General features: G+C 63.9%; 60 protein-coding genes and 1 tRNA gene (2 of these 61 cut by a window edge). 7 read left to right on the top strand and 54 right to left on the bottom strand.

All coding sequences use genetic code 11. The features are described 5' to 3' along the window. Positions 1–148: the 5' end (the start) of an ATP12 family chaperone protein gene (locus K289_RS0125750; RefSeq protein ID WP_027554178.1), read on the bottom strand. It extends 647 nt beyond the left edge of the window; 148 of the gene's 795 nt are visible here — the first part of the coding sequence; it begins with the start codon at positions 146–148; its stop codon lies beyond the left edge, outside the window. 76 nt (positions 149–224) lie between these two features. Between K289_RS0125750 and K289_RS0125745 the strand changes: the two genes are divergently transcribed. Next, positions 225–671, top strand: a complete 447-nt coding sequence (locus K289_RS0125745; protein ID WP_027554177.1) for a hypothetical protein — start codon at positions 225–227, stop codon at positions 669–671. A 70-nt stretch (positions 672–741) separates the two neighbouring features. Here the strand turns inward: K289_RS0125745 and K289_RS0125740 are convergent, their stop codons facing one another. The 3 genes from K289_RS0125740 to K289_RS0125730 are packed head-to-tail and all read right to left on the bottom strand — an operon-like array spanning position 742 to position 4734. Continuing rightward, the gene (locus tag K289_RS0125740) at positions 742–1941 is read right to left on the bottom strand and encodes an RluA family pseudouridine synthase (RefSeq protein WP_027554176.1); all 1200 of its coding nucleotides are present in this window, start codon (positions 1939–1941) and stop codon (positions 742–744) included. Positions 1942–1993: 52 nt separating this feature from the next. Further along, positions 1994–3331: a replication-associated recombination protein A gene (locus tag K289_RS0125735; protein WP_027554175.1), complete on the bottom strand. Its 1338-nt coding sequence runs from the start codon at positions 3329–3331 to the stop codon at positions 1994–1996. Then, positions 3328–4734, bottom strand: a complete 1407-nt coding sequence (locus K289_RS0125730) for a DegQ family serine endoprotease (protein ID WP_027554174.1) — start codon at positions 4732–4734, stop codon at positions 3328–3330. The genes K289_RS0125735 and K289_RS0125730 overlap by 4 nt, the downstream gene beginning before the upstream one ends. A 314-nt stretch (positions 4735–5048) precedes the next feature. Here K289_RS0125730 and K289_RS0125725 point away from each other — a divergent pair, with 314 nt between their 5' ends. Next, positions 5049–6680: an OprO/OprP family phosphate-selective porin gene (locus tag K289_RS0125725; protein ID WP_027554173.1), complete on the top strand. Its 1632-nt coding sequence runs from the start codon at positions 5049–5051 to the stop codon at positions 6678–6680. Positions 6681–6786: 106 nt separating this feature from the next. Here K289_RS0125725 and K289_RS0125720 read toward each other — a convergent pair whose 3' ends face one another. Then, a complete protein-coding gene (locus K289_RS0125720) occupies positions 6787–7164 on the bottom strand; it encodes a helix-turn-helix domain-containing protein (protein WP_027554172.1) in 378 nt (125 codons plus the stop codon). A gap of 121 nt (positions 7165–7285) precedes the next feature. On the opposite strand from K289_RS0125720, the gene K289_RS0125715 reads away from it, so the two are divergent. Then, positions 7286–8299, top strand: coding sequence for a zinc-binding alcohol dehydrogenase family protein (locus K289_RS0125715; protein ID WP_027554171.1), 1014 nt, complete (start codon positions 7286–7288; stop codon positions 8297–8299). A gap of 125 nt (positions 8300–8424) precedes the next feature. On the opposite strand, the gene K289_RS0125710 is transcribed toward K289_RS0125715, so the two are convergent. The 34 genes from K289_RS0125710 to rpsL all read right to left on the bottom strand — a co-directional run bounded on the left by K289_RS0125710 (position 8425) and on the right by rpsL (position 29857). Further along, positions 8425–8730, bottom strand: coding sequence for a DUF1330 domain-containing protein (locus tag K289_RS0125710; RefSeq protein ID WP_027554170.1), 306 nt, complete (start codon positions 8728–8730; stop codon positions 8425–8427). 7 nt (positions 8731–8737) lie between these two features. Then, a complete protein-coding gene (locus K289_RS0125705) occupies positions 8738–9526 on the bottom strand; it encodes an SDR family NAD(P)-dependent oxidoreductase (protein ID WP_027554169.1) in 789 nt (262 codons plus the stop codon). Between the two features lie 174 nt (positions 9527–9700). Further along, on the bottom strand, positions 9701–10549 hold the full coding sequence (locus K289_RS0125700; RefSeq protein WP_027554168.1) for a c-type cytochrome: 849 nt from the start codon (positions 10547–10549) through the stop codon (positions 9701–9703). Between the two features lie 122 nt (positions 10550–10671). Then, the gene (rplQ, locus tag K289_RS0125695) at positions 10672–11088 is read right to left on the bottom strand and encodes a 50S ribosomal protein L17 (protein ID WP_027554167.1); all 417 of its coding nucleotides are present in this window, start codon (positions 11086–11088) and stop codon (positions 10672–10674) included. A gap of 121 nt (positions 11089–11209) precedes the next feature. Further along, entirely contained in the window at positions 11210–12241 is a 1032-nt protein-coding gene (locus tag K289_RS0125690; RefSeq protein ID WP_035685709.1) for a DNA-directed RNA polymerase subunit alpha, read from the bottom strand. Positions 12242–12353: 112 nt separating this feature from the next. Continuing rightward, the gene (gene rpsK / locus K289_RS0125685) at positions 12354–12743 is read right to left on the bottom strand and encodes a 30S ribosomal protein S11 (RefSeq protein WP_007603045.1); all 390 of its coding nucleotides are present in this window, start codon (positions 12741–12743) and stop codon (positions 12354–12356) included. Positions 12744–12866: 123 nt separating this feature from the next. Beyond that, a complete protein-coding gene (gene rpsM / locus K289_RS0125680) occupies positions 12867–13235 on the bottom strand; it encodes a 30S ribosomal protein S13 (RefSeq protein WP_018647258.1) in 369 nt (122 codons plus the stop codon). 187 nt (positions 13236–13422) lie between these two features. Further along, complete coding sequence (locus tag K289_RS0125675; RefSeq protein WP_027554165.1) at positions 13423–14280, bottom strand: adenylate kinase; 858 nt, start codon at positions 14278–14280, stop codon at positions 13423–13425. A 278-nt stretch (positions 14281–14558) separates the two neighbouring features. After that, positions 14559–15893 carry a preprotein translocase subunit SecY gene (gene secY / locus K289_RS0125670; RefSeq protein WP_027554164.1) on the bottom strand — a complete coding sequence of 445 codons (1335 nt, stop codon included), beginning with the start codon at positions 15891–15893 and terminating at the stop codon, positions 14559–14561. A 149-nt stretch (positions 15894–16042) separates the two neighbouring features. Beyond that, positions 16043–16528: a 50S ribosomal protein L15 gene (gene rplO / locus K289_RS0125665; RefSeq protein ID WP_027554163.1), complete on the bottom strand. Its 486-nt coding sequence runs from the start codon at positions 16526–16528 to the stop codon at positions 16043–16045. Positions 16529–16544: 16 nt separating this feature from the next. Beyond that, a complete protein-coding gene (rpmD, locus tag K289_RS0125660) occupies positions 16545–16739 on the bottom strand; it encodes a 50S ribosomal protein L30 (protein WP_027554162.1) in 195 nt (64 codons plus the stop codon). Between the two features lie 25 nt (positions 16740–16764). Next, positions 16765–17340 carry a 30S ribosomal protein S5 gene (rpsE, locus tag K289_RS0125655; protein ID WP_027554161.1) on the bottom strand — a complete coding sequence of 192 codons (576 nt, stop codon included), beginning with the start codon at positions 17338–17340 and terminating at the stop codon, positions 16765–16767. A gap of 47 nt (positions 17341–17387) precedes the next feature. After that, on the bottom strand, positions 17388–17750 hold the full coding sequence (gene rplR, locus K289_RS0125650) for a 50S ribosomal protein L18 (protein ID WP_027554160.1): 363 nt from the start codon (positions 17748–17750) through the stop codon (positions 17388–17390). Between the two features lie 11 nt (positions 17751–17761). After that, positions 17762–18295 (bottom strand): 50S ribosomal protein L6, encoded by a 534-nt coding sequence (gene rplF, locus K289_RS0125645; protein WP_027554159.1) that lies wholly within the window; start codon positions 18293–18295, stop codon positions 17762–17764. A gap of 16 nt (positions 18296–18311) precedes the next feature. After that, on the bottom strand, positions 18312–18710 hold the full coding sequence (gene rpsH / locus K289_RS0125640; protein ID WP_027554158.1) for a 30S ribosomal protein S8: 399 nt from the start codon (positions 18708–18710) through the stop codon (positions 18312–18314). Positions 18711–18724: 14 nt separating this feature from the next. Then, positions 18725–19030 (bottom strand): 30S ribosomal protein S14, encoded by a 306-nt coding sequence (gene rpsN / locus K289_RS0125635; RefSeq protein WP_018322268.1) that lies wholly within the window; start codon positions 19028–19030, stop codon positions 18725–18727. A gap of 46 nt (positions 19031–19076) precedes the next feature. Continuing rightward, complete coding sequence (gene rplE, locus K289_RS0125630; protein ID WP_035685704.1) at positions 19077–19634, bottom strand: 50S ribosomal protein L5; 558 nt, start codon at positions 19632–19634, stop codon at positions 19077–19079. Next, the gene (gene rplX / locus K289_RS0125625) at positions 19627–19941 is read right to left on the bottom strand and encodes a 50S ribosomal protein L24 (protein WP_011088142.1); all 315 of its coding nucleotides are present in this window, start codon (positions 19939–19941) and stop codon (positions 19627–19629) included. Before rplX ends, rplE begins: the two co-directional genes overlap by 8 nt. Further along, positions 19941–20309 (bottom strand): 50S ribosomal protein L14, encoded by a 369-nt coding sequence (rplN, locus tag K289_RS0125620; protein ID WP_008549246.1) that lies wholly within the window; start codon positions 20307–20309, stop codon positions 19941–19943. The genes rplX and rplN overlap by 1 nt, the downstream gene beginning before the upstream one ends. A gap of 83 nt (positions 20310–20392) precedes the next feature. Further along, entirely contained in the window at positions 20393–20641 is a 249-nt protein-coding gene (gene rpsQ / locus K289_RS0125615; protein ID WP_018647248.1) for a 30S ribosomal protein S17, read from the bottom strand. Between the two features lie 13 nt (positions 20642–20654). Beyond that, positions 20655–20861, bottom strand: a complete 207-nt coding sequence (rpmC, locus tag K289_RS0125610; protein WP_027520957.1) for a 50S ribosomal protein L29 — start codon at positions 20859–20861, stop codon at positions 20655–20657. A gap of 5 nt (positions 20862–20866) precedes the next feature. Next, positions 20867–21280: a 50S ribosomal protein L16 gene (gene rplP, locus K289_RS0125605; RefSeq protein WP_027554156.1), complete on the bottom strand. Its 414-nt coding sequence runs from the start codon at positions 21278–21280 to the stop codon at positions 20867–20869. A 30-nt stretch (positions 21281–21310) separates the two neighbouring features. Then, complete coding sequence (rpsC, locus tag K289_RS0125600; RefSeq protein WP_027554155.1) at positions 21311–22030, bottom strand: 30S ribosomal protein S3; 720 nt, start codon at positions 22028–22030, stop codon at positions 21311–21313. Positions 22031–22048: 18 nt separating this feature from the next. Beyond that, positions 22049–22435 carry a 50S ribosomal protein L22 gene (rplV, locus tag K289_RS0125595; RefSeq protein WP_008549264.1) on the bottom strand — a complete coding sequence of 129 codons (387 nt, stop codon included), beginning with the start codon at positions 22433–22435 and terminating at the stop codon, positions 22049–22051. Between the two features lie 10 nt (positions 22436–22445). After that, a complete protein-coding gene (gene rpsS, locus K289_RS0125590; protein WP_008136357.1) occupies positions 22446–22724 on the bottom strand; it encodes a 30S ribosomal protein S19 in 279 nt (92 codons plus the stop codon). Between the two features lie 12 nt (positions 22725–22736). Then, positions 22737–23570, bottom strand: a complete 834-nt coding sequence (gene rplB / locus K289_RS0125585; protein WP_027554154.1) for a 50S ribosomal protein L2 — start codon at positions 23568–23570, stop codon at positions 22737–22739. 12 nt (positions 23571–23582) lie between these two features. Continuing rightward, complete coding sequence (locus K289_RS0125580; protein WP_008136362.1) at positions 23583–23885, bottom strand: 50S ribosomal protein L23; 303 nt, start codon at positions 23883–23885, stop codon at positions 23583–23585. Continuing rightward, positions 23882–24502: a 50S ribosomal protein L4 gene (gene rplD / locus K289_RS0125575; RefSeq protein WP_018647243.1), complete on the bottom strand. Its 621-nt coding sequence runs from the start codon at positions 24500–24502 to the stop codon at positions 23882–23884. Before rplD ends, K289_RS0125580 begins: the two co-directional genes overlap by 4 nt. Before the next feature lies 1 nt (position 24503). Next, entirely contained in the window at positions 24504–25217 is a 714-nt protein-coding gene (gene rplC / locus K289_RS0125570) for a 50S ribosomal protein L3 (RefSeq protein WP_027554153.1), read from the bottom strand. Positions 25218–25268: 51 nt separating this feature from the next. Further along, positions 25269–25577 (bottom strand): 30S ribosomal protein S10, encoded by a 309-nt coding sequence (gene rpsJ, locus K289_RS0125565; RefSeq protein ID WP_002712302.1) that lies wholly within the window; start codon positions 25575–25577, stop codon positions 25269–25271. A gap of 84 nt (positions 25578–25661) precedes the next feature. After that, a complete protein-coding gene (gene tuf, locus K289_RS0125560) occupies positions 25662–26852 on the bottom strand; it encodes an elongation factor Tu (RefSeq protein WP_027554152.1) in 1191 nt (396 codons plus the stop codon). 40 nt (positions 26853–26892) lie between these two features. Then, positions 26893–28965 (bottom strand): elongation factor G, encoded by a 2073-nt coding sequence (fusA, locus tag K289_RS0125555; RefSeq protein ID WP_027554151.1) that lies wholly within the window; start codon positions 28963–28965, stop codon positions 26893–26895. Between the two features lie 34 nt (positions 28966–28999). Then, a complete protein-coding gene (gene rpsG / locus K289_RS0125550) occupies positions 29000–29470 on the bottom strand; it encodes a 30S ribosomal protein S7 (RefSeq protein WP_027520967.1) in 471 nt (156 codons plus the stop codon). 15 nt (positions 29471–29485) lie between these two features. Continuing rightward, positions 29486–29857 (bottom strand): 30S ribosomal protein S12, encoded by a 372-nt coding sequence (gene rpsL, locus K289_RS0125545; protein WP_007603006.1) that lies wholly within the window; start codon positions 29855–29857, stop codon positions 29486–29488. A 670-nt stretch (positions 29858–30527) separates the two neighbouring features. On the opposite strand from rpsL, the gene K289_RS0125540 reads away from it, so the two are divergent. Further along, positions 30528–31781, top strand: a complete 1254-nt coding sequence (locus K289_RS0125540; protein WP_027554150.1) for an NAD(P)/FAD-dependent oxidoreductase — start codon at positions 30528–30530, stop codon at positions 31779–31781. Here the strand turns inward: K289_RS0125540 and K289_RS0125535 are convergent. The 11 genes from K289_RS0125535 to secE all read right to left on the bottom strand — a co-directional run bounded on the left by K289_RS0125535 (position 31694) and on the right by secE (position 49807). Next, positions 31694–33727 (bottom strand): ABC transporter ATP-binding protein, encoded by a 2034-nt coding sequence (locus K289_RS0125535; protein ID WP_027554149.1) that lies wholly within the window; start codon positions 33725–33727, stop codon positions 31694–31696. The two genes, K289_RS0125540 and K289_RS0125535, sit on opposite strands and share 88 nt — an antisense overlap. 293 nt (positions 33728–34020) lie before the next feature. Then, the gene (locus K289_RS0125525; protein WP_027554148.1) at positions 34021–36075 is read right to left on the bottom strand and encodes an FAD-dependent oxidoreductase; all 2055 of its coding nucleotides are present in this window, start codon (positions 36073–36075) and stop codon (positions 34021–34023) included. Positions 36076–36266: 191 nt separating this feature from the next. Beyond that, positions 36267–40463: a DNA-directed RNA polymerase subunit beta' gene (gene rpoC / locus K289_RS0125520; protein WP_027554147.1), complete on the bottom strand. Its 4197-nt coding sequence runs from the start codon at positions 40461–40463 to the stop codon at positions 36267–36269. A gap of 132 nt (positions 40464–40595) precedes the next feature. After that, a complete protein-coding gene (gene rpoB, locus K289_RS0125515) occupies positions 40596–44714 on the bottom strand; it encodes a DNA-directed RNA polymerase subunit beta (RefSeq protein WP_027554146.1) in 4119 nt (1372 codons plus the stop codon). A gap of 500 nt (positions 44715–45214) precedes the next feature. Next, entirely contained in the window at positions 45215–45592 is a 378-nt protein-coding gene (gene rplL, locus K289_RS0125510) for a 50S ribosomal protein L7/L12 (RefSeq protein WP_024342440.1), read from the bottom strand. 54 nt (positions 45593–45646) lie between these two features. Then, a complete protein-coding gene (rplJ, locus tag K289_RS0125505; protein WP_027554145.1) occupies positions 45647–46165 on the bottom strand; it encodes a 50S ribosomal protein L10 in 519 nt (172 codons plus the stop codon). A 580-nt stretch (positions 46166–46745) separates the two neighbouring features. After that, a complete protein-coding gene (locus K289_RS0125500) occupies positions 46746–47699 on the bottom strand; it encodes a 2-hydroxyacid dehydrogenase (RefSeq protein ID WP_027554144.1) in 954 nt (317 codons plus the stop codon). A gap of 98 nt (positions 47700–47797) precedes the next feature. Further along, a complete protein-coding gene (gene rplA, locus K289_RS0125495; protein ID WP_035685698.1) occupies positions 47798–48490 on the bottom strand; it encodes a 50S ribosomal protein L1 in 693 nt (230 codons plus the stop codon). Between the two features lie 6 nt (positions 48491–48496). Beyond that, positions 48497–48925, bottom strand: coding sequence for a 50S ribosomal protein L11 (rplK, locus tag K289_RS0125490; RefSeq protein WP_027554142.1), 429 nt, complete (start codon positions 48923–48925; stop codon positions 48497–48499). A 133-nt stretch (positions 48926–49058) separates the two neighbouring features. Beyond that, positions 49059–49616 carry a transcription termination/antitermination protein NusG gene (gene nusG / locus K289_RS0125485; RefSeq protein ID WP_051310775.1) on the bottom strand — a complete coding sequence of 186 codons (558 nt, stop codon included), beginning with the start codon at positions 49614–49616 and terminating at the stop codon, positions 49059–49061. After that, complete coding sequence (secE, locus tag K289_RS0125480) at positions 49616–49807, bottom strand: preprotein translocase subunit SecE (RefSeq protein WP_027520978.1); 192 nt, start codon at positions 49805–49807, stop codon at positions 49616–49618. The genes nusG and secE overlap by 1 nt, the downstream gene beginning before the upstream one ends. A gap of 415 nt (positions 49808–50222) precedes the next feature. Here secE and K289_RS0125475 point away from each other — a divergent pair, with 415 nt between their 5' ends. Next, positions 50223–50543: a superinfection immunity protein gene (locus K289_RS0125475; protein ID WP_198024762.1), complete on the top strand. Its 321-nt coding sequence runs from the start codon at positions 50223–50225 to the stop codon at positions 50541–50543. A gap of 78 nt (positions 50544–50621) precedes the next feature. On the opposite strand, the gene K289_RS0125470 is transcribed toward K289_RS0125475, so the two are convergent. Then, a tRNA-Trp gene (locus K289_RS0125470) sits at positions 50622–50697 on the bottom strand. Positions 50698–50847: 150 nt separating this feature from the next. On the opposite strand from K289_RS0125470, the gene K289_RS0125465 reads away from it, so the two are divergent. Beyond that, positions 50848–52071 (top strand): serine hydrolase, encoded by a 1224-nt coding sequence (locus K289_RS0125465; protein ID WP_027554139.1) that lies wholly within the window; start codon positions 50848–50850, stop codon positions 52069–52071. A gap of 198 nt (positions 52072–52269) precedes the next feature. Here the strand turns inward: K289_RS0125465 and K289_RS0125460 are convergent, their stop codons facing one another. Next, positions 52270–53037, bottom strand: a complete 768-nt coding sequence (locus tag K289_RS0125460) for an SDR family NAD(P)-dependent oxidoreductase (RefSeq protein WP_027554138.1) — start codon at positions 53035–53037, stop codon at positions 52270–52272. A gap of 69 nt (positions 53038–53106) precedes the next feature. After that, positions 53107–53808: a histidine phosphatase family protein gene (locus K289_RS0125455; protein ID WP_371260851.1), complete on the bottom strand. Its 702-nt coding sequence runs from the start codon at positions 53806–53808 to the stop codon at positions 53107–53109. 153 nt (positions 53809–53961) lie between these two features. Between K289_RS0125455 and K289_RS0125450 the strand changes: the two genes are divergently transcribed. Then, positions 53962–54747, top strand: coding sequence for an SDR family NAD(P)-dependent oxidoreductase (locus tag K289_RS0125450; protein ID WP_027554136.1), 786 nt, complete (start codon positions 53962–53964; stop codon positions 54745–54747). Between the two features lie 479 nt (positions 54748–55226). On the opposite strand, the gene K289_RS0125445 is transcribed toward K289_RS0125450, so the two are convergent. Then, positions 55227–55501, bottom strand: the 3' portion of a protein-coding gene (locus tag K289_RS0125445; RefSeq protein WP_027554135.1) for a DUF1772 domain-containing protein. The gene runs 211 nt beyond the window's last position; 275 of the gene's 486 nt are visible here — the last part of the coding sequence; the start codon falls outside the window, past its right edge; the stop codon is at positions 55227–55229.

Here is a 55501-nt window from a genome sequence, read left to right as displayed (position 1 = left end):
CGAGCGTGACGGCAAAGCCGCCCTCGGCCCCGGCCACGCCGACCTCCTTGTAGAAGCGCTTGCGCAACGGCGCGCGGGCGGCCTGGCGGGCCGATTCCCGCGGATCCAGCGGGGACTGCCCCGCAACCTCATCGAACAATTCGCGCATCTGACGTTTTCGGTCCCGGTCCCTGAATGCTAGGCTTCTAAAATAAGACCGGCGGCCGATAAAGCGAGCAGCAGGCATGAGGCACATCGCGGGCGTTCTGGGCCTGTTCGCCGGGTTCTCGCTGGCCGCGGCGGAGGCCGGCTTCCGCACCCCGGAATCCCTCGTCCGCAACGTCTATGCCCATTACGGTGAGGGTTCCCCGGAGCAGTCAAAGGGCCTGCCGCGCGACGAGGTAACCGCCCGGCAGTTCTTCGATCCCAGCCTGCGCAAGGCCTGGAGCGGTCCGAGGGCCGAGCCCTACGATTTCCTGGTGCAGAGCCCGACCTGGAAGCTCGGCCCGGTCGCGATCTCGGTCTTGCGCAGACAATACGACAAGACCCATGTCGCGGCGAACTTCGACAATCACGGCCGGCGCGTGACGCTGAACTTCATCCTGGTCTACGGACCGGAGGGCTGGCTGATCACGGATGTCGAGAGTCCGCATGACAGCTTGCGGATGTTTCTGGAGCAGTTTCGGAATTGAGGGGGTGCGTGGGCGATCGCCAGTCAATTCCTCGGTGTCGTCCTGGCTTTCGCCAGGACGACATTGGGTATTATTCCTCAGGTGCGTTCTCGATCGGATCAAATCTGGTGGCGTCGAGACCAATCAGGTTCCATGACTGCTGCATGTGCGGCGGCAGCGGCGCGGTCGCGTCGATGACGCCGCCACGCGGATGCGGGATCACGATACGGCGTGCCAAGAGATGCAGCCGGTTTTGCAGACCCCCCGGCAGCTCCCAGTTCTCGATGTTGAAGTATTTGGGATCGCCGATGATGGGATGGCCGATATGGGCCATGTGGGCGCGGAGCTGGTGGGTGCGCCCCGTCACCGGCTTCAGCGACACCCAGGTCAGCTTGTTGCCGGCGGTCTCGACCACCGCATAGTAGGTCACCGCGTGGCTCGCGCCCTCATCGCCATGCTGGGCGATGCGCATGATGGTGTCGTCCTCGCCCTCCTCCTTGGCGAGGAAGGTCGAGATGCGGCCCTGCTTCGGCTTCGGCAGACCCGGCACCAGCGCCCAATAGACTTTTCGCGCCGAGCGCGAGCGGAAGGCGCCGGTCAGATGGCTCGCGGCAAAGCGCGTCTTGGCGATCAGGAGGCACCCCGACGTCTCCCGGTCGATCCGGTGCACCAGGCGTGGCTTCTGGCCCTTGGCGTCGCGCATCACCTCCAGCATCTGGTCGATGTGCCGCGTCATACCCGAGCCGCCCTGCACGGCAAGGCCGGCGGGCTTGTTGAGGACGAGAACGTCGTCGTCCTCAAAGATCGTCATGTCCTTCAGCGCGGCAAGCGTCTTCTGCGCGGCTTCCGACAGCGCGCCCGGCACCTTCGGTGCGTCGAGCTTCAGGGGCGGAATGCGGACGCTCTGGCCCTCCTCGAGGCGGTCCTTGCTGTCGACGCGCTTGCCGTCGACGCGCAGCTCGCCTTTGCGCACGACGCGCTGGATGTGGGAGAACGACAGACCCGGAAAACGCGCTTCGAGGAAACGGTCGACGCGCATGTTGTTCTCGTCCGCCGTGACGGTGACGGTCTGCACCTTGGTCGGCAGCAGCGCCTCGACGGGTTTTGCCGGCGCGGGTTCAGGGGCACGCCGCTCGGCGCGCTCGCCGGCAAAGCGCTGTGGCTTCGCGCCCGGCTTGCCGCCCGGACGCGGCCCAGCCTTCTGCGCGCTGCGCGCCTGATGCGGACGCCCTTCCTTGCGCTCATCGCGTGCGCGGGGTTTTGGGTTGGCTCTCTTGATGCGGCGGCTCATGAATGACTGCCTAGCCTAAAAGTGGCTTGCCGTCACGGCGAAATGGCCGTTTTCAACGCGAGCCGCCCCGCTCCTTCCGCAGCTTCGCCCAGTAGTCCAGCCGTTTCCGGATCTCCCGCTCGAAGCCGCGCTCGGGCGGGTCGTAGAAGGTCTGGCGGCCAAGGACCTCCGGGAAATAGTCCTGGCCGGAGAAGGCATCGGGCGCGTCGTGGTCGTACTCGTAACCGGAGCCATAGCCTTCCGACTTCATCAGCTTGGTCGGGGAGTTGAGGATGTGCTTTGGCGGCAGCAGCGAGCCGGCCTGCTTTGCGGTCTGCATGGCAGCGCCGAAGGCTGTGTAGACCGCATTCGATTTCGGGGCGGTGGCGAGATAGACGACCGCTTGCGCGATGGCGAGCTCGCCTTCGGGATGGCCGAGGAAGTCGAAGGCGTCCTTGGCCGCGTTGGCGATGACGAGCGCCTGCGGATCGGCAAGCCCGATATCCTCGACCGCCATGCGCACGACACGGCGCGCCAGGAACAGCGGGTCCTCGCCGGCATCGAGCATGCGCGCGAGATAATAGAGCGCCGCATCCGGATCGGAGCCGCGCACCGATTTATGCAGCGCCGAGATCAGGTTGTAATGGCCGTCGGCCGACTTGTCGTAGATCGGCGCGCGGCGCTGCAGGATGTCCTGCAACTGTGCGGCGTTGAAAATCTCGCCGGCGCGCGCCGAACGCCAGACCTCTTCGACCAGTGTCAGCGAGGCACGGCCGTCGCCATCGGCCATGCGCGCCAGGACGGCGCGCGCTTCCGCGTCCAGCGGCAGCTTCCTGCCCTCGATCGCCTCGGCATGCGCGAACAGCTTCTCGATCGCGGCAGCGTCGAGCGAATGAAACACCAGGACGCGCGCGCGGGACAGCAACGCCGCGTTGAGCTCGAAGGACGGATTTTCGGTGGTGGCGCCGACCATCACCACCGTGCCGTCTTCCATCACGGGCAGAAACGAGTCCTGCTGCGCGCGGTTGAAGCGATGCACCTCGTCGACGAACAGCAGCGTGCCCCTACCCATCTCGCGGCGGGCGCGTGCGGCATCGAACGCCTTCTTCAGGTCGGCAACGCCGGAGAACACGGCGGAGATCTGCTCGAAGTGCAGATCGGTCGCATCCGCGAGCAGCCGCGCCACCGTGGTCTTGCCCGTGCCGGGCGGGCCCCAGAACACCAGCGAGCCGAGCGTGCGTGTCTCCAGCATGCGCGTCAGCGCGCCGTCGGGCCCGAGAATGTGGTCCTGGCCGACGACCTCCGACAGCGTGCGCGGACGCAGACGGTCCGGCAGCGGATGCGGGGCCTCTTGATCGAACCCCGCCGCGGCAAAGAGAGTTGGCGTCTCCTGTGGTCGCTTCGGACTCATCCGCCCAGCGTGACGTTGATCTGCTGGCCGCCCCGCACCAGCGTGATGCGCCAGATCCGCGGGCGTTCGCCCGCCGCCTTCTCGAGGTCGCCGGTCTTGCTGATCTTCTGGTTGTTGACCGCAAGAATGATGTCGCCCTTCTGGAAGCCGACACTGGCGGCCGCGCTGTCGTCGCCGAGATCCGTGACGACGACGCCTTCGGTGTCGGCATCGAGGTGCAGCTCGTCGGCGACGGCCGGCGTGATGGTCGAAACCTTCGCACCCTGGAACGGCGAGCGCGCCGTGATGACGATCTCGTTGCGGCCGGTGTCGGGCGCGATCTCGAGCGCCACCGTCAGCTTCTGCGGCTTGCCGCCGCGCTGCACGTCGATCTGAGCCGTGCCGCCGAGCGGACGCGTCGCAAAGCGGTAGTCGAAGGCGTTGGGATCATCCACGGTCTGACCATCGATCGCGACGATCAGGTCGGAGGATTTCAGTCCGGCCTTTGCGGCCGGTCCGTTCGGGACGACGCTTGCGACCAGCGCACCGGTCGGCGAGCGCAGGCCGAGACTCTCGGCGATGTCGGGCGTCACCGCCTGCAGCCGCGCGCCGAGCCACGGCCGCTTCACCGCCTTGCCGCCGCTCTTGGCGGAGGCGACGACGACGCGCACCATGTTGGCAGGAATGGCAAAGCCGATTCCCTGCGAGCCCCCTGAGCGCGAGTAGATCGCGGTGTTGATGCCGGCGAGCCTGCCGTTCATGTCGACCAGAGCGCCGCCGGAATTGCCGGGATTGATCGCGGCATCGGTCTGGATAAAGAACTGGTAGTCGGTGATGCCGACTTGCGTGCGCGCCAGCGCCGAGATGATGCCGTGGGTCACGGTCTGGCCGACGCCGAAGGGATTGCCGATCGCGAGCACGACGTCGCCGACCATCAATTCATCCGAATTGGTGAGGTCGAGCGTCGGAAATTTCTCCTTCGCATCCTTGATGCGCAGCACGGCGAGATCGCTGCGGGAATCCTTCAGCACGATGTCGGCCTCGAATTCGCGCTTGTCCGACAGCGACACCTTCACCTGATCGGCCCCCTCGATGACGTGGACGTTGGTGACGACGAGGCCGGATGCATCGACGATGACGCCGGAGCCCAGCGAGCGCTGCATCTGCTCGGGCTGCTGGCCCGGCACGCCGAAGAAGCGGCGGAAGATCGGATCATCCAGCAGCGGGTTGCGATTCTGCACCACCTTGGCTGCATAGACGTTGACGACGGCCGGTTGGACCCGCTGCACAATGGGGCCATAGGACAGGCGCAGCTCCGCCGCCGACGACGGGACACGACGATCCTGCGCGGAGGCCGGATCGGGGCTGCCCGAAAGGGCTATGCAAAATCCCGTTATGAGCGCGGTACAGATCGATCGAAACATTCCTACCTCTCGGAAAAGACGCCGGAATATAGGCGCGTTCGCCTGCCAATAGAAGGGCGCCCGGCGGCTATATTCGCCCTCCCGCACCCACCCCGGGCATGCAAGCCCCGCGTGCGTGGCGGCCATTTTGCGTCGGGCCGAGGATTGGCATGACGCGTGTCATCTTGCATGCTGTCCTCCGGCGGATTCGGTTGCGGCGAATTTGCATCACCGGGAACCGCAGCCGTCGGCGCGCCGTCGCGGGGCAGTCATCGATCATTCTTAGGCTCTCCCGTTGCGACTTGGGGAAGTTCGTCAACCGATGGAGTGATGACGTGAGCAGGACAAGATTTGCAGCCACGGCGATTGGTCTCGCCGGCGCGCTGGCGGCCTCACAGGCCCAGGCACAATCGGCAAGCAGCAGCGAGCAGGAGATCGCACTCCTCAAGCAGCAATTGAAGATGCTGGAGCAGAAGCTCGACAAGCTCCAGAGCCAGACCGCGGCGAACACGGCGGCTACGGCGAAAGCCAAGGCCGAAGCGAAGGCCGAGGCCAAAGCCGAAGCGAGATCGGAGGCGAAGGCCGCGGTCGCCAGCGCCAATGCGGCGATCCCGGTCAAGGGCCCGGTGGCACCGTCCGGCGTCGTGGTGACGATGCCGAACAACCGGCCGACGATCTGCACCGCGGACGAACAGAACTGCATCGCAATCACGAGCCGCGTGCACTGGGATGTCGGCGGTTACAATTATCGCCCCAATACGGCATTTACCTCGCCGCAACAGCTCGACAGCGGCGAGAACCTCCGCCGTGCGCGTATCGGCGTCGTCGGCAAGTTCTTTGGCGACTGGAACTACGCCCTGATCTACGACTTCGGCGGCTCGTCGGACGGCTTCGGCGGCACCGCCTCGGCCGGCGGCACCCCCGTCGGCTTCCTTCCGGGCGGCGGGACATCGGGCGTCGAAAATGCCTATCTGAGCTACACCGGCCTCAAACCATTCGGCGGCAAGATGGCGATCGAAGCCGGCATCATGGACCTGGCCTGGACGCTCGACGAATCCACTAGCTCCAACGACATCCTGTTCATGGAGCGTGCTTCGGTTGGCCTCATCGCACAAAATATCGCGGCCGGTGACTTCCGTTCGGCCGTCGGCACCCGCTGGTGGAATGACCAGCTCTGGGTCGGCGCTTATGTCACCGGGCCAACGACGGGCGCGATCCACTCTGCGTCCAGCATCAATCCGCCCGGGATGACCGAACAATATGGCGCCACCGCCCGCATTGCCGGCAATCCCATCAGCGGCAAGGACTACTCGCTGCATATCGGCGCCGACGCGGAGTGGCTGATCCAGCCGCCGCGCAATCTGGTGACGCAGGCACAGACGCTCACGCTCAGTGACCGGCCTGAGCTGCGGATCGATCCGACCTCGCTGATATCGACCGGTGCGATCGCCAACGTTTCCGGGGCGCAGGTCTACGGCGTCGAAGCGGCGGGGACCTATGGCCCGTTCATCGCGCAGGGCGAATATTACTGGTTCAATGTCGACCGCACCGCGAATACCGGCCTGCCGCCGTTCGGCGCGCCGAGCCTGAAATTCGATGGCGGCTACGCACAGGTCGGCTACGTGCTGACCGGCGAGACGCATCCCTACAATCCGGCGGCGGCCGCCTACGGCGGCATCAAGCCGGCGAATCCGTTCTCACTCACCGGCGGCGGCTGGGGTGCCTGGGAAATCGCCGGACGCGTGAGCACGATGAACCTGAACGATCAGCTCGCGACGGCGGCCGGCATCGCGGGTGGTCGGCAAACCATCTACACCGCCGCGCTGAACTGGTACGTCAACAACAACGTCCGCTTCATGCTGGACTACCTGCATGGCGACATCTCCAAGCAGCAGAGTTCCACCTCTGCGGTGAATACGGGCTCGAAGTTCGACGCGATAGCGATGCGCACCCAGGTCGCTTTCTGATCTGAAGTCGCTTTCTGATCTGAAGTCGCGTTCCGTCGACGAGACGCAAGAGCCGGGAGCGGCATGGCCGCCCCCGGCTTCCTTCTTTCGGGCCGCGCGCTTGCTTTCAGGCCGCGCGCTTCGGCTTCTTGACGACGACCGGGGGCGGCGCGCAGGACAGCCGCTGCTGATGGCTCTCCCCCCAGGCCTTGAGAATGTCGATCACCGGCCGCAGGCTCTCGCCGAGCTCGGAGAGGCAATACTCCACCCGCGGCGGCACCTCGGCATAGACCTTGCGGATGATGAGCTTGTCCTCCTCCAGCGCGCGGAGCTGTTTGGTCAGCATGCGCTGGGTGATGCCCGGCATCAGGCGCCGCAATTCGCCGAAGCGCTGGGTGCCGCTCTGGAGGTGGTAGAGGATCACGCCCTTCCACTTGCCGTCGATCAGGTCCAGCGTCGCCTCGACCGAGCAGCCGGGACGACGGGCGAAGTTGCGCCGTTTCATGCGTATTTTCCCAATAGTATCCAAACAGGGACTATATCCCCGAATTTACAGTACTTGCCAAACCGGAGCCAGGGCGACAGTTAGAGCGGCAGGTGACCACGCCATCTGATGGAGACAAGCCATGAAGGCCGTCGGCTACAAGAAATCACTTCCAATCGAGGATCAGGACTCACTGATCGATTTCGAGACCGCAAAGCCCGAGCCCAAGGGACGCGACATCCGCGTCGCCGTGAAGGCGATCTCGGCCAATCCGGTCGACTACAAGGTGCGCAAGCGCGCGGCCCCGCCCGAGGGCGAAGTGAAGATTCTGGGCTATGACGCGGCCGGCGTGGTCGATGCCGTCGGGCCCGACGTCACGCTGTTCAAGGTCGGCGATGAAGTATTCTACGCCGGCTCCATCCTGCGCCAGGGCACCAATGCGGAATTCCACCTGGTCGACGAGCGCATCGTCGGCCGCAAGCCGAAGAGCCTGTCCTTCGCGCAGGCCGCAGCCCTTCCCCTCACCTCCATCACCGCCTGGGAGCTGCTGTTCGACCGGCTCGGCGCCGTGCCGGGCAAAAGCGTCGATCCGCGCACGCTGCTGATCACGGGCGGCGCCGGCGGCGTCGGCTCGATCCTGATCCAGCTCGCGCGCCGCCTCACCGGGCTCACGGTGCTCGCGACCGCGACGCGGCCGGAATCGCAGAAATGGTGCCTCGATCTCGGCGCGCATGCGGTCATCGACCACGGCAAGCCGATGAAGGAACAGATCGAGAAGCTGAAGCTGCCGCCCGTCGCGCTGGTGGCGAGCCTCACCTTCACCGACCAGCACTACAAGGCGATCGCCGAGTTCATGGCGCCGCAGAGCCGGTTCGGCCTGATCGACGATCCGCCGGAATTCGTCATGAGCGTATTCAAAGGCAAGGCGATCTCGGTGCACTGGGAATCGATGTTCACACGCTCCTCGTTCCAGACGCCGGACATGATCGCGCAGCATCATTTGCTCAACGACGTCGCCGACCTCATCGACAAGGGCGTGCTGCGCACCACGCTCGACCAGACCTTTGGCACGATCAACGCCGCCAACCTCAAGCGCGCACATGCGCTGCTCGAGAGCGGCAAGTCGCGTGGCAAGATCGTGCTGGAGGGGTGGTAGGAGCCACAACATCGGTGCGGCGTTTGCGCCGTGCCCACCATCTCTCAAGACACGCGACACAGCAGTGGTGGGCACGCTTCCGCCTTCGCTGTTCGAGCTACGGCGGACAAGTCGCTTTGCCCACCCTACAGCGACTGTGACGGGTCGCCCCCCTCCACAAACATCAGCCGGCGCTCCAGCGCCGTCTGCCGCAGCTTCAACGCCTCTGCATATTCCGGCGAAGCGTACCATTCGCGCGCACGCGCCATCGACGGAAATTCGACGATGATGATGGTCTTCGCCGGTGGCGCTCCCTCCACCACGTCGGCGGCGCCGCCGCTCACGAGGTAGCGGCCGCCATATTGCGCGATGGTTTCAGCGGCGAGCGTGCGATAGGCCTGCATTGCCGCCTGATCGCGCGCCTCGACCTCGGAGATGACGTAAGCGGCCATCCACGCCTCACGCGATGGTGTTGACGATGCCGCCCTCGGCGCGCAATGCCGCCCCGTTGGTGGCGGAGGCTTCCTTGGAGGCGGCATAGACCACCATGTTGGCGATCTCCTCGACACTGGCGAAGCGTTGCAGCAGCGAGCTCGGACGGTGCTGCTTGACGAAATTGGCTGCGGCCTCGTCGACCGACTGTCCGTTCTGCCTCGCGAGGTCCTTCACGAAGGTCTCGACGCCTTCAGACATGGTCGGGCCCGGCAGCACGGAGTTGACGGTGACGCCGGTGCCGCGGGTGAGCTGCGCAAGCCCGCGCGCCACCGAGAGCTGGGCCGTCTTGGTCATGCCGTAATGGATCATCTCGACGGGAATGTTGAGCCCGGATTCCGAGGAAATGAAGACGATGCGGCCCCAATTGCGCTTGAGCATGCCTTTCAGGTAAGCGCGCGACAGCCGCACGCCGCTCATCACGTTGACCTCGAAGAAGCGGCTCCAGTCCTCGTCGGGGATCTCGAAAAAATCCTTCGGCTCGAAGATGCCGGCGTTGTTGATGAGGATGTCGACCTCAGGCAGCGCCGCTACAAGCGCCTTGCAGCCGGCGGCCGTCGAGACGTCGGCGGCGATGCCGCGAACCTTCGCGCCCGTCCCTTCCAGCCTGCGGACGGCAGCGTCGACCTTGTCCTGGCCGCGCCCGTTGATCACGACACTCGCGCCGGAGCCCGCGAGCCCCCTGGCAATGGCGTGGCCGATGCCGGCGGTCGAGCCGGTCACGAGGGCAGTCTTTCCGGAAAGGTCGATCTTCATGTCTCATCTCCATCGATGTCGATGGAGAATATCGGGCGTCCTTGATCGCACCGCAATTGCCGCTCACCGATGCGTGAGGAATAGGCGCCTGCAAATTGAGCGTGTAGGATGGGCAACGCGGCTTGTCCGCCGTAGCTCGAAGAGCGAAGGCGGAAGCGTGCCCACCCTACGCCTCTATTCGTGCGGCGCCAGCGTCCGGAGAGCGGCGACGATCGCGTCGAGATCCTGCGCCGTCATGGTGGCGTAGCCGGCATAGGCCATCGGCGGCTTGAGCTTGTGCCCGTCGCGCGCGATGCCTTGCGTGACGGCGCGTTTGATCTCGTCGTCGCTCCACCCGCCGAGCCCGGCCGCTCGGTCCGAGGTGATGTTGGCGGAGACGGATTCGCCCCACGGCCCCTTGAACGTCCGGCCGCCCTTGCCGCTTGCGCCAGTGAAATCGTGCACCACGGACGGCCCTTCCGGCGTGTGACATTCCAGGCAATGGGCGATGGTCATGAGATAGCGGCCGCGCGAGAGCTGGTCGGTCAATTCAGATTCGCTCGCCTGCTTGCCGGCGTAAGTCGGCGTCTCCGGCTTCAGCGCGATCCGATATTCCGGCGTCGGCGTCTCGTGGCGGACGGGCGGCACGGAGCGCAAGTAAGCCGCAAGTGCATCGAGATCGCGGGCCGTGAGCACCGTGTAGAATGCCGTCGGCATGATCGGCGCGACCGCCGTCCCGTTCGGCCTGATCCCGCTGACGAGAAACCGCTTCAGCCCGTCATCGGTCCAGTTGCCGATGCCGGTGTCCTTGTCGGGCGTGATGTTGGAGCCGGTGACCTTGAACGCCGGCTCGTCAAAGGCCTGTCCGCCCGAGAGCGCGCGCGAGAGATCGAGCCCTTGTGGCCCGCGCGGGGTGTGGCAGTTGTGGCAGACCATCACGCTGTTGACGAGATAGGCGCCCCGCTCGGCCAGCGTCTCGCCCATGGCCGGCGACATCACCAGCGACAGCGCAAGCCCAAAAGGAATCCTGACGGCAATTCGCATTGAAACCCCCGAATGAAAAAGCTTCTGCAAAAATCATCGTGCGCAGCTTGAGAAATGGCTGCGATATACAAAAAAGCGGCGCCCGGGGGGCGCCGCTTTTGAAACCTGATGGCCGGTCCGGCTTACGCCGCCTCGGCTTCCTTCTCTTGCACCGGACCGGAGTCCTGGCCCTTGGCGTCGACGTCGCGATCGACGAATTCGATCACGGCCATCGCGGCGTTGTCGCCATAGCGGAAGCCGGCCTTGATGATGCGGGTGTAGCCGCCCTGGCGGTCCTTGTAGCGGGGCGCCAGCGTGTCGAACAGCTTCTTGACCATGTCGACGTCGCGCATCTCGGCGATCGCCTGGCGGCGCAGCGACAGGCCGCCCTTCTTGCCGAGGGTGACGAGCTTCTCGACGATCGGGCGAAGCTCCTTGGCCTTGGGCAGCGTGGTGACGATCTGCTCGTGCTTGATCAGCGAGGCCGCCATGTTGGCGAACATCGCGCGGCGGTGCTCGGCCGTGCGGTTGAGCTTCCGATGAACCTTGCCGTGACGCATGTGACTATTCCTTACGTTAAAACTGCCGCGACGGTTCGTCGGACATGTTGCTCAGGTGGGCTGCCTGCGTTCGCCCACTAAAGCGCGATGAATTCGCGCCTTAGCTTGTCGTACGTTCGGATCAGTAGTGATCCTCGAAGCGCTTGGCGAGCTCGTCGATGTTCTCCGGCGGCCAGCCCGGCACTTCCATGCCGAGGTGCAGACCCATCTGGGCCAGCACTTCCTTGATCTCGTTCAGCGACTTGCGGCCGAAGTTCGGAGTGCGGAGCATTTCGGCTTCCGACTTCTGCACGAGGTCGCCGATGTAGACGATGTTGTCGTTCTTCAGGCAGTTGGCCGAACGCACCGACAGCTCGAGCTCGTCCACCTTCTTGAGGAAGGCCGGGTTGAAGGCGAGGTCCGGGATGATCTCCTGGGCAACTTCCTTGCGCGGCTCTTCGAAGTTGACGAACACGTTGAGCTGATCCTGCAGGATGCGCGCGGCATAGGCCACCGAGTCGTCCGGCGAGATCGCGCCGTTGGTCTCGATCGTCATGGTCAGCTTGTCGTAGTCGAGGATCTGGCCCTCGCGGGTGTTCTCGACCTTGTAGGAGACCTTGCGGACCGGCGAGTACAGGCTGTCGACCGGGATCAGGCCGATCGGCGCATCCTCGGGCCGGTTGCGCTCGGCGGGCACGTAGCCCTTGCCGGTCGAGACCGTGAACTCCATGCGGATCTCCGCGCCCTCGTCGAGGGTGCAGATCTGCAGGTCCGGGTTGAGCACGGTGACGTCGCCGACGGTCTGGATGTCGCCGGCGGTGACCACGCCCGGGCCCTGCTTCTTCACGACCATGCGCTTGGGGCCTTCGCCCTGCATCTTGATCGAGATGTCCTTGATGTTGAGCACGATGTCGGTGACGTCCTCACGGACGCCCGCGATCGAGGAGAACTCGTGCAGCACGCCGTCGATGTGCACCGACTGCACCGCCGCGCCCTGGAGCGAGGACAGAAGGATGCGGCGCAGCGCATTGCCGAGCGTCTGGCCGAAGCCGCGCTCGAGCGGCTCGGCGACGATGGTCGCGAAACGGGCCGGATCGCTGCCGGGCGTGACCTGGAGCTTGTTCGGCCGAATCAGTTCTTGCCAATTTTTCTGGATCGTCACTGTTTCACCCATACAGGCCAGTCAATTTGAAAGTTCAAAATACTGGCGTTGGAGAAAGGCCGCAGATCATTCCCGCGGCTTCGCAAAAAGTCATCGCGGGCGCCAATGCACCCGCAACTTCGTATCAAACGCGGCGGCGCTTGCGCGGCCGGCAACCATTGTGCGGGATCGTGGTCACGTCGCGGATCGAGGTGACGGTGAAGCCCGCAGCCTGCAATGCGCGGAGCGCCGATTCGCGGCCCGAACCGGGACCGGCGACTTCGACTTCCAGCGTGCGCATGCCGTGCTCCTGCGCCTTCTTGGAAACGTCCTCCGCAGCGACCTGCGCTGCATACGGGGTCGACTTGCGCGATCCCTTGAAACCCATGGTGCCCGCTGACGACCAGGCAATCGTGTTGCCCTGCGCGTCGGTGATGGTGATGGTCGTGTTGTTGAACGACGAGTTCACGTGCGCGACGCCGGAGGCGATGTTCTTGCGCTCACGACGGCGAACGCGGGTGGCTTCCTTGCCCATTGAGTCCCTTTCCTGAAGATCTCAAACGCCGCCGTAATGCCAGCGGCTACACCTGTGGAACGAAAGGCGCGTGGCGAACGGGCAATCCCCTGTTCGCCACACGCCGCGATGGAATTCGAAGACTTACTTCTTCTTGCCGGCGATGGCTTTGGCCGGGCCCTTGCGCGTGCGCGCATTGGTGTGGGTACGCTGACCGCGCACCGGCAGACCGCGACGATGACGCAGTCCGCGATAGCAGCCGAGATCCATCAGACGCTTGATGTTGATGCCGACCTCGCGACGCAGGTCGCCCTCGACGAGATAGTCGCGGTCGATCACTTCGCGGATCTGGAGCACTTCGGCGTCGCTGAGCTGATTGACGCGACGATCCTCGGGGATCTTCACCTTCTCGATGATGTCACCGGCGATCTTGGGGCCGATGCCATGGATGTACTGGAGCGCGATCAGCACGCGCTTGTTGGTGGGAATGTTCACGCCGGCAATACGGGCCACGGCCTTCTCTCCTGTTGCCGATCCCTCGTCAGGAATCAGGCTTTAAGTGCTTGCTTTCTCGGGCAGGTGTTCACAAACGCGAACACGACGCCCACCCCCGGTCTTCCTGGGGCCCGGCATCGTCTGAAACTATCCGACTTGGATGCGGGGCTTATTAAGGGATTCAGGGGGCTTTCGTCAACCGCTGCTAGCGTTTAGCTCGCTTTTTCGTGACCTTTTTTGCGCTCTTCTTCGGGCCCTTTTTGGCGGCCTTTTTGACCATTTTCTTGGCCGCCTTCTTCAGGGCCTTCTTGGTGGTCTTCGGGGCGCCCTTGGCAGCCTTTTTGGAGGCTTTTGCAGCCTTTTTGGCCGTTTTTGCCGGTTTCTTGGCCACCTTGGCGGCCTTTTTAGCCCCCTTCTTGGCGGCGCCCTTCACCGTGCTCTTGGCCGTCCCCTTGACGTGCGTCTTGGGCTCGACCGCCCCGAGGGCCAGCAGGAGGCGGTGAATCGCACGGGTGACTTCGTCGATGGCCATCATGCCATCGATGGTCGAGAGCTTGCGCCGCTCGGAATAGTAGTGAATCAGGGGTTCCGTCAGGCTGCGGTAGCTGGCCAGCCGCTTGGTCAGGACCTCTGGAGTGTCGTCGACCCGGACCTCCTCCCCGCGCTCCCGCATCTGCGCCACGCGCGTCTCGACGCGGCTCAGAAGCGCGCTCTCGTTGACGCGGAGCTCGATCACGGCATCGAGCTTCATGTGCTTGTGCTTGAGGAGCTCGTCGAGCGCCTCGGCCTGCGGCACGGTGCGCGGGAAGCCGTCCAGGATGAAACCGGCCTTGGCATCCGGCTGGTCGATCCGGTCAGAGATGATTCCGACCACGACGTCGTCAGGCACGAGGCCGCCACCAGCCATGATCTCCTTGGCCTTCAGCCCGACCGGCGTACCGGCCGCAACCGCAGCGCGAAGCATCTCGCCGGTCGAGAGCTGGACGATGCCGTAGCGCTGCACCAGCAGTTGCGCCTGGGTCCCCTTGCCCGACCCCGGCGGTCCCAGAAGTATAATTCTCATCGGCGTACGCCCCCCGGATTGGTGAGCGATACGTCGCGCACCAGTGTTTGAAGATCAAGAAACAGTGCAAACCACAATCAGCGCCGCACCGCCACCCATATCATAGGGGAGCGGATGCCCAGAGGCCAAGAAGCCCTGTGAAATCAGCGATTGCGTGGTGGTGAGAGCGGCTCTGCCGATGCAGTCGCGCGGCTCGGCGCGGACCTTGTGGCCGCTGCGCACTACGTGCGCGCAGCGAATCGGTGGCAGCGATCGGCGGTCTGACCGGCCGCCGCGCGTCAGCGACGGCGACCGCCGCGCAGCTTCGACTTCCGGATCAGCCCCTCATACTGATGGGCGAGCAGATAGCCCTGCACCTGCGCGACCGTATCCATGGTGACGCTCACCACGATCAGCAGCGACGTGCCGCCGAAGTAGAACGGCACCGAGGCGTAGGAGATCAGGATCTCTGGGATCAAACAGACGATCGCGAGATAGATTGCGCCGATCACGGTGATGCGCGACAGCACGTAGTCGATGTATTCCGCGGTGCGCTCGCCGGGACGGATGCCCGGAATGAAGCCGCCATGCTTCTTCAGATTGTCCGCGGTCTCGGTCGGGTTGAACACGATCGCGGTGTAGAAGAACGCGAAGAACACTATCAGCGCGAGATAGAGGATCAGGAACAGCGGACGGCCGTGGCCGAGCTGGGTCGTGATCCACTGGAACCACTCCGGCCCCTTGCCGGCGTTGAAGTTCGCGACCGTGGTCGGCAGCAGCAGCAGCGACGACGCGAAGATCGGCGGGATCACGCCCGAGGTGTTGAGCTTCAGCGGCAGATGCGAGGACTGGCCCTCGAACATCTTGTTGCCGACCTGGCGCTTCGGATACTGGATCAAGAGGCGGCGCTGGGCACGCTCCATGAACACGATGAAGGCGATCACGGCGACCGCCATCACGATCACGACCAGGATCAGGCCGGTCGACATCGCGCCCTGACGACCGAGCTCGAGCATGTTGGCGAGCGCCGCGGGCAGCTCGGCGACGATGCCGGATAGGATGATCAGCGAGATGCCGTTGCCGATGCCGCGCGAGGTGATCTGCTCGCCCAGCCACATCAGGAACATGGTGCCGCCGGTCAGCGTGATCGCCGTGGAGAGACGGAAGAACATGCCGGGGTCGCTGACGACGTTGCCGGCGCCCTCGAGACCCACCGCGATACCGTAGGACTGGAACGCTGCCAGGATCACGGTCAGATAGCGCGTGTACTGGTTCAGCGTCTTGCGGCCCGCCTCGCCTTCCTTCTTCAGCGCCTCGAGCTGCGGCGAGACGGTGGTGAGAAGCTGGATGATGATCGAGGCCGAAATGTACGGCATGATGTTCAACGCGAAGATCGCCATGCGGTGGATGCCGCCGCCGGCGAACATGTTGAACATGCCGAGGATGCCGCCTGCCTGCGAGCGGAACACCTGCTCCCAGATGTTCGGATCGATACCAGGCAGCGGGATGTAGGTCCCCAGCCGATAAACGAGCAGCGCACCCAGGGTGAACCAGATGCGCTTCTTCAGTTCGTCGGCCTTGGCAAACGCGCCGAAATTGAGATTGGCTGCCAGTTGTTCCGCTGCTGAGACCATCTTGGACTTTCTCCCGCCGCCTTTTGCGCCGTCATGCCCGCGGCCGGGCTACTTTAGCGGACGCCGGACATTATCTGGTGCTCGGCTTCGATAAGTCCAACGTCCAGCATGCGTAAAGGCCCGCGAGCCGCGGGCCAATGACGCAGTTGTTACGCCGCCTCGCCTTCTTCCTTGGCGGGCGCGAGGATCTTCACCGAGCCGCCGGCCTTCTCGACCGCCGCGATCGCGGACTTCGAGGCGCCATGCACTTCGATGTTGAGCTTGGCCCTGAGCTCGCCGCGGCCGAGCAGCCGCAGACCGGCCTTGGCGCGGCGCAGCACGCCGGCCTTCACCAGCGCCTCGACGTTCACGACGCTGCCGGCGTCGATCTTCTTGGCATCAACCGCTTCCTGGAGCCGGTCGAGATTGATCTCGACGAACTCGACGCGGAAGATGTTGTTGAAGCCGCGCTTGGGCAGACGGCGATGCATCGGCATCTGGCCGCCTTCGAAACCCTTGATGCGCACACCCGAACGCGCGGTCTGGCCCTTGCCGCCGCGGCCGGACTGCTTGCCCTTGCCCGAACCAATGCCGCGGCCGACGCGCATGCGCTTCTTGCGCGAGCCGGCGTTGTCGGCGATATCGCTGAGCTTCATCGCCCTTCTCCTTGTCTTACTTCTCGTCGACAATGCGGACGAGATGGTGAACCTTCTCGATCATGCCGCGGACCGCCGGGGTATCCGGCAGCTCGCTGATGCGGCCGATCTTGTTGAGCTTGAGTCCGATCAACGTCGAACGCTGCGAGTGATGGCGGCGGATCGCGCTGCCGGTCTGCTCGAGCTTGATCGTCTTTGCGGCCTTGGCCATGGGAGTCTACTCCGAAAAGCTTCCGTTAGTCGGCAGCCGCCTCGGCATCGCCGCCGATGCGACGGGCCTGCAGGGTGGATACCTTGATGTTGCGGCGGGCTGCGACCGAACGCGGCGAATCCTGGTGCTTGAGCGCGTCGAAGGTCGCGCGCACCATGTTGTACGGGTTCGACGAGCCGATCGACTTCGCCACCACGTCCTGGACGCCGAGCGTCTCGAACACGGCGCGCATGGGACCGCCGGCGATGATGCCGGTACCGGCCGGAGCGGCGCGCAGGTACACACGGCCCGCGCCGTGACGGCCGGCGATGTCGTGATGGAGGGTGCGGCCCTCGCGCAGCGACACACGGGTCAGGTTGCGCTTGGCGGCTTCCGTCGCTTTGCGGATCGCCTCAGGCACTTCGCGCGCCTTGCCGTGACCGAAGCCGGCGCGGCCCTTCTGGTCGCCGATCACGACCAGCGCGGCGAAACCGAAGCGCTTGCCGCCCTTGACGACCTTGGCCACGCGGTTGATGTGGACGAGCTTGTCGACGAACTCGCTGTCGCGCTCCTCGCGCTCCCTGCGTTCACGTCCGCCGCGGTGTTCGCGTTCACCTGCCATGGTTTTTCCAATCCTTCAGAGGCTTACGCCTCAATCCTCAAATTCTGTTAGAAGCTCAGCCCGCTCTCACGCGCCGCGTCGGCAAGAGCCTTGACGCGCCCATGATAGAGATAGCTGCCGCGATCGAACACGACTTCCTTGACGCCCTTCTCCGCGGCACGCTGGGCCAGCAGCTTGCCGACCGCCTTCGCAGCATCGATGTCGGCGCCGGTCTTGCCGCCGTCGCGCATCGACTTCTCGAGCGAGGAGGCAGAGGCCAGCGTCTCGCCCTTCAGGTCGTCGATGACCTGGGCGTAGATGTGCTTGGACGAACGGAACACCGACAGGCGCGGACGGCCACCACCGGAGCGGCGCAGCTTCAGCCGCACACTCCGCTTGCGCCGGGCATTCGTAACCTTGGCTTTCGACATGACCGGCTCCGTTACTTCTTCTTGCCTTCCTTGCGGAAGATGAATTCGCCAACATACTTCACGCCCTTGCCCTTGTAGGGCTCCGGCGGACGATAGGCGCGGATCTCAGCGGCCACCTGGCCGACGCGCTGGACGTCGCTGCCGGTCACCGTGATCTCGGTCGGCTTCGGCACGGTGATCGTGATCCCTTCCGGGATCTGATAGATCACGTCGTGGCTGTAGCCGAGCGCGAGCTGCAGGTTCTTGCCCTGCATCGCGGCGCGGTAGCCGACGCCGGTGATTTCGAGCTTCTTCTCGAAGCCCTTGGTGACGCCTTCGACGAGGTTCGCGACCTGGGCGCGTGCGGTGCCGTAGAGCGCCCGCGCGCGATTGGTCTCGAGCCGCGGCTTGACCTTGACCTGGCCGTTCTCGAGCTTCACCTCGACGTCGTCATGGACGACGAACTGAAGCTGGCCCTTCGGCCCCTTCATCTTGACGGTCTGCCCATCGACGGTCGCGGTAACGCCCGACGGCACCGCCACAGGCCTTTTGCCAACACGTGACATGGATCAAAAATCCTTCTCAGAACACCGTGAAGAGGACTTCACCGCCCACATTCGCGTCGCGCGCGCTGTGGTCGGCCATGATCCCCTTCGGCGTCGACAACACCGAAATGCCGAGCCCGTTGTTGACCCGCGGCAGGTTCTTCACCGAGGCGTAGACTCTGCGCCCGGGCTTGGAGACACGTTCGATCTCGCGGATGACGGGCTCGCCGTCGAAATACTTCAGCTCGATCTCGATCTCGCTGCGGCCCGAGGAATGCTCGAGCGTGGCGTAGCCGCGGATGTAGCCCTCGGTCTTCAACACCTCGAGCACGTTCTCGCGCATCTTGGAGCCGGGCGTGGAGACCTTGGTCTTGGAGCGCATCTGCGCGTTGCGGATGCGGGTGATGAGATCGCTGATTGGATCGTGCGTAGACATCTAAACGACCCTCCTTACCAGCTCGACTTCACGAGGCCCGGGACCATGCCCTTGGAGCCAAGTTCGCGCAGCGCGATACGGGACAGCTTGTTCTTGCGGTAGTTCGAGCGCGGACGGCCCGACAGCTCGCAACGCAGACGGATGCGGGTCGCCGACGAGTTGCGCGGCATTTCCGCCAGCTTCAACGTCGCAGCGAAGCGCTCCTCCATCGGCAGCTTCTTGTCGGCGATGATCGCCTTCAACCGCTCGCGCTTGGCGGCGGCGTTCTTCACCATCCGCTTGCGCCGGTTGTTCTTCTCGACTGAACTCTTCTTTGCCATGCTTGGCTCCTGGGTATCCGCGTTTGAGAGGCTTTAGGTCAGCGTCTCACTGCCGGAACGGGAAATTGAAAGCGGTCAACAAGGCCCTCGCCTCTTCGTCGGTCTTGGCCGTGGTGCAGACGGTGATGTCCATACCGCGGGCTTCCGTGACCTTGTCGAAGTCGATCTCGGGGAAAATGATGTGCTCCTTGATGCCGAGCGAGTAGTTGCCGCGGCCGTCAAAGCTCTTCGGGTTCAGGCCGCGGAAGTCGCGGACGCGCGGCAGCGCGACCGTCACCAGGCGATCGATGAACTCGTACATACGGGTCTTGCGCAGCGTGACCTTGCAGCCGATCGGCTGATTCTCACGCAGCTTGAAGGTCGCGATCGCGATACGCGAATAGGTCACGATCGCCTTCTGGCCGGCGATCTGGGTCAGCTCGGCGGCGGCGTTCTCGGCCTTCTTGCGGTCGTTGACGGAATCGCCAACGCCCATGTTCAGCACGACCTTGTCCAGGCGCGGAACCTGCATGACGTTCTCGTAACCGAACTTCTCGGTCAGCGCGCCGCGAATCTTCGCGTCATATTCCGCGCGCAGGCGCGGCACGTAAACGGTCTCAGCCATCGATCTCAGCTCCCGAGCTCTTGGCGATGCGAACCTTCTTGCCGTCCGCCAGAATCTTGAATCCGACGCGCGTCGGCTTTCCGTCCTTGCCGACATACGCGATGTTGGACAGTTGGATCGGCGCCTCTTTCGAGATGATGCCGCCCTCCTGGGCCTGCGTCTGCTTCTGGTGACGCTTGACCATGTTGATGCCGCGCACGAGCGCGGTGCCGGCGTCGGGACGCACCTCGAACACCTCGCCGGTGCGACCCTTGTCGCGACCGGTCAGCACGACGACCTTGTCGCCCTTGCGGATCTTCGCAGCCATCACAGCACCTCCGGCGCGAGCGAAATGATCTTCATGTGGTTCTTGGCGCGCAGCTCGCGCGGCACGGGCCCGAAGATACGGGTGCCGACCGGCTCGGCCTGGTTGTTGATCAGGACGGCGGCGTTGCGGTCGAAGCGGATGACCGAACCGTCGGCGCGGCGGATGTCCTTGCGGACACGCACCACGACGGCCTTCATCACGTCGCCCTTCTTCACCTTGCCGCGCGGAATGGCTTCCTTGATCGACACGACGATGATGTCGCCGATGGTGGCGTAGCGGCGCTTGGAGCCCCCGAGCACCTTGATACACATGACACGGCGTGCGCCAGAATTGTCGGCCACGTCGAGGTTGGTCTGCATCTGAATCATTGATGCACCTCGTCCTCTTTCTCTTCGCGCAGACGCGCTGCGCTCAACATTTCCCTGAAGTCAGTCGGCTAAGTGCCGGCAGCTCAGGCGCTTTTCTTGTGCTCGCCCCGGATCACGACCCAGCGCTTCAACTTCGAAATCGGCTTCGATTCCTCGATCCACACCACGTCGCCCGGCTTGAACTCGTTGCTCTCGTCGTGCGCGTGATAGTTCTTCGAACGGCGGATCGTCTTCTTGTAGATCGGGTGCGTGAAGCGGCGATCGACGCGCACCACGATGGTCTTGGCTTGCTTGTCGCTGACGACCACGCCCTGCAGAGTACGTTTCGGCATCTTCGTAAGCCTCTTACTTCTTCTTCGCGCGCTGCTGCGCGGCGACGGTCTTGATCCGGGCGATGTCACGGCGAGCCTCGCGCAGGCGCGAGGTGTTCTCGAGCTGCCCGGTGGCGCGCTGGAAGCGCAGGTTGAAGCGCTCCTTCTTCAGGTTCAGGACGGCGTCATCCTGCTGGTCGGGGCTCATCGCGCGGATGTCTTCGATCTTCATCTGGGCCATGGCCATTACTCCGCAATGCGCTCGACGAAGCGCGTCTTGATCGGCAGCTTGGCGGCCGCCAGGGTCAGCGCCTCACGTGCCGTCTGGGTGTTGACGCCGTCGATCTCGAACAGCACCCGGCCCGGCTTCACGCGAACGACCCACAATTCCGGCGAACCCTTGCCGGAGCCCATGCGGACTTCGGCCGGCTTCTTCGACACCGGAACGTCGGGGAACACGCGGATCCAGACGCGGCCGGCGCGCTTCATGTGGCGGGTCAGCGCGCGGCGGGCGGCTTCGATCTGGCGCGCGGTGACGCGCTCCGGCTCGGTCGCCTTCAGGCCGAACTGGCCGAACGCCAACGTCGCGCCCGAAGACGCGACGCCGTGGATGCGGCCCTTATGCGCCTTCCGGAACTTCGTTTTCTTAGGTTGCATCATGGCTTTAAGCCCTCAAATTCCTGTGCTGGCTCAGGCCGCGGCCGCGTCGCGGCGCTGACGGCCACCACCGCTACCACCACCCTCGCCTTCGGCCATTCTCTTGTCCTGGGCCATCGGATCGTGCTCGAGGATCTCACCCTTGAAGATCCAGACCTTGACGCCGCAGGTGCCGAAGGTCGTGAACGCGGTCGCAACGCCGTAGTCGATGTCGGCGCGCAGCGTGTGCAGCGGCACGCGACCTTCGCGATACCACTCCATGCGCGCGATTTCCGCACCGCCCAGACGGCCCGAGCAGTTGATGCGGATGCCTTCCGCGCCGAGACGCATCGCCGACTGCACGGCGCGCTTCATGGCACGGCGGAACGCCACACGGCGCTCGAGCTGCTGCGCGATCGACTCGGCCACCAGCGTCGCATCGAGCTCCGGCTTGCGGATCTCGACGATGTTGATGACGACGTCGGACGAGGTGATGTCCGCCACCTTCTTGCGCAGCTTGTCGATGTCGGCGCCCTTCTTGCCGATCACCACACCCGGACGGGCCGAGTGGATGGTGACGCGGCACTTCTTGTGCGGACGCTCGATCACGATGCGGGCGACAGCCGCCTGCTTGAGCTCCTTGTGCAGGATCTCGCGGATCTTGACGTCCTCGTGCAGCAGCTTGCCGTATTCCTGCTTGCCGGCGAACCAGCGGGAATCCCAGGTCCGGTTGATGCCGAGACGCAGACCGATCGGATTGATCTTTTGACCCATCGTTTTCTCCTGCGTCCCTTAGGCGGCCGCTTCGGCTTCGACCTGACGAACGATGATCGTCAGCTGCGAAAATGGTTTGTAGACACGACCCGAACGGCCACGGCCGCGGGCAGCGAAACGCTTCATCACGAGGCCGTTGCCGACGAAGGCCTGCGCCACGACGAGATCGTCGACATCGAGGTCGTGGTTGTTCTCGGCGTTGGCGATAGCCGATTCCAGGCACTTCTTCACGTCGACCGCGATCCGCTTGCGCGAGAACTGCAGGTCGGCGAGCGCGGCAGACGCCTTCCGGCCGCGAATGAGCTGGGCGACCAGGTTGAGCTTCTGCGGGCTCACCCGCAGCATCCGGGCGACCGCCTTGGCCTCGTTGTCGGCGAGGCTCCGTTCGCGCTTAGGTTTGCTCATCGTTTAATCCTCAAGCCTTCTTGGCTTTCTTGTCGCCGGAGTGGCCATGGAAGGTCCGGGTCGGCGAGAACTCGCCGAACTTGTGGCCGACCATTTCCTCGTTGACCGCGACCGGCACGTGCTTCTGGCCGTTGTAGACGCCGAAGGTCAGGCCGACGAACTGCGGCAGGATGGTCGAGCGACGGCTCCAGATCTTGATGACGTCGTGACGGCCGGACGCGCGCGCGGCATCTGCCTTCTTGAGCAGAGAACCCTCGACGAACGGGCCTTTCCAGACTGAACGAACCATGTCCGGCGTTCCTTACTTCTTCCGCTTGTGGCGGCTTAGGAGAATGAATTTGTTGGTCGACTTGTTGGTGCGGGTCTTCTTGCCCTTGGTCGGCTTGCCCCACGGAGTGACCGGGTGGCGACCGCCGGAGGTACGACCTTCACCACCGCCGTGCGGATGGTCGATCGGGTTCATCGCGACACCGCGGTTGTGCGGGCGACGGCCCATCCAACGCTTGCGACCGGCCTTGCCGATCGAGGTGTTCATGTGATCCGGGTTCGACACCGCGCCGATCGTGCCGCGGCAGCGGCCGTGCACCAGGCGCTGCTCGCCCGAGTTCAGGCGGATGATCACGTAGTCCTGGTCGCGACCGACGAGCTGGGCGTAGGTGCCGGCGGAACGGGCGAGCTGACCACCCTTGCCGATCTTGGTCTCGATGTTGTGGATGATCGTGCCGACCGGCATGTTGCCCAGCGGCATGACGTTGCCCGGCTTCACGTCGACATAGTTGCCGGCGATGATGGTGTCACCCACGGCCAGGCGCTGCGGCGCCAGGATGTAGGCCTGCTCACCGTCCTGATACTTGATCAGCGCGATGAAGCCGGTGCGGTTCGGATCGTACTCGAGCCGCTCGACGGTGGCGGGAACGTCCACCTTCTCGCGCTTGAAGTCGACGGTGCGCAGCGTCTGCTTGTGGCCGCCGCCGCGGAAGCGCACGGTGATGCGACCGGTGTTGTTGCGGCCGCCCGAGGATTTCTTGCCCTGGGTGAGCGCCTTGACCGGTTTGCCCTTGTAGAGGGCCGAACGATCGACCATGACCAGCTGGCGCTGGCCCGGCGTCGTGGGATTGAATGTCTTCAGTGCCATCGTCGTACGACCTTACAGACCGGTGGTGACGTCGATCCGGTGGCCCTCTTCGAGGGTCACGATCGCGCGCTTGCTGTTCGACTGCGAACCGAGATTGCCGCGGAAGACCTTGGTCTTGCCCTTGCGGACCAGCGTGTTGACGCTCTTGACCTTGACGTCGAACAGCTTCTCGATCGCTTCCTTGATCTGCGGCTTGGTCGCTTTCGCGGCCACCTTGAACAGGACCTTGTTGTGCTCCGAGGCAATCGTCGCCTTTTCGGTGACGACCGGCGACAGGATCACGTCGTAGTGGCGAGGCTCGATGTTCTTCGTCATTTGAAGCGCGCCTCCAGCGCATCGATGGCGGCCTTGGTCAGAACGAGCTTCTGACGGCGCAGGATGTCATAGACGTTGATGCCCTGGATCGGCAGCACGTCCATGTTCGGGATGTTGCGGGCCGCAGCGGCAAAGCCGTTGTTGAGCTCGGCGCCGTCGATGATCAGCGCGTTGGTGAGCCCCAGGCCCGAGAAATGACCGAGCAGCGCCTTGGTCTTGGCGGCTTCCAGCGCGGCCTTCTCGATCACGACGAGATCGCCGTCCTTGGCCTTGGCCGAGAGCGCATGCTTGAGAGCAAGCGCGCGGACCTTCTTCGGCAGGTCGGTGGCGTGCGAACGCACCACCGGACCGAAGGCACGGCCACCGCCACGGAACTGCGGCACGCGAGCCGAGCCGTGACGAGCACCGCCGGTGCCCTTCTGCTTGTACATCTTCTTGCCGGTGCGCCAGATCTCGGCGCGGCCCTTGGCCTTGTGCGTACCGGCCTGGCGCTTGTTGAGCTGCCACTGCACGCAACGTGCAATGATGTCTTCGCGCGGCTCGAGACCGAAAATGGCGTCGGAGAGCTGGACGGAGCCGGCTTCCTTACCTTCGAGGGTGGTGACCTTCAATTCCATCTCACGCCTCCTGCGCAGCCGGGGCGGCTTCCGCGTCGCCAGCAACCTTGAACTTGCCGGGCTTCGGAGCTTCCTTAGGCAGCGGCTTCTTGACGGCGTCGCGCACGCGGATCCAGCCGCCCTTGGAGCCGGGAACGGCGCCTTCGACGAGGATCAGGCCGCGCTCGACATCGAGCTGAACGACGCGGAGGTTGAGCGTGGTGATGCGGTCGACACCCATGTGGCCGGGCATCTTCTTGTTCTTCCAGGTCTTGCCGGGATCCTGACGACCACCGGTCGAACCGATCGAGCGGTGCGAGATCGACACACCGTGGGTGGCGCGCAGACCGCCGAAGTTCCAGCGCTTCATACCGCCGGCGAAGCCCTTACCGACCGAGGTGCCGGTGACGTCGACGAACTGGCCGACGACGAAGTGATCGGCCTGGATCTCGGCGCCGACCGGGATCATGGCGTCCGCGGTGACGCGGAACTCCTCGACCCGGCGCTTCGGCTCGACCTTGGCGACCGCGAACTGGCCGCGCTCTGCCTTGGGCATGTAAACGGTCTTGCGGGCACCAGAACCAAGCTGGAGCGCGACGTAACCGTTCTTCTCTTCGGTGCGGTGGCCTACGACCTGGCAATTGCCGAGCTTCAGCACGGTCACGGGGATATGTTCGCCGGCCTCCGTGAAGACCCGCGTCATCCCGACCTTTTGTGCGATCACTCCGGAGCGCATCGGCTTGCTTCCTGTTCTTTCTGTCCGCTTGCGCGAACGGGATCCAAAATCTTAGAGCTTGATCTCGACGTCGACACCGGCGGCCAGGTCGAGCTTCATCAAAGCATCGACGGTCTGCGGGGTCGGATCGACGATGTCGAGCAGGCGCTTGTGAGTGCGCATCTCGAACTGTTCGCGGCTCTTCTTGTCGACGTGGGGCGAACGGTTGACGGTGAACTTCTCGATGCGGGTGGGCAGCGGAATGGGTCCGCGGACCTGCGCGCCGGTGCGCTTCGCCGTGTTCACGATCTCGCGGGTCGACGTATCGAGAATACGATGGTCGAACGCTTTGAGACGGATACGAATATTTTGGCCGTTCATTGCCGTGGTCTTTCTTTGAGCAGAGTGGCGAGTAGCGAATAGCGAATGTTTCCACTCGCTACTCGCCAATCCTTATTCGCGTAATTACTCGATGATCGAGGCGACGACGCCGGCGCCGACGGTGCGACCGCCTTCGCGGATCGCGAAGCGGAGCTTCTCTTCCATCGCGATCGGCACGATCAGGTGCACTTCCATCGCGATGTTGTCGCCCGGCATCACCATCTCGGTGCCTTCCGGCAGATGCACGACACCGGTCACGTCGGTGGTGCGGAAGTAGAACTGCGGACGGTAGTTGGTGAAGAACGGGGTGTGGCGACCGCCCTCTTCCTTGGTGAGGATGTAAGCCTCAGCCTTGAACTTGGTGTGCGGCTTGACCGAACCCGGCTTGCAGAGCACCTGGCCGCGCTCGACTTCCTCGCGCTTGGTGCCGCGGAGCAGAGCGCCGATGTTGTCGCCGGCCTGGCCCTGATCGAGCAGCTTGCGGAACATTTCGACGCCGGTGACCGTGGTCTTCTGGGTCGCACGCAAACCGACGATCTCGATTTCCTCGCCGACCTTGATCACGCCACGCTCGACACGGCCGGTCACGACGGTGCCGCGGCCCGAGATCGAGAACACGTCTTCGACCGGCATCAGGAACGGCTGATCGATCGGACGCTCCGGCTGCGGGATGTACGAGTCGACGTTCTTCATCAGCTCGATGATGGCATCGTGGCCGAGCTTCTTGTCGGAGTCTTCGAGAGCGGCCAGCGCCGAACCCTTGATGATCGGAATCTTGTCGCCCGGGAATTCGTACTTCGAGAGCAGCTCGCGGACTTCGAGCTCGACGAGCTCGAGCAGCTCCGGATCGTCGACCATGTCGCACTTGTTGAGGAACACGACGAGCGCGGGCACGCCGACCTGGCGGGCGAGCAGGATGTGCTCGCGGGTCTGCGGCATCGGGCCGTCAGCGGCCGACACGACCAGGATCGCACCGTCCATCTGGGCGGCGCCGGTGATCATGTTCTTCACGTAGTCGGCGTGGCCGGGGCAGTCGACGTGGGCGTAGTGGCGGTTCGGCGTCTCGTACTCGACGTGCGCGGTCGAGATGGTGATGCCGCGCGCCTTCTCTTCCGGCGCCTTGTCGATCTGGTCGTACGCGGTGAACGTCGCACCGCCGGCTTCGGCGAGAACCTTGGTGATCGCCGCGGTCAGCGACGTCTTGCCATGGTCGACGTGACCGATGGTGCCGATGTTGCAGTGCGGCTTGTTACGTTCAAACTTTGCTTTGGCCATTTGACTCTCCGTTCAATCGTCAGCTTTAGACCGACGACAATCAGGCAAACTTCTTCTGGACTTCTGCCGACACGTTCGCCGGCGCTTCTGCGTAGTGGTCGAACTGCATGGTGAAGGTCGCGCGACCCTGGCTCATCGAGCGCAGGTTGTTCACGTAACCGAACATGTTCATGAGCGGCACCATCGCATTGATGACGTTGGCATTGCCGCGCATGTCTTGACCCTGGATCTGACCGCGCCGGGAATTCAGGTCGCCGATGACCGAGCCGGTGTAGTCTTCCGGGGTCACCACCTCGACCTTCATGATCGGCTCGAGCAGGACGGACTTGCCCTTCTGCAAGGCCTCGCGGAATGCCGCGCGCGATGCGATTTCGAAGGCCAGCGCCGACGAGTCGACGTCGTGGTACTTGCCGTCGACGAGCTGAACCTTGACGTCGACCACGGGGAAACCCGCGACCACACCCGAGCTCATCACGCTGTTGAGACCCTTTTCGACGCCGGGGATGTATTCCTTCGGAACCGCACCGCCGACGATCTTGGACTCGAACTCGTAGCCCTTGCCGGGCTCGTTCGGCTCGACCACGATCGACACTTCCGCGAACTGACCGGTACCACCGGTCTGCTTCTTGTGAGTGTACTTGACCTCGGCCTTCTTGGTGACGCGCTCACGGAACGCCACCTGCGGCGCACCGATGTTGGCGTCGACCTTGTAGGTGCGCTTGAGGATGTCGACCTTGATGTCGAGGTGGAGTTCGCCCATGCCCTTCAGGATGGTCTGGCCGGACTCCTGGTCGGTCGACACGCGGAAGGACGGATCCTCCGCGGCGAGCTTCGCCAGCGCCACGCCCAGCTTTTCCTGGTCGGCCTTCGACTTCGGCTCGATCGCGATCTCGATGACCGGCTCGGGGAATTCCATCTTTTCCAGGATCACCTGCTTGTCGGGATCGCACAGCGTGTCACCGGTGCGCGCTTCCTTCAGGCCGGCCAGCGCGACGATGTCACCGGCATAGGCTTCCTTGATGTCTTCGCGGTTGTTCGCATGCATCAGCAACATGCGCCCGATCCGCTCCTTCTTCTCGCGGGTCGAGTTCACGACGCCGGTGCCGCTCTGCAGGATACCGGAATAGATGCGGCAGAAGGTGATGGTGCCGACGAACGGGTCGTCCATGATCTTGAACGCGAGCAGCGCCAGCGGCTCCTTGTCGTCCGCCTTGCGCACGACTTCCTCGCCCCGGTCATCAGTGCCCTTGATCGCGGGCACGTCGATCGGCGACGGCAGATAGTCGACGACCGCGTCAAGCAGCGGCTGCACGCCCTTGTTCTTGAAGGCCGAGCCGCACAGCACGGGATAGAACGCGCCGGTCAGCACCGCCTTACGGAGCAAACGCTTCAAGGTCGCCTCGTCCGGCTCCTTGCCGTCGAGATAGGCAGCCATGGCGTCGTCGTCGAGCTCGACGGCGGCTTCCACCATCTTCTCGCGGTATTCCTTGGCCTGCTCGACGAGATCTTCCGGGATGTCAACGTAGTCGAACTTTGCGCCGAGCGACTCGTCGTTCCAGATGATGCCCTTCATCTTCACGAGGTCGACCAGACCCTTGAAGTTGTTTTCGGCGCCGATCGGGAGCTGGATCGCGATCGGCTTGGCGCCGAGGCGGTCGACGATGTCGGACAGACACTTGAAGAAGTCGGCGCCGGTCTTGTCCATCTTGTTGGCGAAGACGATGCGCGGAACCTTGTACTTGTCGCCCTGGCGCCAGACGGTCTCGGTCTGCGGCTCGACACCCTGGTTGGAGTCGAGAACGCACACGGCGCCGTCGAGCACGCGCAGCGAACGCTCGACTTCGATGGTGAAGTCGACATGGCCGGGGGTGTCGATGATGTTCAGGCGCTTGCCGGCCCAGAAGGCGGTGGTCGCAGCCGAGGTGATCGTGATGCCACGCTCCTGCTCCTGCTCCATCCAGTCCATCGTCGCGGCACCTTCGTGCACTTCGCCGATCTTGTGGCTCTTGCCGGTGTAATAGAGGATGCGCTCGGTCGTCGTGGTCTTGCCGGCGTCGATATGCGCCATGATACCGAAGTTACGGTAGTCCTCGATGGCATGTTGGCGGGGCATGGGTCGTTCCTTGCGAGTCCGTTAGGTGTCGCCGTTACCAGCGATAGTGCGAGAAGGCGCGGTTGGCTTCCGCCATCCGGTGCACGTCTTCACGCTTCTTGACGGCGTTACCGCGGTTGTTCGAAGCGTCCAGGAGTTCCGCCGAGAGCCGCTCGGTCATCGTCTTCTCGTTGCGCTCGCGCGCAGCCGAGATCAGCCAGCGGATGCCCAGGGCCTGCCGGCGGGTCGAGCGAACCTCGACCGGAACCTGGTAGGTCGCGCCGCCGACGCGGCGGGAGCGAACCTCGATCGTCGGCATGACGTTCTCGAGCGCCTGCTCGAACACGCCGAGCGGGTTCTGCTTGGTCTTGGTTTCGATGATGCCGAACGCACCATAGACGATACCTTCGGCAACCGACTTCTTGCCGGCATACATCACCGAGTTCATGAACTTCGTGACGATGATGTTCCCGAACTTCGGATCGGGAAGGACTTCGCGCTTTTCCGCTGAGTGGCGACGAGACATTGAGCTGGTTCCCGCTTACTTCGGACGCTTGGCGCCGTACTTCGAACGACGCTGCTTACGGTTCTTGACGCCCTGGGTATCCAGAACGCCGCGGAGGATGTGGTAGCGCACGCCGGGCAAGTCCTTGACGCGACCGCCGCGGATCATGACCACCGAGTGCTCCTGAAGGTTATGGCCCTCACCGGGGATGTAGCCGATCACCTCGAAGCCGTTGGTCAGGCGCACCTTGGCGACCTTACGAAGCGCCGAGTTCGGCTTCTTCGGGGTCGTGGTGTAGACGCGCGTGCAAACGCCGCGCTTCTGCGGCGACTGCTGCAGCGCCGGCACCTTCTTGCGCGACTTCTGAACTTCACGCGGTTGTGCGATCAGCTGGTTGATCGTCGGCATCCTGGCCTTCACCCTTTTTCTGCTGCGGCCCGTTGCCGGGACCGCTGTCTTGCCGCGAACCGTTATCGGGTTCGCAAATTCTTCTGCCGGACTACCCGCCCGACGCGGCCGCCCTGCCCGGAACACCCGCGCAAAGCGAAATTGCGCCAACCGCTCCATTGCTGAGCGGAAAGCGCTTCGACGCACAGAGGACCGCAGTAACCGGACCGATCAGCGAAACGCCGCGGCCCACGCACCGAGGTCATGCATCCGAGTTCGATCTCAAGAGGACGTGCTCAAGAGAACTAAAATCGCCTGGCATTGCCTAGCTATGATCGACAGCGTTTGAGCGGCATTCGTCGAGGTTGGTGCCCGTTTTAGCAATCCCAAAAGGATCAGACGGGTGGCCCGTTCCGACGTTGGCGATGCTCACCGCCTGTCGTTAAGTGAGGCGCTTTCTATAAGTGAGAATCGCTCAAGTCAAGGCGAAACCACGTCAGAAAGCGCTTCTAGCGCCTGTAGAAATCGCTGCTTGGCGCCCTCACCGCGCTACGCGGATATGGGAACCAAGCTCGCACTTTGCCAGCCCAGAAATAATTTATATCCGGGTGAAATATACTTTTATAACCCTCACTAAGGCTTTTTTTCCTGTTCGTGGGTCAATCTGCCGCCTTCGGCAGAGACAAGCGCCATGCGGTACACCGACATTGCCATTATCGGCGGGGGACTTTCCGGCTCGACCGCCGCCGCAATGCTCGGGCGCGCCGGGATTCCGGCAGTGCTGATCGATCCGCATGACAGCTATCCTGCCGATTTCCGGGTCGAAAAAATCAGCGGCTCGGAGCAGGTCGAGCGCTTCTTGAGGACGGGAATCGGGGAATCGGTGCTGCGCCGGGCGACCTTTGCCGGCCAGAACTGGATCGCGCGCGGCGGCCATCTCCTCGACAAGGCGCCAAGCCGACAATTCAATATCCTCTACGATTCCCTGGTGAATGCGGTTCGCGACGAAATCCCCGAGACCGTCGGGCGCATCTGCGCCAAGGCCATCTCGGTCGCAGCGAGCCCCGAGCGGCAGAAAATCACGCTCTCCAACGACGAGACGGTCTCGGCCCGCCTGGTCGTGCTCGCCAATGGATTGAATGTCGGGCTGCGCCACCAGCTCGGCATTGCGCGCAAGGTCATCAGCGCGTGCCATTCGATCTCGATCGGCTTCGACATCGTGCCGGCCGGGCGATCAACCTTCGACTTCCCGTCGCTGACCTACTTTTCGGAGCGGCCCAGCGACCGCATCCCCTATATCGCGCTGTTTCCGATCGGCGCGCGGATGCGCGCCAACCTGTTCGTCTATCGTGCCTTCGACGATCCCTGGCTGCGCGAGCTGCGCCGCGCGCCGGTCGCGACGCTCACCGCCGCGCTGCCGCGGCTGACGCGCGTCACCGGCGCATTCAACGTCGCCGGCGAGATGAAGATCCGCCCTGCCGATCTCTATGTGAATGATGCCCGCGGCGTGCCCGGCGTCGTGCTGGTCGGCGACGCCTTTGCAACCTCCTGCCCGGTCGCGGGCACCGGCTGCGACAAGGTCTTCACCGACGTCGAGCGGCTCTGCAACGTCCACATTCCCGAATGGCTCGCCTCCGACGGCATGGACGCGGACAAGATCGCCGGCTTCTACGATGATCCGGTCAAACGGGCCTGTGATGACTGGTCGGCGGCGAAAGCCTTCGACTTCCGCTCGGTCTCGATCGGCACGAGCCCCTACTGGGCGGCGCAGCGCTGGGCGCGCGTCATCGCCTGGTCGGCTCAGGGCCTATTGCGGCAAGTTGGAGGCGCGTTCGACCTGGAGCCGAACTTCCTCGGTCACTCCTCCTCGTCGTCCTCGTCCTCATCATCCTCGTCGAGATCGTCCTCATCCTCGTCGTCATCGTCGCTGTCGTCGTCGGCGTGAGCGGCGGCACCATGCGGCTGGTGCATCTGGTCGTCCCACAGCTTGCGATAGGTGCCGTTTTTGGCGAGCAGCGCGGCATGCGAGCCACGCTCGATCGCCCTGCCCCCTGAAATCACGATGATCTCGTCCATCTCGACCACCGAGGTCAGCCGGTGCGTCGACCAGATCATGGTGCGGCCCTTGGCGACCTTCAGCAGCGTGCGGTTGATCGCGGCCTCCGTGGTCTGGTCCAGCGCCGAGGTCGCCTCGTCCAGCAGCAGCACCGACGGATTGCGGACGAGCGCGCGCGCGATCGCGAGGCGCTGGCGCTGGCCGCCGGAGAGCGTGTCGCCGCGCTCACCGACCGGCGTGTCGTAGCGCTGCGGCAGGCTCATGATGTAGCGGTGGATCTCGGCCTTCTTGGCCGCCTCCTCCACCTCCTCGTCGGTCGCGCCCTCCTTGCCGAGCCGGATATTCTCTCGGATCGACATGTTGAACAGCATGTTCTCCTGGAACACGACCGCCATGCTCCGGCGCAGCGAGTCCAGCGTCACCTTGCGGATGTCGACACCGTCGATCGTGACCCGCCCCTCGTCCGGCACGTACAGCCGCAGGATCAAATTGAGCAGCGTGCTCTTGCCGGAGCCGCTGGGGCCGACGATGGCGATGCTCTTGCCGACGTTGAGCTTGAGGCTGAGATTGTCGACGACCGGCGTCTGACTGCCTTCGTACTGGAAGGTGACGCGGTCGAAGGTGATGTCGTGGGTGATCCGCGGCAGATCGGGCGCGCCGGGGCGATCGGCGCCGCGCGTCGGCTCGTCCAGCAGCTCCTGGATGTGACGGATCGCGGCGGCCGAGGTGATCGACACCGGGATGAAATGCATGACATGGGCGATGTTGTAGGACACCTCCCAGAACGCGCTCTCGAAGGTGACGAAGGTGCCGATGGTGATCTGGCCCTTGGTCGCCAGATACGCGCCGATCGCGAGCACGACGAGATGCAGCAGCAGCACCGAGATCGTGACCGTCCGCTCCACCATGGTCGACAGGAACCCGGCTGCGGCGATCCTGTTGCGCGTCTCGTCGTTGCGGAAGCTGAAGAAGCCGAACATCTTGCGCTGCAGGCTGAACGCCTTGATCACAGCCTGCGCCGCCACGTTCTCCTGCACCATGCCGAGCACGGCGGATTCGTTCAGCTTCTGCTCGTAATTGGCCTGCACCGCCTTCGGGGTGAGAATGCGCGGCCCGATCAGCGTGATGGGAAACACCAACAGCGCAACCACCGCAAGCTGCCAGTTCAGGAACACCATCAGGATGATGCCGGCGATCAATTCAAAGAACGGCAGCGCCGCGCTGTTGGCGAAGGTCTTGACCGCGCCTTCGAAGGCCGAGAGGTCGACGGAGAAGCGCGACAGGATTTCGCCGCGCTTGGTGCGGCCGAAATAGGCTGCCGGCAGGTCCTGGACGTGCTCGAACAGCCGCTTGCGGACGTCGGAGATGATGCAGGCCGCGAGCCGCGCGTCCCAGCGCTCGTACCAGACGGCGACGATCGAGGTGAAGATGCCGGCGACCGCGAGCACGCCGAGGATCTTGTAGAGCGCCTGGAAATCCTCCTCGCCGAGCGCGTCGTCGATCAGGAATTTCAGGCTGAGCGGCATGATAACGTTGAACAGCGTCTCGACGACGACACCGAACGTCACGAAGGACAGGATGCGCTTGTAGTTCGTAAGGAAGGGTTTGACGAAGCCCCAGATGGTCGCGAGCGCGCCGGCGGCCTCGCGCGCGGTAAAGACGACGAGATCCTCGTCCTCATCGTCGTCGTCGAGCTCCAGCTCGTCGTCCTCGTCCTCGTCCTCCTCGTCGTCTTCGAGCTCCGGCTTGGCGCCGGATGCGAGCTTTTCTTCGAGCTCGGCCGCTTCTTCCGCGGCGAGCTTCTGTTTGTCGGGCGAGAGAGGCCTGGATGCCATGAAACCAACCGATGCTGACGGCCGGCATGACCGCAGAGAACTCAGGAAAACGGCGGCGAACCGCTATTGCACCGATTCTATGCGATCAGGACGAATTCGGCAAAGCAATTGGCGAATTCGCGCGTCCCGGTTCTGCACTCCGCTCCTCATCTTGAGGAGCCCGCGTAGCGGGCGTCTCGAAGGATGGCCGCGGGCGATGTCCGGGCCTTCATGGTTCGCCCGGCGATGCAAGGCATCGTCCGGAGACGCGCGTTCCGCGCTCCTCACCATGAGGGTCTTGTGAACCAGCAAGGCTAGTCGTCGTCCTCGACCTTGTCGAAGAAGGAATAGCGCAGGCTGTCCGCGTCGGCGTACCACTGGCCCGGGCCCCTGCCCGCGGCGAGCGTTGCCTCCCAGAGGGCGTCCGCGCAGTCGTTGCGGTGCATCGACAGATCGAAGCCGTTGCCGAAGAACAGTTCGGACCATTCCCACCAGGTGCCGAGCTTCCTGACGCCGCGGAGCAGATCGTAGCGGTCGATCAGCGCCGGAGCCATGTCCGAGGTGATCGAGCCGAACACGAGCCCGATCTTGACCACGCGGTTGAGCTCGCGGATCGCGCGCACGACCTGCTTCGGAGAGACGTGGCACAGGCTGGTCTCGAACACGAAATCGAACGCACCGTCCTTGAACGGCATGTCGACGATCGAGCCGAGCTTGTTGTACTTCTTCAGCGCCTTCGGCGTCCGGGCGTGGACGGCGCGGTTGTTCTCGATGCCCCAGGCATCGATGCCGTGCTCGCGCAGCGCGCCCACCAGCTCGCCGCTGGCGGAGCCGGCGATCAACAGCTTGGAGCCCTTCGCCTTGCCCCAGACGATGCCGATCAGCCTGGCGAGATAATCGGGATCGGTGAACTGGCGCCACACCTCGTGATAGGGACCGACGCCGCGATAGTTCTCGAAATAGGCGCGGTCGATCTTGTCGGCCACCGGCTTCTCGCCCTGCTCACGCTCGCGGCGCAGGCGCATCATCTCGGTCACGATGATGTCGGTCGCCGCATCCGACGAGTCGAGCAGGCCGTTCAGCGTCGAGTCGAACAGATAGTCGCCGACCAGCACGATGCCGGGATGCTCCTTCGGCTCGGGCCGGTGATTGGTCATGACGTCGCGCACCGGCAAGCCGCCCGGCAGCGCGTTCACCGACGACAGCCAGCGATGGATCTTGCCTTCGATGAAATGCTCACGCGCATCGCCGAGCGACGCCGGCAGCGATTTCAGTGCGGCGTCGATCAGTTCCTGGTCCGACAGGTTGGCGAAGGCCAGGGCGTCGGAGCCGGGAATCAGCCAGTTCAGCACACCGTGCTTGCCGACGTCGTGGCGCGCGCCTTCGTTGTAGACGCAGCAGCCGCCGAAGGCTTCCGACATGAACCACGCGCCCGGGATCTTCTCGCCCCAGAACGGCGCATCGAACAGGATCGAGACGCGCAGATAGTGCGCGGGACGGTCGAAGTAAGACACGTGCTTGACCATCGACTTGCGGAGCTGCTCGCCTTCCCAGCCGACGGTCGCAAGCCATGAATGCGGCAGGCAGACCAGCACGAGATCGAAGTCGCGCGTCTCCGGCCCCTTGCCGTTCATCATCTTGAGCTGGTAGCGGCCGGTCGGCGCCTTGCCGACGGTGAGCACGCGGTGATTGAGCTGGATGTCGGCGTTGACCTCGGACTGGAGGCAGTCGACGAGCTGCTCATTGCCGTTCTGGATGGAATAGAGGCCGATATAGCCGTCGACATCCATCAGGTAGTTCTTGAGCGCGTTGAGCCCGTTGGTGTTGTGGCTTTCGGTTGCGATGTCGGAGCGCGCCATCACCTTGAAGAATCGTTTTGCGGTTTCGTCCCCGACTTCCTCGTCGAGCACCTGCTCGGCCGTCTTGAAGGCCCAGGGGTTCTCGTTGTCGTGCGCGCCGACGCCCTCGTAATATTCGATCGGCGACATCAGGTCGGCGCAGCGCTTGCGGAACGTCTCGATCGCCGCCGCGGTCTTGGCGCCGTATTTGCGGCGCATGCCGGGCACGTCGTTGAGGAGCTCGCCGCCGAGATGGACCTGCTCCGCATCCATCGGAATGGTCTGCAGGCCGAAATGCTGGATCAGCTCGCGCAGCGGATCGGGGCCGGTCATCGAGTAGTCGTAGATCTCGGCGACGCCGGCCTCGTACATCGCGGGCGCGGAATCGAACTTGCGCGTGACGATCTTGCCGCCGAGCCGGTCGGACGCCTCGAAGATGGTGATGCGGCAGAGATCGCCGAGCTTGCGCTTCAGATACCAGGCGCTCATCAGCCCGCCTGGGCCGCCGCCTACGATTGCGAGATCAAGCATGTGAGTTCCGTGGTCTCCGGCCGCCCCCCGTGTCGGGACCTCCGGTCTAAGCTGCCCTAGCAAAAGCGCTTTTCAGGCTGAAGGAAAGATGAACAAACGCGGTCCCCGCATCGCAGCAAGGAAAGAAAGCAGCAAAAAGGCCGGCAAACGCCGGCCTTTTCATTGTCCTCGGTATTCTTACGGATGAAGCATCATTCCGCGGGCGGCAGCGCCATCGGCTCCGCTTCCGGAGCCGGCGAGACGACCGAGGCCTGCTTCTCGCGCTCGTCGAGGATCAGCTTGTCGCGCTTCATGGCGACTTCGCGGATCTTGGCCATGGAGGCGCCGGTGCCTGCCGGGATCAGCCGGCCGACGATGACGTTCTCCTTGAGGCCTTCGAGCGGATCGATCTTGCCGTTGACCGCCGCCTCCGTGAGGACGCGGGTGGTCTCCTGGAACGAAGCCGCCGAGAAGAACGAGCGGGTCTGGAGGCTCGCCTTGGTGATGCCGAGCAGAACCGGCGTACCCGTGGCGGGCTTCTTGCCCTCTTCCTTGGCCTTCTCGTTGAGCGCGTCGAACTCGATCTTGTCGACCTGCTCGCCCGAGATCATGTCCGTGTCGCCCTGGTCGGTGATTTCCACCTTCTGAAGCATCTGACGGACAATCACCTCGATGTGCTTGTCGTTGATGAGCACGCCCTGGAGCCGGTAGACCTCCTGGATCTCGTTGACCAGATAGGCCGCGAGTTCCTCGATGCCCTTGATCGCCAGGATGTCGTGCGGCGCCGGGTTGCCTTCCACGATGAAGTCGCCCTTTTCGACGACGTCGCCGTCCTGAAGGTGGATGTGCTTGCCCTTCGGGATCAGGTACTCGCGCGCCTCTTCCGTCTTGTCCATCGGCTCGATCGAGATGCGGCGCTTGTTCTTGTAGTCGCGGCCGAACCGAATGGTGCCCGCGATTTCCGCGATGATCGCCGCGTCCTTCGGACGCCGTGCCTCGAACAGTTCCGCCACGCGCGGCAGACCGCCCGTGATGTCACGCGTCTTGGCGCTTTCGGTCGAGATACGGGCGAGGATGTCGCCCGGCTGGACCTTGGCTCCGATGTCGACCGAGAGAATGGCATCGACGGACAGCATGTAGCGGGCATCGCCGCCACGGGCGAGCTTGAGCACCTTGCCGTCCTTGCCCTTGATCACGATGGCCGGACGCAGATCCGAGCCGCCGCGCGTCGAGCGCCAGTCGATGACCACGCGCTTGGCAATACCGGTGGATTCGTCGAGCGTTTCCGAGATCGACTGACCCTCCACCAGATCCTCGAAGCCGATGGTGCCTTCCACCTCGGTGAGAATCGGACGGGTGTACGGATCCCACTCGGCGATGCGCTGGCCGCGCTTGACCATGTCGCCCTCGTCGATGTGCAGACGCGAGCCGTACTGGATACGGTGCGTCGCACGCTCGGTACCGTCGGCATCGACGATCGCCACCACCATGTTGCGCACCATCGCGATCAGGTGACCTTCGCCGTTGCGGGCGATGGCCTTGTTCTTGATCACGATCTTGCCGTCGAAGTTGGATTCGACGAACGACTGCTCGTTGAGCTGCGCCGCACCGCCGATGTGGAAGGTGCGCATGGTGAGCTGGGTGCCCGGCTCGCCGATCGACTGCGCCGCGATGACGCCGACCGCTTCGCCGTGGTTGACCGGCGTGCCGCGGGCGAGATCGCGGCCGTAGCACTTGCCGCAGATGCCGTTGACGAGCTCGCAGGTCAGCGCCGAGCGGATCTTCACCTCCTGGACACCACCCTGGTGGATGGCATCCACGTGGCTCTCTTCCATCAGCGTGCCGCGCTTGACGATCACCTTGCCCGAGCCGTCGCGCACGTCATCGCAGGCCACGCGGCCCAGGATGCGCGAGCCGAGCGAGGCCACCACGGTGCCGGCATCGACGATGGCGCGCATCTTGATGCCGAGCTTGGTGCCGCAGTCGTCCTGCGTGATGATGCAGTCCTGCGCCACGTCGACCAGACGACGGGTCAGGTAGCCGGAGTTCGCGGTCTTCAACGCGGTGTCCGCGAGGCCCTTGCGGGCGCCGTGGGTCGAGTTGAAGTACTCGAGCACCGAGAGGCCTTCCTTGAAGTTCGAGATGATCGGCGTCTCGATGATCTCGCCCGACGGCTTGGCCATCAGGCCGCGCATGCCGGCCAGCTGACGCATCTGCGCCGGCGAACCACGCGCACCGGAGTGGGCCATCATGTAGATCGAGTTGATGTCAGCATCGGCTCCGCCCGCCGTCTTCTTGGTCGCGGAGATCTCCTTCATCATCGCCTTGGCGATTTCTTCGGTCGCCTTCGACCAGGCGTCGACGACCTTGTTGTACTTCTCGCCGTGGGTGATCAGACCGTCGTTGTACTGCTGCTCGAAATCCTTCGCCAGCGTACGGGTGGTGTCGACGATCTTCCACTTGCCGTGCGGTACGACCATGTCGTCCTTGCCGAACGAGATGCCGGCCTTGAAGGCGTTGTAGAAGCCGAGCGCCATGATGCGGTCGCAGAAGATCACCGTCTCCTTCTGGCCGCAGTGACGATAGACCTGGTCGATCACGCCGGAGATCTCGCGCTTGGTCATCAGCTTGTTGATGATGTCGTACGAGATCTTCGGGCTCTTCGGCAGCACGTTGCCGAGCATGATGCGGCCGGGCGTGGTCTCGATCCAGCGGCGCGCCGGCTTGCCGTCCTCGCCGACGCCCACCCACCGGTACTTGATCTTGGTGTGGAGGTGGATGACCTTCGAATGCAGTGCGTGCTCGAGCTCGGACATCTCGCCGAACACCTTGCCCTCGCCGGGCATGCCTTCGCGCAGGATGGAGAGGTAGTAGAGACCGAGCACGATGTCCTGCGACGGCACGATGATCGGCTGGCCGTTCGCCGGATGCAGGATGTTGTTGGTCGACATCATCAGGACGCGCGCTTCCAACTGCGCTTCAAGCGACAGCGGAACGTGCACGGCCATCTGGTCGCCGTCGAAGTCGGCGTTGAACGCGGCGCAGACCAGCGGGTGAAGCTGAATCGCCTTGCCCTCGATCAGCACGGGCTCGAACGCCTGGATGCCGAGGCGGTGCAGCGTCGGCGCGCGGTTGAGCAGCACCGGATGCTCGCGGATCACCTCGTCCAGGATGTCCCAGACCTCGGGCCGCTCCTTCTCGACCAGCTTCTTCGCCTGCTTCACGGTGGTGGACAGGCCCTTGGCGTCAAGCCGCGAGTAGATGAACGGCTTGAACAGCTCGAGCGCCATCTTCTTCGGCAGGCCGCACTGATGCAGGCGCAGCTCGGGACCGACCACGATCACCGAACGGCCCGAATAGTCGACGCGCTTGCCGAGCAGGTTCTGTCGGAAGCGGCCCTGCTTGCCCTTGAGCATGTCGGCGAGCGACTTCAGCGGGCGCTTGTTGGCGCCGGTGATGACGCGGCCGCGGCGGCCGTTGTCGAACAGCGCGTCGACGGCCTCCTGAAGCATGCGCTTCTCGTTGCGGATGATGATGTCCGGCGCGCGCAGCTCCATCAGCCGCTTCAAGCGGTTGTTGCGGTTGATGACGCGGCGGTAGAGGTCGTTGAGGTCCGAGGTCGCGAAGCGGCCGCCGTCCAGCGGCACCAGCGGACGCAGATCCGGCGGGATCACCGGGATCACGGTCATGATCATCCATTCCGGCTTGTTGCCGGAGTGGCGGAACGCCTCGACGATCTTCAGGCGCTTGGCGAGCTTCTTGTGCTTGATGTCGGAGTCGGTCTCCTGCATCTCGAGCCGCAAGGTCGCCTCGAGCTTCTCGAGGTCCATGCCCTTGAGCAGTTCGCGGATCGCCTCGGCGCCGATCATGGCGGTGAAGGAGTCCTGGCCGTACTCGTCCTGCGCCTTCAGATACTCGTCTTCCGACAAGAGCTGACGGTCCTTCAGCGCGGTGAGGCCCGGCTCCAGCACGACGTAGTATTCGAAGTAGAGGATCCGCTCGAGATCCTTCAGCGTCATGTCGAGCAGGAGGCCGATGCGCGAGGGCAGCGACTTCAGGAACCAGATGTGGGCGACGGGCGCGGCGAGCTCGATATGGCCCATGCGCTCGCGCCGGACGCGCGACAGCGTGACCTCGACCGAGCACTTCTCGCAGATGATGCCCTTGTACTTCATGCGCTTGTACTTGCCGCACAAGCATTCGTAATCCTTGATCGGCCCGAAGATGCGCGCGCAGAACAGGCCGTCGCGCTCGGGCTTGAAGGTACGGTAGTTGATGGTCTCCGGCTTCTTGATCTCGCCGTACGACCAGGACAGAATCTTCTCGGGAGACGCGATCGAGATCCGGATCTGGTCGAAGACCTGAGCCGGCGTCGTCGGGTTAAAAAGATTCATAATCTCTTGGTTCATCGTCTTCTCCTCGCGTGCCGGTCGCCTCCCGGCAGCAAATTCGAAAATCTCAATTCGCGGGGCGCCCTGCCCTCAAGGCTCCAGGCCGGGCGCCGATGCCCGGCCGTTTCAGGCCGGGCATGAATGGTCGCGTTACTCGGCCGCTTCCGACGTCGGCGCCGGCCCCATCTTGGAATTGTGCAGGTCGACGTTGAGGCCGAGCGAGCGCATTTCCTTGACCAGCACGTTGAACGATTCCGGAATACCGGCCTCGAAGGTGTCGTCGCCACGCACGATCGCCTCGTACACCTTGGTACGGCCGGCGACGTCGTCCGACTTCACGGTCAGCATTTCCTGGAGCGTGTACGCCGCGCCGTAAGCCTCGAGCGCCCACACCTCCATTTCGCCGAAGCGCTGACCGCCGAACTGCGCCTTGCCGCCCAGCGGCTGCTGGGTGACGAGCGAGTACGGACCGATCGAACGCGCATGGATCTTGTCATCGACGAGATGGTGCAGCTTGAGCATGTAGATGTAGCCCACCGTCACCTTGCGGTCGAACGGATCGCCGGTGCGGCCGTCATAGACGGTCGACTGACCCGAAGCGTCGAGACCGGCGAGCTTGAGCATCTCCTCGATGTCGGCCTCCTTGGCTCCGTCGAACACCGGCGTCGCGATCGGCACGCCGTGGCTCAGATTGCGGCCGAGCTCGATCAGTTCGCCATCGTTGAGCGACCTGATCGTCTCGTCCTCGCCGTAAACCTTCTTCAACGTCTCCTTCAGCGGCTTGATGTCCTGCTTCGACAAATAGGCATCGACCGTCTGGCCGATACGCTTGCCGAGGCCGGCACAGGCCCAACCGAGATGGGTCTCGAGGATCTGTCCGACGTTCATGCGCGAGGGCACGCCGAGCGGATTGAGCACGATGTCGGCGTGCGTGCCGTCCTCGAGGAACGGCATGTCCTCGATCGGCACGATCTTCGACACCACGCCCTTGTTGCCGTGGCGGCCGGCCATCTTGTCGCCGGGCTGGATCTTGCGCTTCACCGCGACGAAGACCTTGACCATCTTCATGACGCCCGGCGGCAGCTCGTCACCGCGCTGGAGCTTCTCGACCTTGTCGAGGAAGCGCTGCTCAAGCCCCTTCTTCGACTCGTCGTACTGCTTCCGCATGGCCTCGATCTCGGCCATCAGCTTGTCGTTGGGCGAAGCGAACAGCCACCACTGCGACTTCGGATACTCCTCGAGCACCGCACGGGTGATCTTGGTGTCCTTCTTGAAGCCTTTCGGGCCCGCAATGCCCTGCCGTCCCTCGAGGAGCTCGGCGAGACGGTTGTAGACGTTGCGGTCCAGGATCGCCTGCTCGTCGTCGCGGTCCTTGGCCAGACGCTCGATCTCTTCCCGCTCGATCGCCAGCGCACGTTCGTCCTTGTCGACGCCGTGGCGGTTGAACACGCGCACTTCGACGATCGTGCCCTGCACGCCCGGAGGAACGCGCAGCGAGGTGTCGCGAACGTCGGAGGCCTTTTCACCGAAGATGGCGCGCAGAAGCTTCTCTTCCGGCGTCATCGGGCTCTCGCCCTTCGGCGTGATCTTGCCGACCAGGATGTCGCCGGCGCGCACTTCCGCGCCGATATAGACGATGCCGGCTTCGTCGAGGTTCTTCAGCGCTTCTTCCGAGACGTTCGGAATGTCGCGCGTGATTTCCTCGGGGCCCAGCTTGGTGTCGCGGGCCATGACCTCGAACTCCTCGATGTGGATCGAGGTGAAGACGTCGTCCTTCACGATACGCTCGGAGAGCAGGATCGAGTCTTCGAAGTTGTAGCCGTTCCACGGCATGAACGCGACCAGCACGTTACGGCCGAGCGCGAGCTCGCCGAGATCGGTCGACGGACCATCGGCGATGATGTCGCCCTTCTTTACGACGTCACCGACCTTCACCAGCGGACGCTGGTTGATGCAGGTCGACTGGTTGGAGCGCTGGTACTTCATGAGACGGTAGATATCGACGCCCGACTTGGTCGGATCGAGATCTTCGGTGGCGCGGATGACGACGCGGGTGGCGTCGATCTGGTCGATCACGCCCGAGCGGCGAGCCGCGATCGCAGCGCCCGAGTCACGGGCGACCACGCCTTCCATGCCGGTGCCGACGAACGGCGCCTCGGCGCGAACCAGCGGCACCGCCTGGCGCTGCATGTTCGAGCCCATCAGCGCGCGGTTGGCGTCGTCGTTCTCGAGGAACGGGATCAGCGCCGCGGCGACCGAAACGAGCTGCTTCGGCGACACGTCCATGTAGTCGACCTTGTCCGGCGTCACCGGCAAGACTTCACCGGCGTGACGGCAGACCACGAGGTCTTCGGTGAAGCGGCCCTTCGGGTCGAGCGGCACGTTGGCCTGCGCGACCGTGTAGCGGCCCTCTTCCATCGCCGAGAGGTACACGACCTCGTCGGTGACGCGGCCGTCCTTCACCTTGCGGTACGGCGTCTCGACGAAGCCGTACTTGTTGACGCGCGCGAAGGTGGCGAGCGAGTTGATCAGACCGATGTTCGGACCTTCCGGCGTCTCGATCGGGCAGATGCGGCCGTAATGCGTCGGATGCACGTCGCGCACTTCGAAGCCGGCGCGCTCGCGGGTCAGACCGCCCGGTCCGAGCGCCGACAGGCGCCGCTTGTGGGTGATCTCCGACAGCGGGTTGGTCTGGTCCATGAACTGCGAGAGCTGCGAGGAGCCGAAGAACTCGCGCACGGCGGCAGCCGCGGGCTTCGCGTTGATCAGGTCCTGCGGCATGACCGTGTCGATGTCGACCGAGGACATGCGCTCCTTGATCGCGCGCTCCATACGCAGCAGGCCGATGCGGTACTGGTTCTCCATGAGCTCGCCGACCGAACGCACACGGCGGTTGCCGAGGTGGTCGATGTCGTCGATCTCGCCCTTGCCGTCACGCAGGTCGACCAGCGTCTTGATGACGGAGAGGATGTCTTCCTTGCGCAGCGTGCGCTGGGTGTCGGGCGCATCGAGGTCGAGGCGCATGTTCATCTTGACGCGGCCGACCGCGGAGAGGTCGTAGCGCTCGGCGTCGAAGAACAGCGACTGGAACATGGCCTGCGCCGAATCCAGCGTCGGCGGCTCGCCCGGACGCATCACGCGGTAGATGTCGAACAACGCGTCCTCGCGCGTCATGTTCTTGTCAGCCGAGAGCGTGTTGCGAATGTAGGCGCCGACATTGACGTGGTCGATGTCGAGCAGCGGCAGCTCCTTGTAGCCCTGCTCGTTGAGGGCCTTCATGAGCTTGTCGGTGATTTCCTCACCGGCTTCCGCGTAGATCTCGCCGGTCTTCGGATTGACGAGGTCTTCGGCGAGATAGTTGCCGACCAGTTCCTCATCGGCCAGGCGCAGAGCCTTCAGCCCCTTCTCCTGGAGCTGGCGGGCGGCGCGCACGGTGAGCTTCTTGCCGGCCTCGAGCACGACCTTGCCGGTGTCGGCGTCGATCAGGTCGTTGATGGTCGAGTAGCCACGGAAACGGTTGGCGTCGAACGGAACGCGCCAGCCTTCCTTGGTCCGCTTGTAGAGGATCTTCTTGTAGAAAGTGTTGAGGATCGCCTCGCCGTCGAGCCCGAGCGCGAACATCAGCGACGTCACCGGAATCTTGCGGCGACGATCGATACGCGCATAGACGATGTCCTTGGCGTCGAACTCGATGTCGAGCCAGGAGCCACGATACGGGATCACGCGGGCGGCGAACAGCAGCTTGCCCGAGGAATGGGTCTTGCCCTTGTCGTGGTCGAAGAACACGCCGGGCGAACGGTGCATCTGGGAGACGATGACGCGCTCGGTGCCGTTGACGATGAAGGTGCCGTTCATCGTCATGAGCGGGATGTCGCCCATATAGACGTCCTGCTCCTTGATGTCCTTCACCGACTTCGCGCCGGTTTCCTCGTCGATATCGAACACGATGAGGCGCAGCGTCACCTTGAGCGGCGCAGCGAAGGTCATGCCGCGCTGGCGGCACTCGTCGACGTCATATTTCGGCGGCTCGAACTCGTAGCGGACGAATTCCAGCATCGAGGTGCCGGAGAAGTCCGAAATCGGGAACACCGAGCGGAACACCGCCTGCAAGCCCTCATCCGGCCGGCCGCCCGTCGGCTCGTCGACCATCAGGAACTGGTCATAGGACGCCTTCTGAACCTCGATGAGGTTCGGCATCTCGGCGACTTCCCTGATGTGTCCGAAGAACTTGCGAACGCGTTTGCGACCGGTGAATGTCTGCTGCGCCATCGTGGCCTCTCATTTCGTCGCCCGCTCTGGGCGCGCCGTCCAGGACGCGGCTGCCACCGCTCCCCGGGTTGAATTTTTCGAACCCGTTTTGGGGCCGGACGCCCAGTTTCAGGCCGCGATGTCCTGAACTGTTCTTCAGACCTTCAAAACGCAAAACGACGTGCGGGGCGCTGGAGCGCACCCGCCCGTCACAACGATTGTCTTCACGGACTGCAAAAGCCCGAAATAGCCTGCTCTCCCAACGGTTTACAGGAAACTCCGGCGTCCCTGTCCACCGCGCTTTCGTGCTGTCGACCCAATATGGGGCGATAATAGTGGAGATTCGAGGGGTAAACCCTCAAATCCCCACACTTTTTCGTGTTCGGCCGGCGTCGGGCTGTTCCGTCGCACGCCTTTTGCATCAGCCCGTCCGCCGAGGCCAAAAGCGGCCACCTGCATCGCGGGCCAAGATCCCGGGTCTCGCTGACGCTCGCCCGGGATCCCGCTCAGATAACCTAAGGTTACTTGAGCTCGACCTTCGCGCCAGCCTTCTCGAGCTGGGCCTTGATCTTGTCGGCTTCTTCCTTGTTCACGCCTTCCTTCAGCGGCTTCGGAGCGCCCTCGACGAGGTCCTTCGCTTCCTTCAGGCCCAGGCCGGTGATGGCGCGGACTTCCTTGATGACCTCGATCTTCTTGTCGCCGGCAGAGGCGAGGACGACCGTGAATTCGGTCTTCTCTTCGGCCGGAGCGGCAGCAGCGCCACCAGCAGCCGGGCCGGCCACCGCGACGGCAGCAGCGGCGGACACGCCCCACTTCTCTTCGAGGAGCTTCGCCAGTTCAGCAGCTTCGAGCACGGTGAGGCTCGAGAGGTCGTCAACGATCTTCTGCAAGTCAGCCATTGTTCAGTTTCCTTGAGTGTAAGTCTGGTTCGGGTTTGAGTTTTGCGAAGGGCGTCAGGCCGCTTCGCCCTTTGAGGCATGAGCCTGGATGACGCGCGCGAGCTTGCCCGCGGGCGCGTTGGCGAGCTGGGCCAGCTTGGTCGCCGGGGCCACGATGAGGCCGACGATCTTGCCGCGCAGTTCGTCAAGCGACGGCAGCGAGGCAAGCGCCTTCACGCCGTCGACATTCAGGACGGTCTTTCCCATCGAGCCGCCGACGATGACGAACTTTTCGTTCGCCTTGGCGAATTCGATGGCGACCTTCGGCGCCGCTACCGGATCGTTCGAAGTGGCGATCACGGTCGGTCCCTTCAGCATGGGGCCGATGGCAACGACGTCAGTGCCTTCAAGAGCAATTTTGGCGAGACGGTTCTTCGAGACCTTCACCGAGGCACCAGCCTGCTTCATCTGCATGCGCAGCTTCTGCATCTGGGCAACGGTCAGGCCGGAATATTGAGCAACGATCGCGACGCTCGTGGTCTTGAAGACCTCATTGAGCTGTTCGACCGCCTCTTTTTTTGCCGCTCGTTCCACAGCAAGCTCTCTCCGGTTGGCGGTCGTCGCGCGAAAGGCGGGACCGCCGGGTTGCACCCATCGTCCCACCCAAACCTGAACCTCCGGGTCAAAACCCATCGGACACGCCGGGCAAGACGACAATTCAAAGCCTGCCCTCCGGGAGCCCGATAGAGCCCACGGCGTGTCGAGGTCCGAACCAAACCCATTCCACATCTGCCCTAAAGCTGGATGCGAAGTGAAATCCGGTCTTCACCCGTCTATGCAGGCCATGCGATTAAGCCGTTGAGAAATCGAAATTCCTCGCGGGCGCCTGCAGTCTTGGACAGGACAAGGCCAGCCGGCGAACCGCCTGACCTCTGCTCGCATCCACCAACCGAAGGGTTCCCCTTCCCTTTCCGGCAAATCCTTACGGACGTCCTGAAAAGGAATGACCTCCTAACGCGTCGGGTTTTCGGAATGCGTGCACGGACGCGCCAGCAACTCGCCAGCACGTCCGGAGATCGTTGTTTAACCGCTCTTGGCCTGCTTGCCAAGAGCAAAATTCACACCAGTTCCAATCGATTGCACGGGACGCTTGACGCACCCCGAAAGGACCGATTCAGCCCGCTTTGACCGCATACGGCAGTGGCCGCCCCTCGAAAAACGCCGTCAGGTTCGCCAGCACGCAGTTCTGCATCGCGACGTGGGAGTCCAGGGTGTGGCCGCCGATATGGGGCGACAGCACGACGTTCGGCAGCGCCGTCAGCGCGTCGGGCGCGTGCGGTTCCTTGTCGTAGACGTCGAGGCCGGCCCCCGCGAGGGACTTGTCGGTCAAGGCCGCAACGAGGGCCGCCTCGTCGATCACCGAGCCGCGGGAGACGTTGACGACATAGCCGTCCTCCCCGAGGCGCTTGAGGATGTCGGCGTTGACCGCGTTCTTGGTCTCGGCGCCGGCGCGGACCGCGATCATCAGCACGCTGCACCAGTCGGCCAGCGCCTCCAGCGACGGAAAATATTGATAGGGCAGATCGTGCTGGGTGCGACTGAAATAGCCGACCTCGGCCTCGAACGCCGCGCAGCGTGCTGCAATCTTGCGGCCGATCTCGCCCATGCCATAGACGCCGATGCGGCGACCGGGCAGGCCCGCCTGCGGCCGCATCATCGGCGACTTTCTTGAGGCGGCCCAATCGCCGCTGCGGACATATTGATCGGCGACCAGGATCCGTCGGGTCGTCGCCAGCATCAGGGTCATCGCGATGTCGGCGACCGAGGCCGCATTGGCACCCGGGCTGTGGCCGACCGCGATGTTGCGGGCAGTGGCAGCCTTCAGGTCAACACCGTCATAGCCGGTGCCATAGCAGACGATCGCCCCGAGCTTCGGCAGCAGGTCCATCGCCTCCGCCCCGAGCGGCGAGCCGCCGGCGGTGAGGAGCGCGCGGACGCCTGCGAGCTCGCCATCCGAAAACATCTCCTGCGCCGGCTTGCCGCCGGTGTCGAGCAGCTCGAACCGCTCGGCAAAGCGCGCCATCATCGTCTTGGGGAAGCGCGAGTAGATCAGGACCTTGTCAGCCATTGTTCTTGTTTCCGTTGAGCCTCGCCTCACAAACGGAAGGAGCGGAATCGGTTGCCCAATTCCGCCCCTTGCCTCATCTCTTTATTCCCGCAGAGCCTTTAGCCGAGGATGGTGCCCGGCTCGACCTTCACGCCGGGGCCCATGGTCGAGGACACCGCAACACGCTGGATGTAGGTGCCCTTGGAGCCGGCGGGCTTCGCCTTGGCAACCGCGTCCGCGAGCGCCTTGACGTTCTCGACCAGCTTGTCCTCGGAGAACGAGGCCTTGCCGACACCGGCCTGCACGATGCCGGCCTTCTCGACGCGGAACTCGACCGAGCCGCCCTTGGCACCCTTCACCGCACCGGTGACGTCCATGGTCACGGTGCCGATCTTCGGGTTCGGCATCAGGCCGCGCGGGCCCAGCACCTTACCGAGACGGCCGACCAGCGGCATCATGTCGGGAGTGGCGATACAGCGGTCGAAGTCGATCGTGCCGTTCTGCACCTTCTCGACCAGATCCTCGGCGCCGACGACGTCGGCACCAGCAGCCTTGGCCTCATCGGCCTTGGCGCCGCGGGCGAACACGCCGACGCGGAGGGTACGACCGGTGCCGTTCGGCAGGGTCACGACGCCGCGGACCATCTGGTCGGCGTGACGTGGATCGACGCCGAGATTGATCGCGACCTCGATGGTCTCGTCGAACTTCGCTTTCGCGCGTTCCTTGACCATCTTGATGGCATCCGCGAGCGGGTAAAGCTTTTCGCGGTCAACGCCTTCGCGGGCTTTGTTCAAACGCTTTCCGATTGCCATGACCGCTTACCCCGCAACTTCCAGACCCATCGAGCGGGCGGAGCCCTCGACCATCTTCATGGCCGACTCGATGGTGTCGCAATTGAGATCCTTCATCTTCTTCTCGGCGATCTCGCGCACCTGCGCTTTGGTCACCTTGCCGGCCTTGTCACGGCCCGGCGCCTTCGAGCCGGACTGGATTTTTGCAGCCTGCTTGAGGAAGAAGGACATCGGCGGCGTCTTCATCTCGAAGGTGAAGGAACGGTCCGCGTAAATGGTGATGATCACCGGGATCGGGGTGTTCTTCTCTTCCTTCTGGGTCTGGGCGTTGAACGCCTTGCAGAACTCCATGATGTTGAGACCGCGCTGACCGAGCGCGGGACCGATCGGGGGCGAAGGATTCGCCGCACCGGCCGGGACCTGAAGCTTCAGGTATCCGGTCACTTTCTTTGCCATGTATCACTCCTGTTGTGCCGGCATATTGCCGGCGGTTTCAGGTTCGTGGTCTGGGTCGGATGCGGCTGGCGACCGCCCTCTCCCTCCCACGGCCTCTCTTCGCGCGAAACCTGTGGCTTCACGCGTTACCCGGTCAGACCTTCTCGACCTGACCGAATTCCAGTTCCACCGGCGTGGCGCGGCCGAAGATCGACACCGCGACCTTCACGCGCGAGCGCGCCTCGTCGATTTCCTCGACCACACCCGAGAACGAGGCGAACGGGCCGTCGGCCACGCGCACATTCTCGCCGATCTCGAACGACACCGACGCCTTCGGACGTTCCACGCCCTCCTGCATCTGGTTCAGGATCCGCATCGCCTCCGATTCCGAGATCGGCATCGGCTTGTTTTCCGCGCCGAGGAAGCCGGTGACCTTGGGCGTGTTCTTGATCAGATGGAACGCCTCGTCGGTCAGCTTCATCTTCACCAGCACATAGCCCGGGAAGAACTTGCGCTCGGCATCGATCTTGCGGCCGCGGCGCACTTCCGTGACCTTCTCGATCGGAACCAGGACCTGCTCGAACAGCTCCTCGAGCCCGCGCTGCTTGGCCTGCTCGCGGATCGATTCCGCGACTTTCTTCTCGAAGTTCGAATAGGCGTGGACGATGTACCAACGCTTGTCGGACGATTGAATTGCGGTGGCTGTTGCCATCAGTGAATGCCCAAAAGAAGGGTGACGAGATAACGGATGATCTGGTCGGCGGCGAAGAAGAAGATCGAGGCCAGGGCGACCATGACGAACACCATGATCGTGGTGATCGTCGTCTCGCGGCGGGTCGGCCAGGTGACCTTGGCGGTCTCCGAGCGCACTTCCTGCAAGAACTTGAACGGGCTGACTGCCATCGTTTGATGTCCAAAGTCCGTCGTGAGACGAGAAAAGATTTCAGGGATCCGAACAGCCGCCTTTGGCCCAACCCTCGCGTGAAGGATGAGCCGGAAACCGGGCTCGCGTGTTCGGGATTTAAAGCCGCGCCGGAAATCCGCGTCTAACGGGCCGGCTACAGGTATCGGGTAGATACTGCGGATGGGGCCAAAGGTCAAGGTGTGGGCAAGCCCTCCCCGGCAAGCGCCGCTCTCCCGCCCTGCGCGCGAGAGCCAATCAGGATCAAGGACTTATCCGGCCGGAATGAAGCACGATCCGAGCTTCGAACCGGCCGTTGGAAGGGCGACACCAAGGGATGGGCGTGAACTCGAGATGACGCCGGTCAAGAAGCCCGGTCTGCAATGATTACCCGATCCGCTCCCCGCGAGGACTACCATGAGACTGCTAACTTGGACTGCCGCGCTCGCAGTGACGCTCGTTGCGCACCCCGCTCTTGCCGCAACGCCGTCGGATGGCGCCGACGCGGTGGCCGGCCTGATGGCGATCGGCATTCTGATCGCCGCCTATTTCTTCCCGGCGATCATCGCCCTGCTGCGCGGCCATCACAATACGCTGGCGATCTTCCTGCTCAACCTGTTCTTCGGCTGGACCTTCTTCGGTTGGCTCGGCGCGCTGATCTGGGCGGCAACCGTCGTGCAGCGTCCCACCGAGTACCGCATGGTGCACGACGAGCGAGCTCGATGTAGCAAGTTTTAGTGAGTTGCACGCGGCGACTCATCTGCGACTAATCCTGCCGCATCTTTCCGCCGCAAGGCTGTGAGTGCTTGAAATCGCTGGCAGGAGTGGCAGGGCTCGAACCTGCGACCCCCGGTTTTGGAGACCGGTGCTCTACCAATTGAGCTACACTCCTACGAACCCAGCGTCGCCGCGAGGTCAGGTGCGCTTTCAAGCACAGGGGGCAGCCGGATTGCAAGGGAGAAGCGCGCTGGCTTCGCTTGTTTGTGCCGCGGCTTCTGGGCAACAGTTCATTCCCGACAATAAAGAGCAACCGGGAGTGCCTATGACTGCCCAAACCGCTTCTCACGCTGCGATCACACCGAAAGCGCCGCCTTTGCTCGAGGCGAAGCCAGAAACGCTGGGCCTGTCGCGTCCCCGCCTGCAGGCGATGTCGGACGCCTTCAAGCGCGAGATCGACAAGGGAACCGTGCCCGGCATCACCGTGCTGGTCGCGCGGCGCGGCCAGGTCGGCTGGTTCGAGGCGCTGGGACGGCAGAGCCCGGCCGGCTCCGCACCGATGGCTCATGATTCGATCTTCCGCCTGTTCTCGATGACCAAGCCGATCGTGTCCGTCGGCGTGATGGCACTGATCGAGGATGGGCACCTCCTCCTTAGCGACCCCGTCGCAAAATTCATTCCGGAGTTCGCCGACCAGAAGGTCGGCGTCGTCGACGGCGGCAAGCTGGAACTGGTTTCGGCGCGGCGGGCGACGACGGTGCAGGACCTGCTCCGTCACACGTCGGGTCTGACGTATGAGCACCAGGGCGACGGTCCCGTGCACAAGATCTACCAGGACTCACGGGTGCGCAGCCGCAAGATCACCAACGCCGAGCACGCCACGCTCGTCGCGAGCTTTCCCCTCGTCTGTCATCCCGGCGCGGAGTTCAACTACAGCCGCTCCACCGACATCCTCGGCCGCATCATCGAGGTCATCAGCAGCAAGTCGCTCGGCGCGTACCTCGCCGACCGCATCCTTGCGCCGCTTCAGATGGCCGAAACGGGGTTCTCGACCAATGAGGCCAATGCCGGCCGGCTCGCCGAGGCGTTCCCGGCCGATCCCTGGACCGGCGACAAGGTCGCGCTCTTCAACATGCTGGAACAGCCAGCGATGGAGTCCGGTGGCGGCGGGCTCGTGTCGACCACGATGGACTATGCCCGCTTCTGCATGATGCTGCGCAACGGCGGCACGCTCGACGGCAACAGGATCATCGGCCGCAAGACGCTGGAGCTGATGGCTTCGGATCATCTCGGCCCCGGCGTTCCGGCCAACGGCACCCTGCTCTCCCCTGGCCATGGTTTTGGCCTCGGCTTCGCGGTGCGAAGGGACGCCGGCATCGCGCCGTTCCCCGGCAGCGTCGGCCAGTATTTCTGGAGCGGCATTGCGGGAACGTTCTTCTGGATCGACCCGAGGGAGGATCTGTTCGCGGTGTTCATGAGCCAAGGCCCGGGCCAGCGCGACTACACGCGCACGCTGGTGCGGGATCTGGTGTACGCGGCGGTGGATTGAGGCAACACCGCGTCCCCACATTCGCTGTCATGCCCCGGGTTGACCGGGGGGCATCCAGTACTCCGCGGCGGTAGTTCGTTCACACAACCGCCGGCTCTGGGGTACTGGATCGCCCGCCCCAGTGCGCAATTGCGCACAAGGCGGGCGATGACACCTATGTGTGGGTAGTTTGCGTGCCCTTTCCCACGCGCGACCGCGTCAACTGATCGTCGCGCCGCCGTCGATCACCATGGTCTGGCCGGTCATGAAGTCGCCGGCCTTCGATCCCAGGAACACCGCGGCGCCGGCGATTTCGTCGGGGATGCCGATGCGCAGCAGCGGCGAGCGCGAGGTCGAGGCCTTCAGGTTCTCCGGATTGTCCCACAGTGCCTTCGCGAAGTCGGTCTTGATCAGGCCGGGCGCGATGCAGTTCACGCGGATGTTGTGCTTGCCGTATTCGCAAGCCAAGTTGCGGGCGAGCTGCATGTCGGCGGCCTTCGAGATCGCGTAGGCGCCGAGGATGGTCGAGCCCTTCAGGCCGCCGATCGAGGACACGATGATGACCGAACCGTCCTTGCGCTCGATCATCTGCGGCACCACCATCGAGATCAGCCAGTTGTTGGCGACGATGTTGTTGTCGAGGATCTTGCGGAACTGATCGTCGGAGATGCCCGCGAGCGGACCGTAATACGGGTTCGAGGCCGCGTTGCAGACCAGCACGTCGATCTTGCCGAAGGCGCGATTGCTCTCGTCGACGAGGTTTTGCAGGTTCTCCTTCGAGGAGATGTTCGCGGCGATCGCGACGGCGGTATGCTTCCCGAATTTGTGGTTGATGCCCTTCGCCACCTCATCGCAGACATCGGCCTTGCGCGAGGAGATCACGACCTTGGCGCCGTGCTCGGCCATGCGCTCGGCGATCGCGAGCCCGATGCCGCGCGTCGAGCCGGTGATGACGGCGACTTTTCCCTTCATGTCGAACAAGGTCATGTTTCTCTCCCAGAGTGCGATTTGATTGGCTCAAAGCTTATGCCGCGCTCGCGCGCGCCGACAACGGCGTCAGGCGAGCTTCTTGACTTCCGGTCCCGCCGGCTGATGCATGGCGGCGTGCGCAGGATCCGCGATCCATGGCTGCTGGTTCACCATCGGCAGGCGCCAGACGACCCGCTCCGCGGTCGCGTAATGATCGAGCCGTGTCACCGACACGTTGTCGATGTCGAACGCGAGCCCCTGCTCCGGCAGACCACCGAGCGCGAGCCCCACGGCCGCCTTGATGGTACCGCCATGGCCGACCGCGATCACGTCCTGGCCCGCGTGTTCACGATTGATCCGATCGATCGCGCGACAGGTGCGGTTGTAAAGGTCCATGAAACTTTCGCCGCCCGGCGCCGGCTCGTTGATGTCGGCGAACCAGCTCGTTCCGGCGGGCCGGCTCGCGACGAACGCCGCGCGGTTCATGCCCTGCCATCGACCGAGATGCTGTTCGGCGAAATCCGCCTCCCATGGCATGTTCGCAGGCTTGGGAAAGCCGGCCGCCCAGATCGCCTCTGCTGTCTGATGCGTGCGCATCAGATTGCTCGAATACCAGACCGCATCGCGCGGCAGCACCTTTGCGACCGCCTCGAACACATAAGTATCGCTGGTGTCGCAGGCGATGTCGCTCTGCCCGTAAATGTTGCCGCCGTCGTTGCGCACCGGCGCATGACGGACCCACCACCACCGCGTCGTGACCACTTTGGACTTGCCGGAGTCGGACATCATCGAAACCCTTCCATCCCGTGTGATGTCGCTGTACGTGAGTGGCGAACGTGTCTCAAGACACTTTGCCGTTTTAAGATTTCTTGGCCGTTTGAAATTCTGTTTGAAATTCCGTCGCGCGGCAGGCGTCGCGCGCGAAGCACAAGGGAGAAGCGCATGGGCCGCCTGCAAGGCAAATCCGTCATCATCACTGGCGCCGGCAGCGGCATCGGACGCGCGGCTGCACTGCTGTTCACCAGGGAAGGCGCAAAACTGATCGCGGTCGATCGCACCGAGGCGGTGAAGGACACCGTCGAGGAGATCAGGAATGCCGGCGGCACCGCCGAAGCGATGATCGCGGATGCGGGCTCCGAGACGGACGTCATCGCCGTCATCGACAAGGCGGTGAAGACGCACGGCCGGCTCGACGTGATCTGGGCCAATGCCGGCGTCTCCGGCGGACTCGTTCCGCTGGCCGAGCAGACGGTGGAGCACTGGCAGGAGATCTTGCGCGTCAACCTGATCGGACCGTTCCTCGCGGTGAAGTACGCGATGCCGCACATGGTGAAGCAGCAGTCCGGCGCGATCGTGCTGACCGCTTCGGTTGCGGGCCTGAAGGCCGGCGCGAGCGGACATCCGTACGCCGCGAGCAAGGCTGGCGTGATCAGCCTGGTGCAGACCACCGCCTATTCGCTCACCGGCACCGGCGTGCGCATCAATGCGGTGTGCCCCGGCCTGATCGAAACCGGGATGACGAAACCGATCTTCGACCGCGCCAAGGAGCGCGGCACCTCCGACAAGATCGGCCAGCTCAATCCCCTGAAGCGCCCCGGCCAGCCGCACGAACTCGCGGCGATGGGCCTGTTCCTGGCCAGCGACGAAGCGTCGTACGTGAATGGGCAGGCGTTTCCTGTCGACGGCGGCCTCACGGCATCGATGCCGTATACGGGCAAGCCGGTCTAACACGGGCGTTCTCCGCATCGATGACGGCCGGACTCGACCCGGCCATTCATGCACCCGATGTCCGGCACCACGCTGCAACATCTCCGATGTCGTCCTGGCGAAAGCAAGGACCCATAACTACAGGGAGATGTTATTGCGGACGATGGTGGATACCGGTCGTGGCACGATGCCTTCGCTCACAGTCGCCTGCCCTGCGGAGCCATTCGCGCCGATGCGCCTTACGTCCACCGCCGTTCGGCTCGCGTGTCGTGACGATCGCGATGCGCCCACTCTTCCTTGGGCCGCAGTGCGAGCAAACTACGACAAACCCGAATTTAGGTAAAACGGAATATATTTTCGACCGCGCATTGACCGAGTGCTCGTGCTTTTTGCCCGTCGGGCAACACAGGTACTTGTAGCCCGGATGGAGCGAAGCGTAATCCGGGTATCCATCCAAGCGGGCAAAAGGTCCCGGATTACGCTTCGCTCCATCCGGGCTACTAGCGCGCCGCAAGCGCGGCGATGAAGAACGCACAGGCAGCAACGGAAGCCACCGTCCGCACGTGATTCCAGAAGGTCCAGTCCTTCAAGTAGGTCGCCCAGACCGATGCCGCCTCCGGCGCGGACGACTGCACCGCGGCGAGCGCGTTGTTGAGCGGCACATTGAAGACCATCGTCACCAGGAACATGCCGATCACGTAGAGGCTGCCACCGGCGATCATGACTGCCGCCCCCGGTTCGCTCATGCGCAGCAGGCCCATCACCACCAGCGCGG

Origin of the sequence: Bradyrhizobium sp. Cp5.3 (assembly GCF_000426265.1) — a bacterium.
GTDB classification, from domain to species: Bacteria; Pseudomonadota; Alphaproteobacteria; order Rhizobiales; family Xanthobacteraceae; genus Bradyrhizobium; species Bradyrhizobium neotropicale.
Note: the sequence above shows the minus strand (reverse complement) of the source record. Positions and strands in the feature narration are given on the sequence as shown.

Coding starts and splice junctions, on each gene's coding strand:
- K289_RS0125745 (WP_027554177.1), top strand. CDS start 225: ATGAGGCACATCGCGGGCGTTCTGGGCCTGTTCGCCGGGTTCTCGCTG.
- K289_RS0125740 (WP_027554176.1), bottom strand. CDS start 1,941: ATGAGCCGCCGCATCAAGAGAGCCAACCCAAAACCCCGCGCACGCGAT.
- K289_RS0125735 (WP_027554175.1), bottom strand. CDS start 3,331: ATGAGTCCGAAGCGACCACAGGAGACGCCAACTCTCTTTGCCGCGGCG.
- K289_RS0125730 (WP_027554174.1), bottom strand. CDS start 4,734: ATGTTTCGATCGATCTGTACCGCGCTCATAACGGGATTTTGCATAGCC.
- K289_RS0125720 (WP_027554172.1), bottom strand. CDS start 7,164: ATGAAACGGCGCAACTTCGCCCGTCGTCCCGGCTGCTCGGTCGAGGCG.
- K289_RS0125715 (WP_027554171.1), top strand. CDS start 7,286: ATGAAGGCCGTCGGCTACAAGAAATCACTTCCAATCGAGGATCAGGAC.
- K289_RS0125710 (WP_027554170.1), bottom strand. CDS start 8,730: ATGGCCGCTTACGTCATCTCCGAGGTCGAGGCGCGCGATCAGGCGGCA.
- K289_RS0125705 (WP_027554169.1), bottom strand. CDS start 9,526: ATGAAGATCGACCTTTCCGGAAAGACTGCCCTCGTGACCGGCTCGACC.
- K289_RS0125700 (WP_027554168.1), bottom strand. CDS start 10,549: ATGCGAATTGCCGTCAGGATTCCTTTTGGGCTTGCGCTGTCGCTGGTG.
- rplQ (WP_027554167.1), bottom strand. CDS start 11,088: ATGCGTCACGGCAAGGTTCATCGGAAGCTCAACCGCACGGCCGAGCAC.
- K289_RS0125690 (WP_035685709.1), bottom strand. CDS start 12,241: ATGGGTGAAACAGTGACGATCCAGAAAAATTGGCAAGAACTGATTCGG.
- rpsK (WP_007603045.1), bottom strand. CDS start 12,743: ATGGGCAAGGAAGCCACCCGCGTTCGCCGTCGTGAGCGCAAGAACATC.
- K289_RS0125675 (WP_027554165.1), bottom strand. CDS start 14,280: ATGAGAATTATACTTCTGGGACCGCCGGGGTCGGGCAAGGGGACCCAG.
- secY (WP_027554164.1), bottom strand. CDS start 15,893: ATGGTCTCAGCAGCGGAACAACTGGCAGCCAATCTCAATTTCGGCGCG.
- rplO (WP_027554163.1), bottom strand. CDS start 16,528: ATGAAGCTCAGCGATATCGCCGACAACGCCGGCTCGCGCAAGAAGCGC.
- rpmD (WP_027554162.1), bottom strand. CDS start 16,739: ATGGCCAAGGCCGCAAAGACGATCAAGCTCGAGCAGACCGGCAGCGCG.
- rpsE (WP_027554161.1), bottom strand. CDS start 17,340: ATGGCAGGTGAACGCGAACACCGCGGCGGACGTGAACGCAGGGAGCGC.
- rplR (WP_027554160.1), bottom strand. CDS start 17,750: ATGTCGAAAGCCAAGGTTACGAATGCCCGGCGCAAGCGGAGTGTGCGG.
- rplF (WP_027554159.1), bottom strand. CDS start 18,295: ATGTCACGTGTTGGCAAAAGGCCTGTGGCGGTGCCGTCGGGCGTTACC.
- rpsH (WP_027554158.1), bottom strand. CDS start 18,710: ATGTCTACGCACGATCCAATCAGCGATCTCATCACCCGCATCCGCAAC.
- rpsN (WP_018322268.1), bottom strand. CDS start 19,030: ATGGCAAAGAAGAGTTCAGTCGAGAAGAACAACCGGCGCAAGCGGATG.
- rplE (WP_035685704.1), bottom strand. CDS start 19,634: ATGGCTGAGACCGTTTACGTGCCGCGCCTGCGCGCGGAATATGACGCG.
- rplX (WP_011088142.1), bottom strand. CDS start 19,941: ATGGCTGCGAAGATCCGCAAGGGCGACAAGGTCGTCGTGCTGACCGGT.
- rplN (WP_008549246.1), bottom strand. CDS start 20,309: ATGATTCAGATGCAGACCAACCTCGACGTGGCCGACAATTCTGGCGCA.
- rpsQ (WP_018647248.1), bottom strand. CDS start 20,641: ATGCCGAAACGTACTCTGCAGGGCGTGGTCGTCAGCGACAAGCAAGCC.
- rpmC (WP_027520957.1), bottom strand. CDS start 20,861: ATGGCCCAGATGAAGATCGAAGACATCCGCGCGATGAGCCCCGACCAG.
- rplP (WP_027554156.1), bottom strand. CDS start 21,280: ATGATGCAACCTAAGAAAACGAAGTTCCGGAAGGCGCATAAGGGCCGC.
- rpsC (WP_027554155.1), bottom strand. CDS start 22,030: ATGGGTCAAAAGATCAATCCGATCGGTCTGCGTCTCGGCATCAACCGG.
- rplV (WP_008549264.1), bottom strand. CDS start 22,435: ATGAGCAAACCTAAGCGCGAACGGAGCCTCGCCGACAACGAGGCCAAG.
- rpsS (WP_008136357.1), bottom strand. CDS start 22,724: ATGGTTCGTTCAGTCTGGAAAGGCCCGTTCGTCGAGGGTTCTCTGCTC.
- rplB (WP_027554154.1), bottom strand. CDS start 23,570: ATGGCACTGAAGACATTCAATCCCACGACGCCGGGCCAGCGCCAGCTG.
- K289_RS0125580 (WP_008136362.1), bottom strand. CDS start 23,885: ATGACGAAGAACATCGAGCCTCGCCACTACGACGTGATCCTGTCGCCG.
- rplD (WP_018647243.1), bottom strand. CDS start 24,502: ATGGAATTGAAGGTCACCACCCTCGAAGGTAAGGAAGCCGGCTCCGTC.
- rplC (WP_027554153.1), bottom strand. CDS start 25,217: ATGCGCTCCGGAGTGATCGCACAAAAGGTCGGGATGACGCGGGTCTTC.
- rpsJ (WP_002712302.1), bottom strand. CDS start 25,577: ATGAACGGCCAAAATATTCGTATCCGTCTCAAAGCGTTCGACCATCGT.
- tuf (WP_027554152.1), bottom strand. CDS start 26,852: ATGGCCAAAGCAAAGTTTGAACGTAACAAGCCGCACTGCAACATCGGC.
- fusA (WP_027554151.1), bottom strand. CDS start 28,965: ATGCCCCGCCAACATGCCATCGAGGACTACCGTAACTTCGGTATCATG.
- rpsG (WP_027520967.1), bottom strand. CDS start 29,470: ATGTCTCGTCGCCACTCAGCGGAAAAGCGCGAAGTCCTTCCCGATCCG.
- rpsL (WP_007603006.1), bottom strand. CDS start 29,857: ATGCCGACGATCAACCAGCTGATCGCACAACCGCGTGAAGTTCAGAAG.
- K289_RS0125540 (WP_027554150.1), top strand. CDS start 30,528: ATGCGGTACACCGACATTGCCATTATCGGCGGGGGACTTTCCGGCTCG.
- K289_RS0125535 (WP_027554149.1), bottom strand. CDS start 33,727: ATGGCATCCAGGCCTCTCTCGCCCGACAAACAGAAGCTCGCCGCGGAA.
- K289_RS0125525 (WP_027554148.1), bottom strand. CDS start 36,075: ATGCTTGATCTCGCAATCGTAGGCGGCGGCCCAGGCGGGCTGATGAGC.
- rpoC (WP_027554147.1), bottom strand. CDS start 40,463: ATGAACCAAGAGATTATGAATCTTTTTAACCCGACGACGCCGGCTCAG.
- rpoB (WP_027554146.1), bottom strand. CDS start 44,714: ATGGCGCAGCAGACATTCACCGGTCGCAAACGCGTTCGCAAGTTCTTC.
- rplL (WP_024342440.1), bottom strand. CDS start 45,592: ATGGCTGACTTGCAGAAGATCGTTGACGACCTCTCGAGCCTCACCGTG.
- K289_RS0125500 (WP_027554144.1), bottom strand. CDS start 47,699: ATGGCTGACAAGGTCCTGATCTACTCGCGCTTCCCCAAGACGATGATG.
- rplA (WP_035685698.1), bottom strand. CDS start 48,490: ATGGCAATCGGAAAGCGTTTGAACAAAGCCCGCGAAGGCGTTGACCGC.
- rplK (WP_027554142.1), bottom strand. CDS start 48,925: ATGGCAAAGAAAGTGACCGGATACCTGAAGCTTCAGGTCCCGGCCGGT.
- nusG (WP_051310775.1), bottom strand. CDS start 49,616: ATGGCAACAGCCACCGCAATTCAATCGTCCGACAAGCGTTGGTACATC.
- secE (WP_027520978.1), bottom strand. CDS start 49,807: ATGGCAGTCAGCCCGTTCAAGTTCTTGCAGGAAGTGCGCTCGGAGACC.
- K289_RS0125475 (WP_198024762.1), top strand. CDS start 50,223: ATGAGACTGCTAACTTGGACTGCCGCGCTCGCAGTGACGCTCGTTGCG.
- K289_RS0125465 (WP_027554139.1), top strand. CDS start 50,848: ATGACTGCCCAAACCGCTTCTCACGCTGCGATCACACCGAAAGCGCCG.
- K289_RS0125460 (WP_027554138.1), bottom strand. CDS start 53,037: ATGACCTTGTTCGACATGAAGGGAAAAGTCGCCGTCATCACCGGCTCG.
- K289_RS0125455 (WP_371260851.1), bottom strand. CDS start 53,808: ATGATGTCCGACTCCGGCAAGTCCAAAGTGGTCACGACGCGGTGGTGG.
- K289_RS0125450 (WP_027554136.1), top strand. CDS start 53,962: ATGGGCCGCCTGCAAGGCAAATCCGTCATCATCACTGGCGCCGGCAGC.